At 68.9% G+C, this 50,009-nt stretch carries 39 protein-coding genes and 2 pseudogenes (1 of these 41 only partly in view); 17 read left to right on the top strand and 24 right to left on the bottom strand.

Annotated features, from left to right (window positions below; genetic code table 11):
• From HPO96_RS29925 to HPO96_RS29940, 5 genes are all read right to left on the bottom strand, one after another.
• On the bottom strand, window positions 1-1,109 hold the 5' portion of the coding sequence (locus HPO96_RS29925) for a class I SAM-dependent methyltransferase (protein WP_171677703.1). It extends 157 nt beyond the left edge of the window; only the first 1,109 of its 1,266 coding nucleotides appear in the window; it begins with the start codon at window positions 1,107-1,109; the stop codon falls past the left edge of the window.
• 114 nt (window positions 1,110-1,223) lie between these two features.
• The gene (locus HPO96_RS29930) at window positions 1,224-1,589 is read right to left on the bottom strand and encodes a hypothetical protein (protein WP_171677704.1); all 366 of its coding nucleotides are present in this window, start codon (window positions 1,587-1,589) and stop codon (window positions 1,224-1,226) included.
• A 117-nt stretch (window positions 1,590-1,706) separates the two neighbouring features.
• Window positions 1,707-2,345 carry a hypothetical protein gene (locus HPO96_RS38605; RefSeq protein ID WP_238355633.1) on the bottom strand — a complete coding sequence of 213 codons (639 nt, stop codon included), beginning with the start codon at window positions 2,343-2,345 and terminating at the stop codon, window positions 1,707-1,709.
• Window positions 2,233-2,826 (bottom strand): hypothetical protein, encoded by a 594-nt coding sequence (locus HPO96_RS38610; protein ID WP_238355634.1) that lies wholly within the window; start codon window positions 2,824-2,826, stop codon window positions 2,233-2,235. Before HPO96_RS38610 ends, HPO96_RS38605 begins: the two co-directional genes overlap by 113 nt.
• A gap of 137 nt (window positions 2,827-2,963) precedes the next feature.
• Entirely contained in the window at window positions 2,964-4,301 is a 1,338-nt protein-coding gene (locus HPO96_RS29940) for an FAD-binding oxidoreductase (protein WP_171677705.1), read from the bottom strand.
• Window positions 4,302-4,528: 227 nt separating this feature from the next.
• Here HPO96_RS29940 and HPO96_RS29945 point away from each other — a divergent pair, with 227 nt between their 5' ends.
• Both HPO96_RS29945 and HPO96_RS29950 read left to right on the top strand, forming a co-directional pair.
• Complete coding sequence (locus HPO96_RS29945) at window positions 4,529-5,623, top strand: helix-turn-helix transcriptional regulator (protein ID WP_171677706.1); 1,095 nt, start codon at window positions 4,529-4,531, stop codon at window positions 5,621-5,623.
• Window positions 5,620-6,717, top strand: coding sequence for a helix-turn-helix transcriptional regulator (locus tag HPO96_RS29950; protein ID WP_171677707.1), 1,098 nt, complete (start codon window positions 5,620-5,622; stop codon window positions 6,715-6,717). Before HPO96_RS29945 ends, HPO96_RS29950 begins: the two co-directional genes overlap by 4 nt.
• Here HPO96_RS29950 and HPO96_RS29955 read toward each other — a convergent pair.
• Complete coding sequence (locus HPO96_RS29955; protein ID WP_171677708.1) at window positions 6,707-8,335, bottom strand: acyltransferase; 1,629 nt, start codon at window positions 8,333-8,335, stop codon at window positions 6,707-6,709. The two genes, HPO96_RS29950 and HPO96_RS29955, sit on opposite strands and share 11 nt — an antisense overlap.
• Before the next feature lie 82 nt (window positions 8,336-8,417).
• Between HPO96_RS29955 and HPO96_RS29960 the strand changes: the two genes are divergently transcribed.
• The 5 genes from HPO96_RS29960 to HPO96_RS29980 all read left to right on the top strand — a co-directional run bounded on the left by HPO96_RS29960 (window position 8,418) and on the right by HPO96_RS29980 (window position 13,326).
• Window positions 8,418-9,476 carry a LacI family DNA-binding transcriptional regulator gene (locus HPO96_RS29960; protein WP_171677709.1) on the top strand — a complete coding sequence of 353 codons (1,059 nt, stop codon included), beginning with the start codon at window positions 8,418-8,420 and terminating at the stop codon, window positions 9,474-9,476.
• Window positions 9,477-9,633: 157 nt separating this feature from the next.
• Complete coding sequence (locus tag HPO96_RS29965) at window positions 9,634-10,947, top strand: extracellular solute-binding protein (RefSeq protein ID WP_171677710.1); 1,314 nt, start codon at window positions 9,634-9,636, stop codon at window positions 10,945-10,947.
• Window positions 10,948-11,032: 85 nt separating this feature from the next.
• The gene (locus HPO96_RS29970; RefSeq protein ID WP_171677711.1) at window positions 11,033-12,013 is read left to right on the top strand and encodes a carbohydrate ABC transporter permease; all 981 of its coding nucleotides are present in this window, start codon (window positions 11,033-11,035) and stop codon (window positions 12,011-12,013) included.
• A complete protein-coding gene (locus tag HPO96_RS29975) occupies window positions 12,006-12,845 on the top strand; it encodes an ABC transporter permease subunit (RefSeq protein WP_171677712.1) in 840 nt (279 codons plus the stop codon). Before HPO96_RS29970 ends, HPO96_RS29975 begins: the two co-directional genes overlap by 8 nt.
• A gap of 25 nt (window positions 12,846-12,870) precedes the next feature.
• Complete coding sequence (locus HPO96_RS29980; RefSeq protein WP_171677713.1) at window positions 12,871-13,326, top strand: MaoC family dehydratase; 456 nt, start codon at window positions 12,871-12,873, stop codon at window positions 13,324-13,326.
• On the opposite strand, the gene HPO96_RS37675 is transcribed toward HPO96_RS29980, so the two are convergent.
• From HPO96_RS37675 to thpR, 5 genes are read right to left on the bottom strand one after another with little or no spacing between them, the layout of a single operon-like run.
• Entirely contained in the window at window positions 13,323-14,234 is a 912-nt protein-coding gene (locus HPO96_RS37675; protein WP_184999653.1) for a hypothetical protein, read from the bottom strand. The genes HPO96_RS29980 and HPO96_RS37675 overlap by 4 nt on opposite strands.
• 25 nt (window positions 14,235-14,259) lie before the next feature.
• Complete coding sequence (gene efeB, locus HPO96_RS29990; protein ID WP_171677714.1) at window positions 14,260-15,519, bottom strand: iron uptake transporter deferrochelatase/peroxidase subunit; 1,260 nt, start codon at window positions 15,517-15,519, stop codon at window positions 14,260-14,262.
• Window positions 15,516-16,655 carry an iron uptake system protein EfeO gene (efeO, locus tag HPO96_RS29995; RefSeq protein ID WP_171677715.1) on the bottom strand — a complete coding sequence of 380 codons (1,140 nt, stop codon included), beginning with the start codon at window positions 16,653-16,655 and terminating at the stop codon, window positions 15,516-15,518. The genes efeB and efeO overlap by 4 nt, the downstream gene beginning before the upstream one ends.
• The gene (efeU, locus tag HPO96_RS30000; RefSeq protein ID WP_171677716.1) at window positions 16,633-17,469 is read right to left on the bottom strand and encodes an iron uptake transporter permease EfeU; all 837 of its coding nucleotides are present in this window, start codon (window positions 17,467-17,469) and stop codon (window positions 16,633-16,635) included. The genes efeO and efeU overlap by 23 nt, the downstream gene beginning before the upstream one ends.
• Window positions 17,470-17,514: 45 nt before the next feature.
• The gene (thpR, locus tag HPO96_RS30005; RefSeq protein WP_171677717.1) at window positions 17,515-18,078 is read right to left on the bottom strand and encodes an RNA 2',3'-cyclic phosphodiesterase; all 564 of its coding nucleotides are present in this window, start codon (window positions 18,076-18,078) and stop codon (window positions 17,515-17,517) included.
• Window positions 18,079-18,111: 33 nt separating this feature from the next.
• Here thpR and HPO96_RS30010 point away from each other — a divergent pair, with 33 nt between their 5' ends.
• Window positions 18,112-19,545, top strand: coding sequence for an LLM class flavin-dependent oxidoreductase (locus HPO96_RS30010; RefSeq protein ID WP_337796866.1), 1,434 nt, complete (start codon window positions 18,112-18,114; stop codon window positions 19,543-19,545).
• A gap of 7 nt (window positions 19,546-19,552) precedes the next feature.
• Here HPO96_RS30010 and HPO96_RS30015 read toward each other — a convergent pair whose 3' ends face one another.
• Entirely contained in the window at window positions 19,553-20,206 is a 654-nt protein-coding gene (locus HPO96_RS30015; RefSeq protein ID WP_171677718.1) for a pentapeptide repeat-containing protein, read from the bottom strand.
• Window positions 20,207-20,427: 221 nt separating this feature from the next.
• Entirely contained in the window at window positions 20,428-21,534 is a 1,107-nt protein-coding gene (amcB, locus tag HPO96_RS30020; RefSeq protein WP_171677719.1) for a cyclophane-forming radical SAM peptide maturase AmcB, read from the bottom strand.
• Window positions 21,535-21,676: 142 nt separating this feature from the next.
• On the opposite strand from amcB, the gene HPO96_RS30025 reads away from it, so the two are divergent.
• Entirely contained in the window at window positions 21,677-22,222 is a 546-nt protein-coding gene (locus HPO96_RS30025) for a UTRA domain-containing protein (protein ID WP_171677720.1), read from the top strand.
• Complete coding sequence (locus HPO96_RS30030) at window positions 22,219-22,947, top strand: GntR family transcriptional regulator (RefSeq protein WP_171677721.1); 729 nt, start codon at window positions 22,219-22,221, stop codon at window positions 22,945-22,947. The genes HPO96_RS30025 and HPO96_RS30030 overlap by 4 nt, the downstream gene beginning before the upstream one ends.
• 4 nt (window positions 22,948-22,951) lie before the next feature.
• On the opposite strand, the gene HPO96_RS30035 is transcribed toward HPO96_RS30030, so the two are convergent.
• Complete coding sequence (locus tag HPO96_RS30035) at window positions 22,952-24,355, bottom strand: mycothione reductase (protein ID WP_171677722.1); 1,404 nt, start codon at window positions 24,353-24,355, stop codon at window positions 22,952-22,954.
• Between the two features lie 48 nt (window positions 24,356-24,403).
• On the opposite strand from HPO96_RS30035, the gene HPO96_RS30040 reads away from it, so the two are divergent.
• Complete coding sequence (locus HPO96_RS30040) at window positions 24,404-25,027, top strand: DUF4429 domain-containing protein (protein ID WP_171677723.1); 624 nt, start codon at window positions 24,404-24,406, stop codon at window positions 25,025-25,027.
• 4 nt (window positions 25,028-25,031) lie between these two features.
• Here the strand turns inward: HPO96_RS30040 and HPO96_RS30045 are convergent, their stop codons facing one another.
• From HPO96_RS30045 to HPO96_RS30060, 4 genes are all read right to left on the bottom strand, one after another.
• On the bottom strand, window positions 25,032-35,102 hold the full coding sequence (locus HPO96_RS30045) for a non-ribosomal peptide synthetase/type I polyketide synthase (protein ID WP_171677724.1): 10,071 nt from the start codon (window positions 35,100-35,102) through the stop codon (window positions 25,032-25,034).
• On the bottom strand, window positions 35,050-36,267 hold the full coding sequence (locus HPO96_RS30050; protein WP_171677725.1) for an MFS transporter: 1,218 nt from the start codon (window positions 36,265-36,267) through the stop codon (window positions 35,050-35,052). The genes HPO96_RS30045 and HPO96_RS30050 overlap by 53 nt, the downstream gene beginning before the upstream one ends.
• Before the next feature lie 105 nt (window positions 36,268-36,372).
• A complete protein-coding gene (locus tag HPO96_RS30055; protein WP_171677726.1) occupies window positions 36,373-37,686 on the bottom strand; it encodes an MFS transporter in 1,314 nt (437 codons plus the stop codon).
• Window positions 37,683-38,132: a MarR family winged helix-turn-helix transcriptional regulator gene (locus HPO96_RS30060; protein ID WP_171677727.1), complete on the bottom strand. Its 450-nt coding sequence runs from the start codon at window positions 38,130-38,132 to the stop codon at window positions 37,683-37,685. The genes HPO96_RS30055 and HPO96_RS30060 overlap by 4 nt, the downstream gene beginning before the upstream one ends.
• 82 nt (window positions 38,133-38,214) lie before the next feature.
• Between HPO96_RS30060 and HPO96_RS30065 the strand changes: the two genes are divergently transcribed.
• Window positions 38,215-39,318, top strand: a complete 1,104-nt coding sequence (locus HPO96_RS30065) for a hypothetical protein (protein WP_171677728.1) — start codon at window positions 38,215-38,217, stop codon at window positions 39,316-39,318.
• Here the strand turns inward: HPO96_RS30065 and HPO96_RS30070 are convergent.
• Complete coding sequence (locus HPO96_RS30070; protein ID WP_171677729.1) at window positions 39,279-40,751, bottom strand: NCS2 family permease; 1,473 nt, start codon at window positions 40,749-40,751, stop codon at window positions 39,279-39,281. The two genes, HPO96_RS30065 and HPO96_RS30070, sit on opposite strands and share 40 nt — an antisense overlap.
• A gap of 80 nt (window positions 40,752-40,831) precedes the next feature.
• Here HPO96_RS30070 and HPO96_RS30075 point away from each other — a divergent pair, with 80 nt between their 5' ends.
• Window positions 40,832-41,137, top strand: coding sequence for a DUF2530 domain-containing protein (locus tag HPO96_RS30075; protein WP_171677730.1), 306 nt, complete (start codon window positions 40,832-40,834; stop codon window positions 41,135-41,137).
• A 498-nt stretch (window positions 41,138-41,635) separates the two neighbouring features.
• On the opposite strand, the pseudogene HPO96_RS30080 reads toward HPO96_RS30075, so the two are convergent.
• Window positions 41,636-42,403: pseudogene (locus HPO96_RS30080) on the bottom strand (DUF3027 domain-containing protein); the annotation flags it as partial.
• Window positions 42,404-42,469: 66 nt separating this feature from the next.
• Here HPO96_RS30080 and HPO96_RS30085 point away from each other — a divergent pair.
• A complete protein-coding gene (locus HPO96_RS30085) occupies window positions 42,470-44,281 on the top strand; it encodes an MFS transporter (RefSeq protein ID WP_171677732.1) in 1,812 nt (603 codons plus the stop codon).
• Window positions 44,282-44,375: 94 nt separating this feature from the next.
• Here the strand turns inward: HPO96_RS30085 and HPO96_RS30090 are convergent, their stop codons facing one another.
• Window positions 44,376-44,759: a cold shock domain-containing protein gene (locus HPO96_RS30090; protein WP_171677733.1), complete on the bottom strand. Its 384-nt coding sequence runs from the start codon at window positions 44,757-44,759 to the stop codon at window positions 44,376-44,378.
• A 107-nt stretch (window positions 44,760-44,866) separates the two neighbouring features.
• Window positions 44,867-46,336, bottom strand: coding sequence for an ATP-dependent sacrificial sulfur transferase LarE (gene larE, locus HPO96_RS30095; RefSeq protein WP_337796867.1), 1,470 nt, complete (start codon window positions 46,334-46,336; stop codon window positions 44,867-44,869).
• A 106-nt stretch (window positions 46,337-46,442) separates the two neighbouring features.
• Here larE and HPO96_RS30100 point away from each other — a divergent pair, with 106 nt between their 5' ends.
• From HPO96_RS30100 to HPO96_RS30110, 3 genes are read left to right on the top strand one after another with little or no spacing between them, the layout of a single operon-like run.
• Window positions 46,443-47,372, top strand: a complete 930-nt coding sequence (locus HPO96_RS30100; protein ID WP_171677734.1) for a TauD/TfdA dioxygenase family protein — start codon at window positions 46,443-46,445, stop codon at window positions 47,370-47,372.
• A 55-nt stretch (window positions 47,373-47,427) separates the two neighbouring features.
• The gene (locus HPO96_RS30105; RefSeq protein ID WP_171677735.1) at window positions 47,428-48,015 is read left to right on the top strand and encodes a TetR/AcrR family transcriptional regulator; all 588 of its coding nucleotides are present in this window, start codon (window positions 47,428-47,430) and stop codon (window positions 48,013-48,015) included.
• On the top strand, window positions 48,015-48,968 hold the full coding sequence (locus HPO96_RS30110; RefSeq protein WP_171677736.1) for a R2-like ligand-binding oxidase: 954 nt from the start codon (window positions 48,015-48,017) through the stop codon (window positions 48,966-48,968). The genes HPO96_RS30105 and HPO96_RS30110 overlap by 1 nt, the downstream gene beginning before the upstream one ends.
• Here HPO96_RS30110 and HPO96_RS39305 read toward each other — a convergent pair.
• Window positions 48,942-49,409: an AMP-binding enzyme gene (locus tag HPO96_RS39305; RefSeq protein ID WP_337796870.1), complete on the bottom strand. Its 468-nt coding sequence runs from the start codon at window positions 49,407-49,409 to the stop codon at window positions 48,942-48,944. The two genes, HPO96_RS30110 and HPO96_RS39305, sit on opposite strands and share 27 nt — an antisense overlap.
• A pseudogene (locus HPO96_RS39310) lies at window positions 49,407-49,889 on the bottom strand (AMP-binding protein); the annotation flags it as partial. The pseudogene HPO96_RS39310 and the gene HPO96_RS39305, both read right to left, overlap by 3 nt.
• Window positions 49,890-50,009: the final 120 nt, after the last annotated feature.

Consider the following 50,009-nt stretch of genomic DNA (forward strand, 5'->3'; position numbering starts at 1 on the left):
GGGGTGTGTTGGCTGTCCACGAACTGCACTACCTCCACGCGGTATCCGAGCTGTCGCAGCACCGCCGCACGGAACGTATCCGTCAGGATGTCGGCGAACCGCTCACGAACGATGCCATATCGGGTCATCAGCGCATAAGGCGCCGGTGGTGAGACGCTCTTGAGCTGCTTTTGGATGTCGTGATGACAGCACGGAGCTGCCAGCACCAGCGGCGCCTCCCAGCGGACCGCCCGGGCCAGCGCGTCGTCGGTCGCGGTGTCGCACGCGTGCAGGGCGAGCACGACATCCGGCTGGACGTCGAGCTCGGCGCCCTGGATGGTGGCGTCGACGAAGCGCAGGTGCTCCTGCCAGCCGAGCGCGGTGACGACCTTGGTGTTCCGGGTGCGGGCCGCTGGATTGTGGTCCACACCGGTCATCCGGACGTCGTGCCCGGCCGCGGTCAGCAGGTGGTACGCCGCCAGCGTCAGGTACGCGTTCCCACAGCCGAGGTCGACCACCTGCAGCGGGCGGCCGGTCGCGATCCGGCCCGCCCCCAGCGCCTCCTCGAGCGCAGGCTCGAGGAGTTTGCAGAACTCCTCGATCTGCTTGTACTTCGCCTGCCGGGACGGCTTCACCCGGCCCTGGTGGTCGCTGATCCCGAGCTCGACCAGGAACGGCGCCGCCGGGTCGAGCACCCGCTGCTTCACCCGGTCGTGGCCGGTGACCTGCTCCCGGCTCTCCGCCTGCCGGTGCAGCAGCTCCTTGCCCTTCTTGGTGTAGCGCAGCCGCAGCGTCTCCGTCGTGGTCTCGACATGCCAGGTGCCGTACGGGAGCGTCAGCAGCTCGCCGACCAGCGCAGCTGCCTCGGCGGCCGGGACGTTCCGCGTGTGGGCCTGCCGCTCGTCGTACTCGGTGAGCTGCAGATGCCGCTGCCCCTTGAGATCGACGTATCGCAGCTCGAGGCGCTGATACGGCGGTTGATCCAGCCCGCGCCGCCGACCGGACGCGACCGCGCGCACCAGGCCGGACCGGTCGAGCAGGGCCGCCCGGATCGCCTCCCACGCCCCCGTCTCGCCCACCGCCTGCGCGGTCGGCTCGTCGAGTACGCCGGGAACCACCTCTGCCTGCATCGCGCCATTGTCGCCGACGGCTCCGGCTGATCACAAAAGGGTCTCGCCTACGGCGCGTGGCGGAGCAGCAGCTCACCGCAGCTTCGCAGCCGCCACCAGCACCCCCCGGACGGCTCACAGCAGCTTCGCGTCCTCCTCCAGGAGGCCGAGGGCGCGCAGCCTGGTCGCGATCCCGCCCTCCTGGCGACCGAGGGTCTCCATCATCCGCTCCTTCCCCGCGCCCTCGTGGAACAGATCGGTCAGCAGCTGCTCGTCCGCCGCCGTCCAGGGGCGGAACGCGTTCGGGTGGCTGCGCCGGGCCGCCCGGATCCGCCGCGTCATCGAGCGGCTGTCCTGCAGCTCCAGCGAGCGGATCCGCGCCTGGCGGTGCCGGCCGACCTCCTCGCCCTCCCGCCAGAACACGACCGCCTCCTCGTCGAACGTCATCAGGTCAGCCGCAACATCGCAGTAGTCGGCGTCCTCGAGCATCACTCGCAGCATCGTGGGTCTCTCCGTGTCATGAGGTGGCCGCTCCACGGCCACCGGTCGATATGTCACCGGAGAAGATGCCGCGATCCGGCCCCCTTTCGACGGCCGATTCGCAATCTGTGGAAAACCTCAGTCGCGGACGGGGTCCGACGGGTCCTCGGGGAATCGCGGCGCGGCCGGGTCCGGCGGCAGGCCGAGCGGAGTCGTCGCGGCCGCCTCCTTCTTGGCCAGCTCCGCCTCGCGCTGCATCCGGTCCCGCTCGGCGCGCAACAGCCCCAGCAGCACCAGGTCCAGCAGCATCCCGCCCGCGGCCGCGAACTGCGTCCCCGCGAACTGGAAGACCTGCGTCATCAGCAACGACACCAGCACCGCGAGCTCGAACAACCGCACCGCCCGCGCCCGGTTCCCCTTCCGCAGCTGCAGCCAGCCGCGGAACGTGAAGGTTGCGGACAGCAAACTCCCGACCGTGACGCCGGTCACCGACAACCCGGTCACACCGGCGTTGACCACACCCGCGATCAGCGGCGCGCCGATCGCCTGGATGGTCAGGACGACGACCGCCACCACCGGCGCCTTCGGGTGCGTGGCCAGCCGCTCGAACCCACGCTGCAACGCCCGCCAGGCCGCATCGACCGGCGCGGCCAGCTCCACCTCGTCATGCGGGCAGGCCTCCAGCAGCGCTTCGGTCTCGCGTCGGCCCTGCACCTTCGGCTCGACGTCGCGAAGCAGTTCGGCGGCCTGGGCCCCGCCGCTGCCGGGACAGCCCACCGGCCACGCCTTCGACCGCGTGGTCGATCACGTTCGCCAGCTCTTCGCGCGGGTCGATCGGCCGCCGAGTGCTCAGGAACCGGCTGGCGAGCACGATCAGCACGAAGACGACGTACACGATCGCCGCCGTCGGCTTGTAGAAGTAGTTGTTGTCGGAGGTGACGAACTTGCCGACCTCGTCGATGAACAGGCCGAACCCGATCCCGCCGACCAGTGCGGCGGCGGGCCGGACGACCGGACCGACGTACGCCAGCAGCAGCGAGATCGCGATCAGCATCAGCACGCCGCCCGGCAGGACGTGCGCGATGTGCAGGCCCTTTCCGCCGATCTGCGGGTAGCCGCTCAAGCTGAGGAACAGGCGGGTGATCAGCACCGTCGCCACGCCGGACACCACGAACGTGGTCAGATGCTCGCCCGACCGCACGTTCCGAACCAGACCCGCGCGCATGAGGTACGACGACCGCGTCGTGGTGGAGGTCATGCGCCAGAAGGTTAGTTCACCGGACGAGGGCCGCGATGACCACCATCGCGACCAGCGCGACCAGAACGAGCGTCGTCACCAGGCGGCGTGTGCGGGGATCCACCGGCTCAGGTTAATGGACCCCCGCTCCGGACCGATCAGGGCAGGGGGTAGTTACCGATCAGCGTCCCCATTGGATCGACCCGCTGCTTGACCTCCCGCAGCCGCGCGAGGTCCGGCTCGGTGAAGCTGTCCTGCAGTGTTCCCCAGGACGACAGCCCTGTCGGCGGCAGGTCGCCGGCATGCCACGGCGACACCGCCTCCTTCAGCGCAGCCAGTGCCTGCCGGGCGGAACCGAGCAGCTCCGGCACCGGCAGCACGGACGCCGCCAGCAGCATGTACTGCGCCTGCGGATCCGCCGAGGCGATCCCCGGATGCCGGACCTCCTCACTGGCCCGTAGATGGCGCAGCTGGACCTGAAAGATCAGCGACGGCTGCCCGGCGTACTCGAGCAGGGTGGCGACCAGCTCCGGCGTCAGCTCGTCGAACGTGCTGGTGGTCAGCGCGATCGCGGCCGGTGCGAGCGGCTCCTGCGTGATCTGTACGACGTCACCTGACTGCAGCGGCCCGATCGTGTCGACGAGTACGGTCCCAGCCGCGCGGATCGGCGCCAGAATCTCCTCCAGCGCCTCCGGCTCGTACGGCGCGGCCGCGTCGATCATGCAGAACGACTTGCCACGGATCGCCTCCGGCAGCTGCATCGCAGGCGGGTAGTGGGCCAGGTACGCCCACAGCGTCACCTGCTCCGGCGCCAGCGGCGTCGCCTTCGCGTACGCCGTCAACACCGCCGCGGCCTCCTCGATCGGGAACATCAACCGCCCACCCACGATCGCAGGCGCCGGATGCAGCTCCACCTCGACCGACGTCACGACGGCGAGGTTTCCGCCACCGCCCCGCAGCGCCCACATCAGATCCGGGTCGGTGGAGTCGTCGATCCATCGGCGGGCCCCAGCCCCGTCGACGATCTCTGCTGCCCGCAGGCTGTTCGCTCCGGACCCGTACGGCCGCGAGAACCAGGACAGACCGCCGCCGACGCAGTAGCCGACGACGGAGATGTCCCCGTTCGATCCCGGCAGCCCGGTAAGGCCCGTGCCGTCCAGAGCGGACTGCAACGTGCCCCACCGGACGCCGGCCCCCACCCGGGCGATCCGCGCATGGGAGTCCACCCACACGTCGTCCAGCGCGTTCGTCCGGACCACGATCGTGTTGTCGAGCGCACGGGTCGCGCCGTGCCCCCCTGCCTGCGCTGCGACCTTCAGGCCGTGCGCAGCGGCGTACGCCACCGCGTGCTCGACATCACTTGGTCCGGCCGCCTCGACCACGGCCAGCGGTTGCTGGTCGACGGTCAGGTTCCAGGCCGGCCGGACCGTCCCCCAGTCCGGATCGGCCGGTGTGACCAGCCGCCCGGACAGCACGTCGCGGAGTTCCTCGATCATGGGAAAACCCTCGGACAGCGCCTGCCCGGGCGGTATCCCAACTTTCTGGGTATCCGCGTCACAGCCCGCGGTAGGCCCCGGCCGTCACCGCGGCCGGACACAGCAGTTGCACCATGGCAACCACGGTGACCCGTTCGGGCACACTTCGGTATCCCAGGAGTGTGGGGGTCTTCGCTCCCCAGCTTTCTGGGATGCCAACCGAGGTGGCGCCGGGTCACACTGAGAACATGCAGACCTACCACGCGGAGTCGGCACGCGCAGGACTGCAAGCTGCCGCCATGGCCGGCCTCGGTTGGGAGGACTTCGCCCAGACCGCGATCGAGCTGCTGAACCGGGCAGTGCCGAACGACGGCATCTGCCTGGGCCCGAGTGACCCGGCGACCGGCCTGCTGACCGGGCGGGTCAAGTCCGGTCTGGAGGAGGTGGACGAGGCCCAGTTCCTGCTGCACGAGTACGGCGCCGACGACGTCAACCGGTTCTCCGACCTGGCCAGGCGCGAGGTCGGCGTGAGCATCCTGTTCGAGGCGACCAAGGGCCGGCCGGAGCTCAGCGAGCGGTACCGGGTCATCGCACCGACGGTGGGGCTGGAGCACGAGATGCGCGGCACGCTACGCGCGGACACGCAGATGTGGGGCTTCTACACGATCTACCGGTACCAGGGCCGCTCCGGCTTCTCCCCGGGCGAAGCCGACTTCATGCATCGCCTCGAACCGCTGCTGACCACCGGCATCCGGCGCAGTCTGATCGCCAGCCAACTGGCGCGCTCGCAGCCCACGCAGGGCGCCGCCGTACTGATCGTCGATGCGGCCAACCAGGTGGTCTCAGCAACCGATGCGGCCGAAGAACGGATCGCCGAGCTCGGTGGCCACCTGTGGTCGCAGCTACCGACACCTGTCCTGGTCGTCGTCTCTGCAGCCCGCGGCCGACAGCCGAGTCTCCCGCAGGTGCGCCTACGCGCCCGCAACGGCCAGTGGGTGTCCGTACACGCCGCACCGGTGCGCGGACCGAACGGACGCACCTCCGACATCGCAGTCACCATCGAGAACGCCGGTGCGGCCGCCATCATCCCGCTGGTAGTCGCGGCGTACGGGCTGACCGAGCGGGAGCGCACAGTCGTGCAGCAAGTGCTCACCGGTGCCAGCACAGCCGAAATGGCCAAGGCACTACACCTGTCGCCCTACACAGTCCAAGACCACCTCAAGGCCATCTTCGAGAAGACGTCCGTCTCCAGCCGCCGCGAACTCCAGGGCCGCATCTTCTTCGACCACTACGCCGGCCGCCTCGACAACCCGCTCGACGCCCACGGCTGGCTCGCCGGATGAAGACCTACCGCGCAGAATCGGCGTACGCCGGGCTGGAGGCGGCGGCGGATGCCGGGCTGCGGTGGGACGACTTCTGCCGGGCGGCGACGGAGCTGCTGGCGCAGGCGATCCCGTTCGACTCGTTGTGCATGGGGACGTCGGATCCGGCGACCAACTTGTTGTGTGGGGCGGTGATGCACGATCTGGAGGAGATGAGTACGGAGTCGTTCGTGCAAGCCGAGTACGGGGCGCCGGACTACAACCACTTCGTGGACCTGGCGCATCGGCCGGTCGGGGTGAGCATTTTGGCTGAGGCGACCGAGGGGAAGCCGGAGCTGAGTCGGCGGTATCGGGAGCTGCTCTCGAAGAGCGATATACCGCACGAGATGCGGGGTGCGCTGCGGTCGGGTGGGCGGATGTGGGGTGTGGTCACGCTGTACCGCTCGAATGGGCGGAGCGGGTTCTCGCCGGGTGAGGCGGCGTTCATGCACCGGATCGAGGCGGTGCTGGCTCGCGGACTGCGGCGCGGTCTGATCGTTGGCGACCTCCAGCGGGCGCAGCGATCGTCCGCAGCGGCGGTAGTGATTCTGAACGCGGCGGACCAGGTCGTTTCGGCGACCGAGGCGGCTGAGGAGCGGTTCCGGCAGTTGGGCGGTGACTTGTGGTCGCGGCTGCCGGTGGCGGTGGGGAGTGTGTTGGCGGCGGCTCGTGGTGACGGCGGTCAGTGGGTTCCGGAGATGCGGATCCGCAGCCTGGCGGGCGAATGGCTGACCTTGCACGGCGCGAGAGTGCGCGGACCGGAGGGGCTGACGACGGACGTCGCTGTGACGATCTCCGTCGCCGGGCCGGCGGACATCATCCCGCTGGTCGTTGAGGCCTACGGACTGACGGAGCGGGAGCAGACGGTCGTACAGCAAGTGCTCAGCGGCGGCAGCACGGCTGAGATCGCCAAGCGGTTACACCTCTCGCCGTACACCGTTCAAGACCACCTGAAGGCGATCTTCGACAAGGTCAACGTCTCCAGCCGCCGCGAGCTGATGTCCCGGATCTTCTTCGACCACTACGTCGGCCGGCTGCACCAGCAGCCGACCGCGAGCGGCTGGTTCACAGAGTGATGAGTGGTTCTGGGCGGTGGACGCCGCGGGGGCGGTAGGCGAGGGCTTCGGAGTGGCCCAGGTAGTCGGCCAGTAGCCAGATGACGGAGAGCCACATCTCGGTGCCTTGGAGGCCGGGGACGGCGCGGGTGTCGGTGCCGTCGGGGGCGAAGGCGAAGCCGGCGTTGTCGATCCAGCGGTCGAGGATGGCGGTCAGTTGGTGTTCGGCCCAGCGGGTGGCGTCCGCTGCGCCGTACGAGGTTTGGCGGCGGGCGAGCCAGAGTGGGTGAATGACGTCGAGGACGTTGCAGGCGTTGTAGTTGTCGCCGGTGAACATGCGGCGGTCATTGCTGTGGGCAAGGACTGTTTTGACGGCTTGTTCGGGGTATGGGAGCGGTAGGCCGAACTGGGCGTAGGTGCCGCGGGTGAGGCGGTAGAAGCCGTTGACCACTTGGAGCCAGCCGTCGTCGGGGTGGGGTGCACCCCAGGCGCCGCTGGTGCGGTCGGCGTTGATGGTCAGCCAGCCGATCAGCTGCTCCAGGGGGCCGGATTCGCCGTGGTCGTGGTGATTGCGGGCGATCGCGGTGCCGAGGGCGTCGATCGCGGCGCCGGCCGACCAGGCATTCCTTGCCCAGGGCAAGTTGTTGAGCTGGGCGGTGGTGAAGGTGGTGTCGATCGGGTGCTCGAAGGCGCTGCCGAGGACCTGGAGGGCGTAGCCGACGCAGAGGACGTGGTACGGCGCTTCGCCTTGCAGGACTGCGAGTTCGTGGTCGGAGGGGACGTCGAGGCCGGCGTCGGAGAGGTCTCCTGGTGCGACCAGTCCGGTCTTCGGGTCCTGGCGGGCGCGGAGCCGGCGGACGAGGTCGTCGCGGGTGTGGCCGGACGGCGTCCGGCGGACCAGCAGGTCGGCGATCTCCACCGCGTCACACCACGGCCGGACCGCAGGCGGGAGGTCGGTCCCCGGCCGGTCGACAAACCGCTCGCCGTCCCAGGAGCGCGCGAGCACGGCGTCCACCTGCTCCCGAGCCCGCGCAGCAAAGTCCGCCAGCCGAGAAGAAATTCCGGCAACAGGCTTCGAAGAACCATTCCGGGAACGGACAACGCGGGCGGGGTTGCCGACGGCTATGGAGTGGGCGGGGATGGGTTTGGTGACGACGGCGCCGGCGCCGATGATGGTGTGCGGGCCGATGGTGACGCCGTCGAGGATGGTGACGCCGGAGCCGATCCAGACGTCGTCGGCGATGGTGATGCCGCGGGCGGTGTGAGGCTGGCGGAAGATGGGCTCGCCGGGGGCGGTGCCGTGGTTGAAGGCGAGGATCGAGGTGTGGGCGCCGATCCGGACGCCGTCGCCGATGGTGACCTGGCCGCGGACGGTGGTGAACGGATTGATGGTGGAGTCCGAGCCCAGGGTGATCGAGCCGGTGACGTAGGCGTGGGCGGCGATGTACGAGCGCTCCCCCAGCCGGAGCTCGTCGCAGTAGACGGCGGCCGACTCGGCGACGTACACGTCAGCGGCCAGCTCGACCGCTCCGGTGAGGCGCGCCTGGCGGGCGAGCTGACTTTCGCGCTCGGCGGCGGAGGCGGTCCGCTTGTACTCCCACGGCAGGAAATCCAGTCGCAACGGCTCGGCAGACGTCATGGGATAACGCTATCCAACACTCGCGATCTCCGCGTGGCCGAAACCGGCGCTGCTAATCTCCCGCTGTGCGGGGAGCCAGAAGATGACAGCAAGCGACGGTGACGAGCCGAACGGCCTGCGCCGTACCCATCGTGTGACGATCAGTGATCTGGCGCGCCGGCTGCAGATCTCCAAGGCCTCGGTCTCCTACGCGCTGAACGGCCGCGCCGGCGTCAGCGACGAGACCCGCCAGCGTGTCCTCGACCTGGCCGAGGAGCTCGGCTTCCACCCGAACTCCGCCGCCGTCGCGCTCTCGGCCAGCCGCACCCGGACGATCGGCATCGTGATCGCCCGCGACCCCGCGCTGATCTCGACCGAGGCGTTCTACATGCGCACGCTGGTCGGCATCGAGCAGTACCTCAACGAGGTCGACGCCTCCCTCCTCCTCCGGCTGACCGGCGAGCAGGGCGAGGACCTCGACGTACTCCGGCGCTGGTCGCGCCAAGGCCGCGTCGACGGATTCATCCTGTTCGACGAGCACGACAACGACCCCCGGATCCCACTGCTCAAGGAGCTCGGGATCCCGTGCGTGGTTGTCAGCTCGAACGCGCCCGACGACCAGGCCGGCCGCCTGATCAGCTCCCCCACCGAAACCGTCACCCTGCTGCTCGACCACCTGGCCGCACTCGGCCACCGCGACATCGCGCACATCAGCGGGCCGTTCATGTTCGTCCACGAGCGGCTCCGCGTGCAGACCCTGCGCGAGCTCGCCGCCGACCGCGGGATGACCGTCCGCCAGCTCGAAGGCAGCTACCGGTACGACGACGGCGCAGCCCTGACCCGGCAGCTGCTGACCGGCCCGAACCCGCCGACCGCGATCGTCCTCGGCAACGACCTGATGGCGGTCGCGGCGCTCCGGGTCGCGATCGACCTGGGGACGCCGGTCCCCGGCCAGGTCTCGATCGTCGCCTGGGACGACTCGCCGCTGTGCGAACTGGCCCACCCGGGGATCACCGCGGTCGACCAGAAGACGATGGAGCGCGGCCGCGCCGCCGCCGACCTGCTCTTCCGGGTCGCCGCCGGTCAGGACGACATCCACGAGCAGGCGCCCGCCGGCGAGCTGCGCGCCCGCGCCTCCTCAGGCCCCGCCGCGCACCGCTGAACCACTACGCTGTGGAAGCAGTCCATCACCACGAGTGCTGACCGAATCACGAGGCAGTAACGAACATCACGTAACTGAACCGGTTAGGGTTGTCGAACTTAACCGGTTAGGCCACGATGGGGCCCACCAACCACGGGACGAAAGCTAGGAGTCCGACGTGAGACTGCGTTCGCTTGTAGCCGCGGTAGCGGCGACCGCTCTGGGAGTCAGCCTGGCCGCGTGCGGCGGCAGTGATTCCGGTTCGGACGGCGGGTCCGGCGGCGACCAGACGCTGACCTACTGGGCCAGCAACCAGGGCACCAGCCTGGACAACGACAAGCAGGTCCTGACCCCGGTCCTGGAGAAGTTCACCCAGGAGACCGGGATCAAGGTCAACCTCGAGGTGATCGGCTGGAACGACCTGCAGACCCGGATCCAGACCGCGGTCACCTCCGGCCAGGCGCCCGACGTGGTCAACATCGGCAACACCTGGGCCGCCTCGCTGCAGGCGACCGGCGCGTTCCTGCCGTTCGACGCCGACGCGCTGACCGCGATCGGGGGTAAGGACAAGTTCGTGCCGACGGCCCTGGCGACCGGCGGCAAGGAGGGCGAGGACCCGACGTCGGTCCCGCTCTACGGCCTGGCCTACGGCCTCTACTACAACAAGGCGATGTTCGCCGCGGCCGGCCTGCAGCCGCCGAAGACCTGGGAGGAGATGGTCAGCGCCGCTCAGAAGCTGACCAACCCGGCCAAGAACCAGTGGGGGATGGCGCTCGCCGCCGGTAGCTACACCGAGAACGTGCACTTCGCGTTCATCAACGGCGCGCAGAACAAGTCCGACTGGTTCGACGGCGAGGGCAAGCCGACCTTCACCACCGACGGCAACGTCCAGGGCGTGCTGCGCTACCTCGACCTGATGCAGAAGGACAAGGTCGCGAACCCGTCCAACGCGCAGTACGACAACGGCACCAAGTCGGTCAACGACTTCGCGACCAAGAAGGTCGCGATGGTGATCAACCAGAACAACGCGGATTCCTCGATCGTTGCCAACGGCATGAAAGCCGGCGAGTACGGCGTCGTCCCGTTCCCGGCTCCGGCCGGCGGCGAGCAGGTCGCCAGCCACGTGGCGGGGATCAACCTGTCGGTGTTCAAGAACACCAAGCACAAGGAATCGGCGCTGAAGTTCGTCAAGTACATGACGGACGCCGGCACCCAGACGACGCTCGGCAAGCCGTTCGCGTCGCTGCCGGTCCTGAAGGACGCCAAGCCGGTGTTCACCACGGACGCCGCCGAGGCCGCGATCTTCCAGGACATCTACAACACCAAATCCAAGCCGCTGCCGCTGGTGCCGGCCGAGGACCAGTTCGAGAGCACCGTCGGCAAGGCGATGAACAACATGTTCGCCAAGATCGCCACCGGCGGCACCGTGAGCGCGGACGAGGTGAAGGCGGCGCTGAAGACCGCCGAGGACCAGGTCGCCGCGGGCAGCTGACGGACGACGGCGCCCCGGGTTCCGCCCGGGGCGCCGTACTGCCACGCCCATCCCGCGACCTCAAGGACAGGAGGCGACCACCCAGATGTCCGTCGCCACAACCGATGCGACCACGGCCGGGCCGCCGCAGAAGAAGGCCCCGAAGAAGGCAGGGCTCGAACATCGGCCCGGGCTGCGGCGCTGGTTGCCGTACGCGCTGCTGGCCCCGGCCGTCGTCCTGGAGCTGTTCATCCACATCGTCCCGATGCTCGTCGGGATCTGGGTGAGCTTCGTCAAACTGACCCGGATCTACATCGCCAACTGGTCCCAGGCGCCCGGCGCCGGGCTCGGCAACTACAAAGTGGCGATCGACTTCGACAACGCGGTCGGCGAAGGGCTGCTGAAATCCTTCGGCGTCACCATCGTCTTCTCCCTCGTCACGGTCGGCCTGTCCTGGGTACTCGGGATGGCCGCGGCCGTCGCGCTGCAACCGGCGTTCCGCGGCCGCAACCTGGTCCGCACGCTGTTCCTGGTCCCGTACGCGCTCCCGGCGTACGCCGGCATTCTGACCTGGAACTTCATGTTGCAGCGCGACACCGGCGCCGTGAACCACGTGCTCAACCAGCTGCACCTGACGTCGGATCGCCCGTTCTGGCTGATCGGCGGAAACGCGCTGGCCGCGCTGATCACGGTCGCGACCTGGAAGCTGTGGACGTTCGCCTTCCTGACCCTGATGGCCGGGCTGCAGAGCATTCCCAACGAGCTCTACGAAGCCGCCTCGGTGGACGGCGCCGGCAACCTGCGGCAGTGGCGCAACATCACGCTGCCGCAGCTCCGGCCGGTGAATCTCGTCCTCGTGCTGGTGCTGTTCCTGTGGACGTTCAGCGACTTCAACACGCCGTACGTGCTGTTCGGGACGGCGCAGCCGCCGGCGGGCGACCTGATCACCTTCCACATCTACAACGCCTCGTTCCTGACCTGGAACTTCGGCACCGGCGCCGCGATGTCCGTGCTGCTGCTGATCTTCCTGATGATTGTCACCGGCATCTACCTGCTCGTCACCGGAAGGCGGTCGCGTCGTGCGTGAGACCAGAGGGTTCAAGATCTACCGCGGCGTCGTCCTCGCAGTCCTCGGCCTGTTCGTGCTGATCCCGCTGTACGTGATGGTCACGTCGTCGCTGAAACCGCTCAAGGACGTCCAGGGCGCGTTCACCTGGTGGCCGTCGAACCTGACCATCGCGCCGTTCATCGACATGTGGAAAACGGTGCCGCTGGCAAGGTACTTCGTGAACAGCACGATCGTGGCGGTCGCCGCGACGGTGTTCTCGGTGGCGATCGCGATCCTGGCCGCGTTCGCCGTCTCCCGCTTCCGGTTCCGCGGGCGGACGACGTTCACCACGACCGTGCTCTCGACGCAGATGTTCCCCGGCGTGCTGTTCCTGCTGCCGCTGTACCTGATCTTCGTGAACATCAACAACGAGTTCGGCCTGCAACTCGTCGGCACCCGGCTCGGCCTGATCATCACCTACCTGACGTTCAGCCTGCCGTTCTCGATCTGGATGCTCGCCGGGTACTTCGACAGCATCCCGCGAGAGCTCGACGAGGCCGCGCTGGTGGACGGTTGCGGCCCGATGGGCGCGCTGGCCCGCGTCGTCCTGCCGGCCGCGCGGCCCGGAGTGATTGCCGTAGCCATCTATTCGTTCATGACCGCCTGGGGCGAGGTGCTGTTCGCCTCGGTGATGACGACCGAAGCCAATCGGACACTCTCCGTAGGCCTGCGCCAGTACTCCACCCAGACCAACATCTACTGGAACCAGATCATGGCCGCGGCGCTCGTGGTCAGCATCCCGGTCGTGATCGGCTTTTTGCTTGCCCAGCGCCACTTTGTGGCCGGTGTGACGGCGGGAGCAGTCAAATAGTTGTTTGATCAGTATCTTTGAGGTCATGTACCTCGAGGACTACGTGGTGGGGACCCGGACCGAGCATCCGGGCCGGGTCGTGGTCGGGCAGGGCGAGATCGTCGAGTTCGCGCGGCGGTTCGACCCCCAGCCCGTGCACGTCGACCCGGTCGCGGCGGCCGACGGTCCCTACCACGGCCTGATCGCCAGCGGCTGGCACACCGCGGGTCTGATGATGCGCCTGTACGCCGACCAGTACCTCTCCAAGGTCGCCAGCCTCGGCGGCCCCGGCGTCGACGAGCTCCGCTGGCACCTCCCGGTCCGCCCCGGCGACATCCTCCGCCTGACCACCGAAGTCCTCGAGGCCGACCGCTCCCGCGCCAAACCCGACCGCGGCCTGGTCCGCACCCGCGCCGAACTCCACAACCAGGACAACACTCTCGTGCTGTCCTGCGTCGTCCTCAACCTCTTCAGCGCGCGAGCCCTCCCCGCGCGGCCCTAACTGCTCCAGCCGTCGACGTAGAGCGACGTGGAGTACGACGTCCCGTAGCGGCCGTTCTTACCGACGGTCACGCCGCTGTATCCGTGGGTCGAGACGCGGTAGCTGCCCTCGATCGGCAGACTCTGCACGCCGCTCGGCCCGGTGTCCGGTCGCGCGGAGTTCTTGGCCGCGAAGGCGACCAGCTGGCTGCGGATGGCCGCGTCCGGCACGAAGTACGGCAGCACGGTCGGCAGGCCTTGCTTCAGCGCTGCAACCGCGCCGGGGATGCATTCCGGGCAGTTCTGCTTCTGCGCTCCGGCCGATCCACTGATGTTGATCCGCTCGACATAGGCCTTGTTCGAGTAGTCGGGGCGGACCGCGACCTCGAGGTTGCCCTTCTTGCACCTGATGCCCAGCACCCCGTCGTCCTTGCAGGCAAACCCCCTGCCCTTCAGGGCCTTGACGCTTCCGTTGACGGTGATCCCCGGCATACAACCGTCACACGGCTGCTTCGGGGCGGTCGGTGAGCCGGGCGCGGTCGGGCTGCCGCCCGTGGTCGGCGAGCTGCTCGGCACGCTGGGGACGTCCGTAGGCTGGGTGGTTGCGGGGGCGCTGCCGCCGGTGGCGTCGTCGGAGCCGCCGCCGGTGAAGCGGCTGACGATGAAGATGCCGGCGCCGAGGACGACGACTGCCATGACCACGGCGAAGATGATCAGCGGAGCCTTGCCGCCGCCCTTCTGCGGCGGGGGCGGCGGCGGGTAGCCCCCGCCGTACTGCTGCCCGAACGGCGGCTGCCCAGGCGGCGGGCCGTACTGGGGCTGCCCCTGCGGCGGCCCGTACGGCGGTTGCCCCTGGGGCTGACCGTACGGCTGCTGTGGTTGCTGTCCGTAAGGGGGCTGCTGGCCGTACGGGGGCTGCTGGTTGCTCACGCGGCCAATGTAGTGAAGATCTGGTTCAGGCGAAGAGTTTCTCGCCCCAGTAGGAGCCAGGTGTGACACCACCGGGACATGCGAAGATGCCGGAACCGACGTGGTGGATGTACTCGTTGAGCGTGTCGGTGCGGGCCAGCTGGGTCTGGACGGGGATGAACTGTTTGCGCGGGTCGCGCTGGTAGGCGAGGAAGAACAGCCCGGCGTCCAGGCGGCCCAGCCCGTCGGAGCCGTCGACGAAGTTGTAGCCGCGGCGGAGCAACTCGGCGCCGTTGTTGAACTGCGGATGCGCGAGCCGGATGTGCGAGTCCATCGGGATCTTCGCCTCGCCGTCGGCGTTCTTCGCGGCGAAGTCGATCGGGTCGAACTCGTCGGCCTTGCCCAGCGGGGCGCCGGTGCCCTTGCCGCGGCCGATGATGGTCTCCTGCTCGCCGAGCGACGTCCGGTCCCAGATCTCGATGTTCATCCGGATCCGGCGGGCGACCAGGTACGATCCGCCGGCCATCCACTCCGCGCCGTCGCCGGGCTGCACCCACACCTGCTGCTCGAGTTTGTCGGCGTCCTCGAGTTTGAGGTTGTTCGTGCCGTCCTTGAAGCCGAACAGGTTCCGCGGCGTGGTCTGCGCGCGCGAGGTGGACGACGTCCGCCCGAAGCCGAGCTGCGAGTACCGGACGGCGACCCGGCCGAACCCGATCCGGGCCAGGTTCCGGATGGCGTGCACCGCGACCTGCGGGTCGTCCGAGCAGGCCTGGACAGCGATGTCGCCGCCGGAGCGGTTCGGGTCCAGGTCGTCGCCGATGAAATGCGGCAGGTCGACCAGCGCGGCCGGGCGCTTCCCGGCCAGGCCGAATCGCTTGTCGAACAAGGACGGCCCGAAGCCGATGGTGAGCGTGAGCCGCGCGGGCGGCAGGCCGACCGCCTCGCCGGTGTCCTCCGGCGGAGCCTCACCCGGGCCGTTCACGGCGCCGTACTGACCGATGTCGCGACCGGCCGTGAGCAGCGCGGCCGCCGCCGTCCACTCCTTCAGCAGCGCGACCAGCTCGTCACGCTTGGTGGTGGTGACGTCGAACGCGGCGAAGTGCAACCGGTCCTGGACGGCGGTAACGATGCCGGCCTGATGCGGACCGTGGAACTCGACCGGCCCGTTCGCGTCCGCGGCCTGGGACGCCTCGCCGGCCAGAACCGAATGCGCGGCGTACCCGGCGACTCCGGTCGCGACGGCGGCTCCCGCCGCGCCGATCAGGCCGCGCCGGGAGATGCCCTTACGCTCCGCTGGATCGCTCATTTCTTCGCGATCACCGCGGCGACCTTGGAGACCGGCTCGGCCAGCCCGTCGACGACCTGCCCGAGCTGCTTCTTCTCGGCGTCCGTCACGTTGTACGGCTTGAACCCGTCGCCCTCGCGGTACTTGTCGACAGCGGCGAAGACGGCCTTGAAGTTGGTGTCGAGCGCGCTGACCAGCGCGGCGTCGCGCTTCTGCAACGCCGGGCGGAGCGCCTGGATCGCGGCCTGCGAGCCCTCGACGTTGGCCTGGAAGTCCCACAGGTCGGTATGCGAGTAGCGGTCCTCCTCACCGGTGATCTTGCCGGTGGCAACTTCGTCGAGGAGCTCCTTGGCGCCGTTCGCGAGCTGCAGCGGGTTCAGTTTCACGACCTTGGCCTTGGCGACGACGGTCTTCACATCGACGAGCAGCTGATCGGCGTACTTCGCCATCCCGGCCGTGCTGTTCTTCTCCCACAGGGCCTGCTCGATCCGGTGGTAGCCGGTCCACTCGGTACCGGGCTCGACATCGTTGACCCGGGCATCGATCTTCGGGTCCAGGTCGCCGAACGACTCCGCGACCGGCTCGATCCGCTCCCAGTACGTGCGGGACACCGGGAACAGCGCCTTCGCCTTGGCCACGTCACCGGCCTTGACCGCGTCGACGAACTCGGTCGTCTTCTGCTCCAGCGCGACGGCCTGCGAGTTCACGTAGCGCTGGTAGCTCTCGGTTGCCTGCTTGAGCAGGGTGTCCTCGTCGACCTGCGCGGGCGCGTCGCCGGCGACGGTCAGATCGCCGCGGATGCCGTCGCCGACCATGCCGGGTTTGCAGACCGCGTGGTACTTGCCGGTCGGCAGCTCGACGATCAGATCCCGCTTGAGGCCGGGGCCGATGTTCTCGACCTCGCCCATCACCCGGTCGCCCTCGGCGTACACGTAGAACTCGGTGACCTTGCTGCCGCCGTTGGAGACCGAGAACGTGCTCGTGCCGGACTTCACGTCGCGGCGGCTCAGGTCGCAGGACGAGTCGGTCGCCTTGACCGTGACCGGGCCGGTGCCGTCGTCGGTCGCGGCCGGCTGGTCCTCTGCGCACGCGGTGAGCGCGGCGAGCCCCAGCACGACGCCGACGGTGGCGGCCTTAAGAGTCTTGGACCTGGACATGTTTCTCCTGGACAGGGGTGATCGGACGGAAGTACAGCACCAGCACGGGCACCAGGTAGACCAGCCAGGCGATCGACTCGACGACGGTCGGGGCCGGGTTGAAGTTGAAGATGCCCTTGAGCAGGACGCCGTACCAGCTGTCCGGCGGGATGACGTGCGAGATGTCGAACGCCAGGTGGTGCAGGCCGGGCAAGAGGTTCGCCTCCTGCAGGTCGTGGAAGCCGTAGGCGAAGATGCCGGCCGCGACCAGGATCAGGATCGCGCCGGTCCACTTGAAGAACACCGCGAGATTGATCCGGACGGCGCCGCGGTAGATCAGGACGCCGAGGACGACGGCGGTCGCGAGCCCGAGCAGGACGCCGAGGAACGGGCCCGCGGTGGTCGCGGTGGCGGCCGACGCGTAGACGATGAACGCGGTCTCGATACTCTCCCGGAAGACGGCCAGGAAAGACAGGATGACGACCGCCCGCGGGCCGATCGCGAGCGCCTGGTCCATCCGCTCGCGCAGCTCCTTGGCGATACTGCGCGACGCCGTGCGCATCCAGAAGATCATCCAGGTGACGAAACCGACCGCGAGGATCGACATCACCCCGCCGATGGTCTCCTGGGTGGTGAAGGACCTCGCGGTCAGCGCGGTCACGAACTGCAGCAGCCCCCACGCGGCAGCCGCCACGGCGAGCGCCGCGGCGACTCCGATCCAGACCAGTTTCAGCCGGTCCCGGCGTCCGGAGCGGACCAGGAAGGTCGCGAGGATGCTGACCACCAGCGATGCTTCGAGCCCCTCACGGAGCCCGATCAAGTAGTTCGCGAGCATGGCGGACGGTCCTCTATACCTTAGGAATGGCTAACCTTCCTGAGGTTAACCTAAGAATTCCCATTCGCCCACTGTGGCGTACGCCGCAGAACGGCCAGCTCCCTCACCCAGCCGGGACTCGATCAGCTGCAGGCTCCCGGCCGTCCACTCGGCGCCGTCGTACGTGTCGAAGACCCGCACCCAGCGGGTGACGTCGATCGGCCGGCGCAGCCGGGCCAGCGTCAGATGCGGGACGAACTTGCGCCCGTCGACCGTCACACCCGAGTGGTTCGCGGCGGCCCGCGTCGTCTTCGACAACTGCTTCAGCGCGTCGGTCTCGTCCCGGACGCCGGTGTACAGCACCCGCGCCTCCGGTACGCCGGGGAACGCGCCGGCCCCGGCCAGCCGCAACGGAAACGGCCGCTGCCGCTTCGCGACCGCCTCGAGCCGCTCCCCCAACTCGTCGGCCTTCCACTCCGGCACCTCGCCCAGGAACGCCAGCGTGATGTGCCAGTGGTCGTCGGCGGCCCACCGGATGTCCTCATCCGGGTGCTCGCGCCGCGGTCCGACGAACTCGCTCAGATCCTCCACAACTTCGATGGGTGGCACCACGGCCACGAACAATCGCATCCGGCAAGCCTATCGGTGGTGGAAACTGAGTTTGTGGAGCGGAAACTGCCGTCGCCGTGTGTGGTGATCCTGGTCGGGCCGGGTGCGGCCGGGAAGTCGTCGTGGGCGGCTTCGGAGTTCGCGCCGGAGCTGGTGGTGTCGAGTGATCGGCTGCGGGCGCTGGTCGGGGCGGGCGAGGACGATCTGGCGGCGAGCGCGGATGCGTTCGCGTTGCTGGAGACGGTCGTCGAGCAGCGGATCGGGCGGCGGCTGACGACGGTGATCGACACCCTCGGCCTCGATCGCGAACGACGGCTGCGCTGGCTGGGTCTGGCGCGCGCGGCCGGAATGCCTTGTGTGGCCGTCGGTTTCGGCACTCCGGCGGCCGAGTGCCGGCGGCGGAACCGGGAGCGGCCGAAGCGGATCCCGGCCGACGTGCTGACCGGGCAGCTGCGCGCTTGGGCCGCGGCTCGCGATGAGTTGGCGACCGAGGGATACGACGACGTCCTGCAGCCGACCGTGGTGCGCGTCGTACCGGAGGCGTTCGTGGGCGCGGACGCAGCCGTCGCGCGGCAGGCGGAGGCACCGACCGGGCTGCGATTCGGGCTGCAGTTGAGCAGTTATCCGGGCGGCCGGGCCGGGTTGGCGACCTGGACGCGCGAGGTCGCGGCGAAGGCCGAGGAGGTCGGTTTCGACGCCATTTACGTCATGGATCATTTCCGCCAGATCCCGCAGGTAGGCCGCGCCTGGGACGACTTCCTGGAGAGCTGGACGACGCTCGGCTACCTGGCCGCCTGCACGACGCGCGTCCGGCTCGGCACGCTCGTCTCCGGGATCACCTACCGCAACGTCGCGCATCTGGGCAAGATCGCCGCGACGCTCGACGTACTGAGCGGTGGACGTGCGGTCTGCGGCCTCGGACTGGCCTGGTTCGAAGCCGAGCACCAGGCCTACGGCTGGCCCTTCCCATCGGTCGCCGATCGCTACACGCTGCTCGAAGACGCACTGCAGTTGCTTCCGGTGTTGTGGGGCCCAGGCAACAAACCGTTCCACGGCCGAGTGCTCGAAATCCCCGACACCACCTGCTATCCACGACCCTTACAAGAAAAGTTGCCGCTACTCGTTGGTGGCAGTGGGCAACGAACCCTGCGACTCGCGGCCCGGCACGCCGATGCGGTCAACCTCTTCGGCGATCTCGCGACCGTCCGCGCCCGAGCAGCGTACGTACGCTCGCTGACGGACCGCCCACTCGAGATAACCCACCTCTCAACCACGCTCGTCGGCGACGCGGCCCTGGTCGAGCGCTTACGTCCCCGCAACCAAAACCCAGCCAAGTACGCCGCCGCCGTCAACGCCGGCACCGTCGACGACCAGATCGGCCGCTTCCGCGAACTCGCCGAAGCCGGCATCTCCGAAGTGATGCTGACCCTCCCCGACCTCGACACCCTCGACGACGTCGGCCGAGTGATCTCAGCCTTTCGGGTTTAGCTTGTGCTCAACGAACTGTTATCTCGAGGTCCGCGACCATCGCCACGGTCAGGTCGACTATCTGGTCAGCTGCCAGCGTGACGCCGCGCAGCGAGACGACGCCCCGCACTGTCTCCAGCGAACTCCCGCGCAGATCGGAACCCCGTAGATCACAACGATCCAGTTCCAGACCGGACAAGCGGCAGCCATCGATGACGACCTTGTCCCATCGGCAGCCGACGACAGACATCTCGGTCATCGAACAGTTCACAAACCCCAGTGCGCCCACCGTCCGCACGGCATCGAACGTCGCGTAGTCGAGTCGGCAGTTCTCGAAGATCACGTTCTCGCAGCTCACACCGCTCAGCGAGAGTCCGGACAGCTGACAACCGCGAAAGTGCACTCGGTCAAGCTTTCCCCCACTGAATCGGGCCGACGAGAGATCCACTTCGTTGAAGACGCTGCCGGTGATCGCCACACCTTCCCAGACGGTCTCGGTCAGGATCGTCCCGGCGAAGCTGGATCCGACAACCACACCATCGAGCCGCAGCCGAGACGCGTCGACGCGACCCACAGCCGCGTCCCGAAGCCCGTCGCCGGGAACAGCATCGACTGGCGTCAGGTCCAGCTCATCGACCGACGGCAGCAAGATATGCGTCTCGCGTACTTCCCGAATCTCCACAGCTCTCCCGAACTTGTACGGAGTCGGCGGATGGTCACTGGGTACCACCCGCCGACTGTGGCGGATCTACTTGTGTTTCGTCCAGTTGTCCCACGACGGTCGGTTGTCCCAGGTGTTTGAGGGTGCGTGTGTCTCAGGAAGTCGCCACATCTGGCGTTGCGAACCCAGTCGAAGCCTCGCGAGCGCGGTCGGGTCGGCGCTGATGAGCGTGGTCAGAGGATTCATGTGCTGTTCCTTTCGGTGATGTGGTCCGCTGCCGCGCGGACCAGGCTCTGACGGGTGTTCCGGCAGTAAGCCGTCTCGGCGATCGTCAAAGAGCCGTGCTCGAAGTACCGATTGCCGGCCTGCGCGCCACCGCAGAACGCGAAGTAGTCACAACCGGTCGCGCACTTACCCAACGCCTCCTCGAACTCCCGTACGTAGGCGAGCCGCCCGGACTCGGCGATCATCTGGGACAACGGCGTCCGCAGAACATTGCCGGCGAGGAAGTCGGCGTACTTCGCGTCTTTGATGCCGAGTAGCTCCGGCGACAGCAATACGGTGTCGCCGTCGTACGCAACCGTCGGGATCGGATCGAATGGCCTCCGCGGCCCGTCGCCGGCTCCGACGCGAGCCGCCAGGAAGTCGTTCAGCCGATCCAGCTCGCGAACCCGAAGGTCGCCACCGGCTTCACGGTGCCGCAGGACGGCTCTCCAGAACTCGTACGCAGCGGACTCTTGAACTGCGGGCCGTCCCGCTCCTTCTTCCTCCTCGATATTGAAGCCGACCGAGGCACATCCGATGGCGCCGAAGAAATCGACCAACTCTTCGGCGTGACCGATGGTCGCAGGCGTCACCACGCAGATGACGGTGAAGTCGATCCCGGCCGATTGAAGCCGCTCCATGCCGCGCCGGGCCTGGGTGAACGACTCGGTGCCTCGCCAATTGACCCGGTCCCGATTCGCCCAGGGAGGACCGTCGACACTGATCCCGACGTCGAAGTCGTAGTGCTTGAACAGATCGCACCAACGACTGTCGATGAGCGTTCCGTTCGACTGGATTCCGTGCTTGACGAGGCTCGACGAGCGCAGCGGCTCGAACGACTCCACCAGCGCGCGAAAGTGTTCGAAGGGAGTGGTCGTCGGCTCTCCGCCGTGCCACACAACATCGACTGGGTGGACGCTTGCTTGCCGACGGACAGACACGGCGCACGCATCGGCAACTGCTGTTGACATCAACGCCTGCCGTTTGCGGTCCGGCAAGTAGCAGTACGAGCAGTCCAGATTGCACAGGCTGGTCGGCTGCATCACCAATGTGTGGAACGTCGTCGATATTGCCACATTCCGCATACCCGCACGCTCCTCATCTCGGAATGGCCGCCATCGTCACGAGCGTACTACTTTTCGCATATCGCAGCAAGGATGCCCCTAGGGTCCTCCTTGCTGCCTTCCAAGTACAGTGAAGTGATCGGCAGCGCGGACGGAGGCAGCGGTGGCAGGCGGAGCGACCCGTTGGGAGAGTGTTTCGACGCCGTACTTGAGACCACGGGCAGCAGGTGAGCCGGATGCGTGGTCCGAGGAACTCGCGGCCCGCGAGGTCGCCGGCAGTCAGCAACTCCGAGAGGTCGCGGAGGTCGCGCCACCGGTTGAGGTCGCTGAGGGTCTGGGGATCTCCCTCGGGGAGTCGGTTGTGGTTCGTCGCCGAGTGATGCTGATCGACGACCAGGCAGTCGAGCTGACCGACTCCTACTACCCTTCCAAGATCGCTTCCGGGACCGGCCTGGCGACAGCGAAGAAGATTCGCGGCGGCGCGGTCACACTGCTGGCAGAGCTCGGGTACGAGGCCGGGTCAGTACAGGAAGAGATCTCGGCTCGGCCTCCCACCACGGACGAGTCGGCTGCCCTCGACCTCGCCGACGGCGAGTGGGTGCTCATCCTGTCCCGCCTGATCAGGACCACCGCCGGTGAGCCTCTCGAGATGAGCATCATGACCATGACGGCCAACGGCCGACGACTGCGCTATCAGGTGAGTTCATGACGCCCGCGGCAGATGGCGACGTCCGGCCGCGCCATCAACAGATCGCGGCTGATCTACGGGCCGAGATCATGGCCGGCGTCCTCGCGCCTGGCGAGCAGTTGCCATCGACCCAACACCTCGTGCATCGGTTCTCGGCGGCCAACGCGACAGTTCAGCGCGCGCTCGGCGCCCTCAAACGCGAGGGTTTCATCTACAGCCTGGTCGGCAAGGGCGTCTACGTTCGTGACCGCCGCCCGATCGTGGTCGACGCGGCCACCTATCTGGCTCCAAGCCCGAAGGGCTACGCCTACCGACTGCTCGACGTGATCGAGGTTCAGCCCTCGAGCGAGGTCGCTTCGGCGCTCCGTCTCACGTCGCCGTCGACTGCCATTCTCCGCAAGCGACTGCTGTCGCATGACGGCGAGCCAATCGAACTCTCCTGGTCGTACTACCCAGCCGAGATCGCCGCGGACAGCCCCCTCGCGCGGAGACTCCGCATCCCGGGCGGAGCCATCCAGGCGCTGGCTGACCTCGGCTATTCACAACGTGAGTTCGCCGATCGGCTGTCCGCTCGGCTGCCCACCACCGAAGAACTCGAGATCCTGGGCCTGCCCGACGACGTTCCTGTCATCCGGCAGTTTCGAACGGTGTACTCCGACGATCGTCGTCCCGTGGAGGCATCCATCCTCATCAAAGGCGCGCATCTCTACGAGCTCCGTTATGAGCAGTCCGTTCCAGCTCAATGAGTGGTCAGCTTTTCGGGGTGAGGGGTAGGGCGAGGAGGGCGTTTTCGATGAGTTCGGGCATGGCGGGGTGGATCCAGTACTGGTTGCGGGCCATTTCGTAGGCGCCGAGGCCGAAGCTCATGGCTTGGATCAGGGGCTGGATGACGGTGGAGGCCTGGGGGCCGAGGATGTGGGCGCCGAGGAGTTGGCCGGTGTTCGGGTCGGCGAGGAGTTTGGCGAAGCCGGTGGTGTCCTCCATGGCCCAGCCGTAGGCGATGTCGGCGTACTTCTGGCGGCTGACGACGTAGTCGATGCCTTGTTCCTGCGCTTCGGCTTCGGTGAGGCCGACGGCGGCGATCTGCGGGGAGCTGAAGACGGCGTGCGGGACGAAGCGGTGGTCGGACTTGATCCGGTTCTCCGGCTCGATCAGGTTGTGCTTGACGACCCGGGCCTCGTGGTTCGCGACGTGTTTGAGCTGGTGCGGCGAGGTGAGGTCGCCGAGCGCGTAGATGCCGTCGACGGCGGTCTGCTGGTACTCGTCGACGACCACGCGGCCCTCGCGGTCGACCTCGACGCCGGTGGCCTGCGGGTTCAGCAGGTCGGCGTTCGGCGTCCGCCCGACGGCGACCAGCAGCTCGTCGACGACGAGCAGCTGCTTACCCTCGGGGTGCAGCATCATCAGCTCGATCGCGCCGTCCGGCCGCCGGGTCGCGCGGACGGTCTCGTGTTGCAGGCGGACGTCGTACTTACCGCGGGCGATCTCGGTGAAGTGCTCGGCGATCTCGGCGTCCTCGCCGCGGAGCAGCGTCTTCGAGCGGGCGATCAGCGTGACCTCGACGCCGAACGAGGAGAACACGTGCGCGAACTCGGCGGCGACGAACCCGCTGCCGAGGATCGCGAGCCGGCGCGGCAGCTCGTCGAGCCGCATGATCGTGTCCGACGTGTGGAACCCGGTCTCCTCCAGCCCCATGATCGGCGGGATCACCGGCCGGCTGCCCGCCGCCAGCACGAACCGGTCACCGGTCACGACGCTGGTCGCGCCGTCGTTCCCCTCGACGGTCAGCTCCTTGACGCCGGTGAAACGCCCGGTGCCGTCGTACACGGTCACGTTGGCGTTCTCCGGGTTGTGGTGCCGGTACTCCGAACCCGCGGCGGAGATCGGGTCGATCCGGCCGAAGATCCGATCCCGGACGTCGGCCCAGCGGACGCCGGTGAGCTCCTCGTCGACGCCGTACCGGGCGCTGCCGGCCGGGGTGGCGGCGACGTCCGCGGTGTGCACGAACATCTTGGTCGGGATACAGCCCTTGTTCAGGCAGGTCCCCCCGAAAGTGCCGCGCTCGACGATCGCGACCTTCCAGTCCGCGAACCGATGGTTCACGATCGAGTTGCCGGAGCCGGTACCGATGACGACGAGATCGTAATGGGTCACACCCCATTATGTGTCTGACCCCAAGAGGGGGTTGGATGGTTACTCGTGGTGAGGCTGCAGACCGGTACCGGCGCGCTCGAGTGGGACGGCTCCGGCGCGCTCCGGATCGAGTACGCCGAAGCGCTGGCCGGCCTCGGTCCGCGGGTGCTCCCGATCGAGGCGCTGCGCGCGGTCGAGGTGTCGGCCATCGAGCTCACCCTGGAGCTGCGTGAGCATGCCGATCCGCTGCTGAGCGTGAGCGGCGGCTCGCTGGCGTCGATCTACCGATTCGAGGTTGCCGGGGCCGAGCGGCTGGCCTCCGAGCTCCGGATCGCCCGGGCGCGGCGCGGCGTCCCCGAGACTGCGGCGCCGGCCTGGCTGGTCGCGACCCCGCCGGCGGCCGACGCGTTACAGGGGAAGGACGCGACGGTCGCGGTCGCGAGCGGGCAGCTGATGTTCGCCTATCCGCGGTCGGCGTCACGGCGGAAGAAGACCGAGGGCAACCCCCGCTCGGTGCCGCTGACCGATATCACCGCCGTCTCGTGGGAGCCGGGGCTGTTCCGGATCGACACCGCCCGGACGCCGCTGGAGCGCCCGAAGCCGCGACACGACCCGGCGGCCCTGCGCGTACCGGCTCGCGGGTTCGACGCACTCTTCTTCGCGGCCCGGCTGCTGACCCGTATCCAGCCCTGACCCATCACACCCGATCAGCCAGGCTCCTGGTCAGCTCGGCGGCCCAGGTGGCGATGGTCTCCGGCGCGAACAGGTCGGTCGAGTACTCGATATCCAGCGTGAGCCCGGCATCGGTGAGCGTGAAGACGACGTACAACTCGGTCCGGGCCTGACCCACGGAAGGTTGCGGGCGGACCCGAAACTCACCCCACGGCAGGACCAAGGCGGCCGGTGGGGTGGTGATCACCGTGAAGAGCACGGCCGGGAAGGGCAGTCCGGCCTCGTGCGGGAGCGCGACGCGGACGACCTCGCCCAACGGCAGCGCCTCATGGTCGAGGGCCGAGTAGAGCGACCGAGCCGTCTCCGCGACCAGATCGTCGGCATCGAGCCGCACCCGGACGAGGACGGCTTCCCCGATGTTGCCGATCACCCCGTCGTACTCGGATCGCCCCCGGCGAGCGCTGGACACCGGCAGCACGACTTCCTCGTGGCCGCACAACGCGCCCAGCCACTCCGCGAAGGCGGTCGCGATCAGCACGTACGGCGTCGTCCCAGCTGCGGTCGCCGCGGATCGGAGCGCGGTGATCAACTCGGTCGGCAACTCCAGATGGTGGGTGGCGCCGCGCCCGGACAGCTTGACGGGCCGCGGATGGTCGATCGGCAGGGCCGGGCGAACCGTGGCGCCGGCGAGTTCGTCCCGCCAGAACGCTTCGAGTTTCGCTCGGTGCGTTCCGGTCAGCGACTCTTGTTCCCAGCGGGCGTAGTCGGCGTAGTCGGCCTCCGGCGTCGCCAACTCCTCGCCGCAATACAAAGCGGACAGCTCGGACCAGAACAGGCCCTGCGACCATCCGTCGAAGACGATGTGATGGACGGCCAGCGCCAGGACCCATCGATCCGCGGCGACCCGCCCGAGCCGGGCCCGCCAGATCGGCGCCGTACTCGGCTCCAGTGCCGGTTGCGCGGTGTCGCGAAACCAGTCCCGGATCCGGGCTTCGTCATCCGGCAGATCCGTCACCGGCAGTTCGGCTGCGACAGCCGGCAGGACCTCCTGGCGATCGTCAACCACTCTGGTCCGCAACGCGCCATGTCGTTGGGCCAGCTCCTGCAGCGCGCGCCGTAGCCGCTCCGGATCGAGCTCGCCGGTGATGTCGACCCGTCCGACGATGTTGTAGACCGAGGCATCCGACCGGCCGCGACGCCGTCGCAGCAGCCGTCGTTGCGCGAACGTCAGCGGCGCGGTCTCCGGTCCGGCCAGCGCGCGGATGGTGGGCGAGCGGAAGAACTCCGACAGCGTCAGGTCGACACTTGTTGCCGCCCGCAACCGATTCAGCAGCCGGACGGCGAGCAGGGAATGCCCGCCCAGCTCGAAGAACGAATCCGTCACGCCGATGTCGTCGCGGCGCAGGACCTCGCACCAGATCGCCTGCAGCTCCTGCTCGGCCGCGGTCGCCGGGGCAACCCGCGCGCGATCGGACGCCGGGGCCGGCAACGACGCGCGGTCGAGCTTGCCGGTCGTGGTCAACGGCAACCGCTCCAGCGCGACCCAGCGCCGGGGCACCAGGTACCGCGGCAGTCGCTCCGCGAGGTGGTCGGTCAGGGCATCGTGGTCGACGGCGCCGACCGTGTACCCGACCAGCTCACCATCGCGGACCACGACCGCGGCCGCCTGTACCTCCGGGTGGTCGAGGATCGCGGCGCGCACTTCGCCCGGCTCGATCCGGATACCGCGCAGTTGAATCTGGTCGTCGACGCGGCCGTGGAACTCCAGCATCCCGTCGGATCGCCAACGCCCAAGGTCGCCGGTCGCATACCAGCCGGACGCGAAGAACGCCGCGGCCGTCTCGTCCGGCCGATTCAGATAGCCGTCGGTGACGCACACCCCTTCGGCGCAGATCTCCCCGACGGCGCCGACCGGTACCGGACGGCGATCCGCGTCGAGCAGCCGCACTCGGACACCCGCGATCGGCCGGCCGATCGGCGGCTGGGTCTCCCCCGGGCCGACCTTGTACTCGGTCACGATGATCGACGACTCGGTCGGCCCGTAGGCGTTGTACAGCATGCAATCCGGGTGCGCCGCGAGGAACTCGTGCTCAGCGGCGCCGGGCGTCGTCGCCTCACCGGCCGAGTAGATCTCACGCAACGACGGCAACTCGGGCCGGGCCGACAGTAACGAGTGGACGGCGCTGAACGGCATCGCGATCCGCTCGACCTCGAAGCGGCGGATCTTCTCGGCGAGCTCGCCCGGGTCGTAGCGCGCGGCATCGTCGATCAGGATCAGCGTCTGCCCGGCGGCGAACGTCGTGAAGATCTCGTGCACGCTCACGTCGAACGTCGGCGCGACCCACTGCAGCGCCCTGGTCGCCGGATGGGTTGCCCGGTAGGCCAGCACATGGTTCACGGGTCCGCGATGCGGGACCAGCACGCCCTTCGGCGTACCGGTCGATCCGGAGGTGTACATGACGTAGGCGAGATCGCCGGGCGTCGCCTTGACTGGCGTCGGTAAGCCGCGGACGAGCTCTTCCAGCCACAGGGTCGGCCCCTCACCCAGGTCCGGCATCCCCGCGCAGGTCACCCGGGCGATCGGGCGCGCGTCGTCCAGGAGGAAACGCAAGCGCTCGATGGGCGCCTCCGGGTCCAGCGGGAGGTAGGCGGCGCCGGACTTGAGGACGCCGAGCAGGACAGCGATCTGCTCGATGCCGCGCGGCAGGCAGCAGGCGATCAGCTCGCCAGGGCGGGCGCCGAATTCGAGTAGCGCGGCGGCGACGTCGTTCGCGCGCTGGTCGAGTTCGGCGTAGGTCAGCGCGCCGAAGTCGCCGGACAGGGCGATCGCCTGCGGGTTGACCGCTGCTTGCTGTTCGAAGAGCTCGTGCAGGCAGTACTCCGGCGCGGCGCCCGGCTCACCCTCCAGCGCGGGCAGGAGTTGTTCGTCCAGCTGGGACAACGCCGGTTGGGCGTCTTGGCCGGTTGCGTTCTCGAGGGTCAGCTCGAAATAGGCCAGCAGCCGGTCGATCGTGGTGTCGTCGAACAGGTTCGCGTCGTACTCGACGACGCATTCGATCCCCGCCGGGCTTGCGGTCAGGTAGAGCAGTAGGTCCATCGGCGCCCGCTCGCTCGGCAAGTCCTGGAGCGCGGCCGAGATGTCCGGCGCGAACTCGACCGCGCTGGTCCCGCGCTCGAACTCGACCAGGACGCCGAACAGCGGATTGCGGCCGGGTGCGCGGTCCGGGTTGAGCTCGGCGACGATCTGCTCGAACGGCACGTCGCGGTGGTCGAGAGCATCCATCAGGGCCAGGCCGAACGACCGGGCCAGGTCGGTGAAGCCTGCGTCCGTAGGGAAGCGGAGGCGTAGCGGGAGGGTGTCGACAAACATGCCGACGGCGTCGGCTGCCTCGCGGTCCCGGCCGGAGACGCCGGTGCCGATGACGAAGTCGCGTTGCCCGCTGAAGCGGGACAGCACCGTGCCGAGGCCGGCGAGCAGGACACTGAAGACGGTGACGCCCTCGCTCGCGGCGAAGGAGTGCACGCGGTTGCTGAGCTCGCTGTTCAGCACTTTGGTCAGCGAGCGGCCGATCGGAGTCTGCGACCGTGGTCGGTCGGTGGGCAGGCGGAGCTCGGGGGCGTCGGCCAGCTCGGTCAGCCAGAAGGCGGGATCGGCCGGTTCGCCGGCGCGGAGGCCGTCGGTGGCGGGAGGCAGGCCGGGGTCGGCGGGCCAGGCCTGGTAGTACGTGCCGAGGTCGCGGACGACGGTCGCGGTGGAGGCGGCGTCCCAGATGATGTGGTGACCGACGAGCAGTAGAACATGGTGGTTCTCGGTGTGGCGGACGAGCTGGGCCCGGACCAGCGGGGCGGTGCCGAGATCGAGCTCGCCGAGGCGGACGTCATGCAGGTCGTTGCCGTTAGCATCTACCAGCGGGCAGTCGAGGTGGGCGGTCGGGCGGACCCAGGCGCGGGGCTCGCCGTCGACCTGGCCGAACTCGGTGCGGAGGGCCGGGTGGCGGTCGACGACGCGTTGGAGCGCGCCGCGGAGCGCTGTCGGGTTCAAGGGGCCGTGGAGTTCGATGGCTTTCGGTTCGTGGTACGTGTTTGCTCCGGGGTTCAGTTGTTCGAGGAACCAGATTCGGCGCTCGGGCGGGGTCAGCGCGCGGCCGCGGTCTTCGGCGTACTCGGCGCGGAGCCCGTCTACCGCGGTGAGGCTGGTCATGACTTGCTCGGGGGCGAGGCCGAAGTCGACGAAGCAGGCGATCTCGTCGACGCCGATCGCGACCAGTTGATCGACGATCGGGCGGCAGCTGTCCGGCGTGCCGATCAGGGCGCGGGATTCGCAGTACCGCTGGTAGGCCTGGCCGAGCAGGAAGTCGACGTCGTCGGGCGCGGTCTTCTCCAGATCGATCTGGAAGCCGAGGCTGTTCGTGACTTGGCCGAACAGGGAGAGGGAAGAGCGGAGGTAGTCGCAGAACGGCTGGTACGCCGCGGCCCGGACGGTGTGCAGATCGTCGCCGAGGTAGGTGTGCAGCAGTACGACGACGCGTCCGGCGTCCGGGTCGAGGCCGTGCTCGGCGCGGGTGGCGCGATACCGGGCGACGTTGGCGGCGAGGTCCTCGATGGATTGGGCCATCAGGTTGGTGACGATGCCGAGGCCGTTGCGGGCGGCAAGCTCGTACGACTGCGGGTTGCCGACGACGGCGGTGAACAGCGGCGGCTCGTCCTGGAGCGGCCGCGGGAAGAGCTGCAGCTCGGTGGGTTTCCCGTCGCCGGCGGTCGCGGTGATCGTCGCGCCGGCCCATAATTGACGAACCGTTTCGAGCCGCTCGTACATCTCGGCACGATGGTTGCCATAGGCATCAGGAGCGAGGGCGAAGTCGCGCGCATGCCAGCCGCTCGCCACACACAACCCCACCCGGCCACCGGACAGGTTGTCGACGACGGACCACTCCTCGGCCACGCGGATCGGGTGATGCAGCGGGAGGACGACGGAGCCCGCGTTGAGCCGGATCCGGCTCGTCCGGGTGGCGAGTGCGGCGGCGAGGACGGACGGGTTCGGGAACAGCGCGCCGAACGAATGGAAGTGCCGCTCCGGCAACCACACCGAGTGGAACCCGCTTCGGTCGGCGAACTCTGTTGCCTGGAGGATCAGTCCGTACTTGTCCTGCGCGGCCGAGTCCGGGTAGTCGCCGAAGAAGTACAAACTGAAGTCACACCTGGTCTGCCGGCCCGGCGTGACCTGTGGTTCCACCCGCGGCCGCTCCACGGCCTGCGCTGGTTCACGCGGGCTCTCCAGTTGCTGCGGGCTGTCTTGCTTGGGTGTGCCGCCGAGGAGCGCCAACTGGTCGGACATCAGGTTGGTGATGCGTTCCATCAGGCGTTCGGCGATCGTGAGCTGCCGGTCGACGATCTGCTGCAGGTCGGCGGGGGCCTCGGGCAGGTCGGTGGGGGTTGCAGGCAGTTGCGGCTCGGGCTCGGCGCCGAGGTGTGCGGCGAGTTTCTCAAGCGTGTCGAGGTCGCCGAACAGCGAGCGCATCGGCACGGTCACCCCGAAGGTGTCAGCAAGATCGCCGACCAACCGCATGAGCGAAAGCGAATCCGCCCCCAAGCTGAGGAACGAAACATCCGCCCGGATCTCCTCCGGCTCCACCCCAAGCACCGGCGCAACCAACCCCCGCAACCGGCCAACCACCCCCGGAGCAACCGGTACAGCACTCGCCGTAACAGCAGTTGGAGTAGGCCTGACGGCTGGTTTGGGGCTTGGCTCCGGAGGCCCAGAAACTCCAGGAACGGTTGGGGTTAGGGGGTGGCCGGGGAGGGGGGTTCGGTGGCCGGGGGTTAGGGGGTGCCAGGTGAGGGGGTGGGGGGTGGTGTAGAGGGTGGCGAGGGTTTGGGGGAAGTGGGGTGGGGAGGTGGGGAGCCAGGTGGTGTTGGGGGCGGCTCGGGGGGCTAGGGGGGTGAGGGTGGGGGTGGGGCCTAGTTCTAGGAAGTGGGTGGCGCCTTGGTGGGCTGCGGTTGCGGTGGCTAGGTCGAAGCGGACGGGGTGGCGGGCTTGGTCTGTTAGGTAGGTGCTGGTGATTTGGGTACGGCGGGTGCCGTCGAGGGTGCTGATGAAGGGGAGGGTGAGGGGGTGGAAGGTGAGCTGGTCGGCGGCGGTTCGGAGGTCGTCGAGGATCGGGTCGACGAGGGCGGAGTGGAAGGCGCGGGCGACCGGTAGGCGGCGCCAGGGGATGCCGGTGCGGTCGAGGCGCTCGGTTGCGGTGGACACGGCTGCTGTGGAGCCGGAGAACACCAACCGATCCCGACCGTTGACGGCGGCAACTTCCAGACCGCATTCGGCCGCGAGCTTCGCACCCGACGCGTGGTCCACGGCGACGGCGATCATCGCGCCCGGCTGCATCCGCGTCCACATCAGCTCACCACGGCGAGCCATCAGCCGCGCCCCGTCGGCGAGCGACAGGCCGCCCGCCGCGTACAGGGCGGCGTACTCGCCGGCGCTGTGTCCGAGAACCATCTCGGGGACGACGCCGAGCGTCCGCCACACCTCCGTCCAAGCCACTTGGTGCGCGAACAACGCAACCTGGGCGAGCTCCTCGCGTTCGCTGGTCAGGACGTCGTCCCCCAGCAGCTGCGACACCTCGTCGAACACCGCCCGCGCAACCTCGAACCGCCCGGCGAGCCACTCGGACATCCCCGGGTACGACGCCCCCTGGCCGGAGTACGCGAACGCCAACCGCCCGGGAGTACGGGGTTCCGCGATCGTCACCCGGCTGAGCGCGGCAGCGAGCGAACTCGCATCGGTACCGACCACGGCGACCCGATACCGATGGTGCCGCCGGCCGAGCGCGTACGTCGTCGCGACGTCGACCGCGGGCAACTCCGGCGTCGCCGTCAACCGCTCCCGCAGCGAATCGACCAGCTCGGCCAGCGCTGTCGACGACGTCGCCGACAGCGGCACCACGACCGCCTCGGTCGCACTGTGATCACGAGGCGCCGGGGCCGGCGGTTCTTCGAGGACGACGTGCGCGTTCGTCCCGCCGACGCCGAGCGCGGTGACCCCGGCCCGGCGCGGCCCGTCGCCGACCGGCCAGTCGCGCGTCTCGGTGACCAACTCGAACGGGCTGCTCTCGATCCGCAACTCGGGATGCGGCCGACGCAGATTGATCGTCGGAACCATCCGGCCGTGCCGCAACATCAAGACGGTCTTGAGCAGACCGGCCATTCCCGCGCAGGCATCCAGATGCCCGACGTTCGCCTTCACCGATCCCAGCCCGCACCGCGCCGCACGGGCTTCCGGTGCGCCGAACACCTGGGCCAGCGCCGCGAACTCGACCGGGTCGCCCAGCGCCGTCCCGGTCCCGTGGGCTTCGACGTACGAGATCGACTCGGGGCCGACGCCGGCCCGGTCGAGCGCCCGGCGGACGACGTCGACCTGCCCCGGCACGCTCGGCGCGGTGAACCCGACCTTGCCGGTGCCGTCGTTGTTCACCGCGCTGCCGAGGATCACCCCGTGGATCGTGTCGCCGTCGGCGATCGCGCGGTCCAGCCGCTTCAGCAGCACCGCGGCGACGCCGTTCCCGCCGACCGTTCCGTCGGCCTCCGCGTCGAACGGCCGGCAGCGCCCGCTCTGCGACAGGATCGAGCCGGGCACGTACCGGTACCCCGCGTCCTGCGGCAGCCGGATCGCCGCCGCACCCGCCAGCGCGAGATCCGCGTCGGACGCGAGCAACGCCTGCACCGCGAGATGAACCGCGACCAGCGACGTCGAGCACGCGGTCTGGACGCCGATCGCGGGCCCGGTCAGCCCGAGCCGGTACGCGACCCGGCTGGCGAGGAAGTCCGCCGTACTGCCGATCGTCGCCTGCATCGCTGTCGGGACGTCGACGGGCTGTTCGCCGGCCGGCGGGTTCAGCCGGTCCTGGTGTCCGTACAGGTTCATCCCCGACCCGGCGTAGACGCCGATCCGCTGCCCGGCCGAGTCGGCGTATCCCCCGTGCTCCAAGGCTTGGTACGCAACCTCCAGGAACTGCCGATGAGCCGGTTCGGTCAGCGCGGCCTCCCGCGGCGACAGCCCGAAGTACGCCGCGTCGAACCCCTCCGCGTCGTCGAGCACCCCGCCCGCACGCACCCATCCGTCCGCACTGTCGGCGACGGTGACGCTGTCCACTCCCCCGCACAGGTTCGCCCAGAACTCATCCACTGTCCGCGCCCCGGGGAAGCGCGCGGCCATGCCGACGATCGCAACCCGCTGGTCCGCCGCAGCCACCTCGCTCGCACGCGCTGCCGCGAGCGGTTCGGCGCCGGTGAGCCAGCCGGCCAAGGCGACCGCTGTCGGGTACTCGAACGGAACCGTCGCCGGCACCTCGACCCCAAAGCGCTCAGCCAGCATCGCCCGCAACCGCGTCAGCTGGACCGACGTCAATCCCACCTCGTAGAACGGGGTATCCGCAGCCACCGGCCGCCCCGCCAGCTCCGCCAACAACCGGCTGACCTCGGCCGTCACCTCACGAGCCGATGCCGGACGCCGAGCGGCGTACCGATCCCGCAACTCGTTGCGCCGAACCTTTCCACTCGCCGTCCGCGGAAACTCCCCGGCCGGTACGACGACGACGTCCGCCGTCAGCCGGAGTCGCCCGAAGACCGCCGCCTTGATCGCCGGCACCACCTCATCGCCCGCCTCGACGAAGATCACCAGATCCTCGGTGCCCGTTGTCGCGTTCGGTATCCCGACCGCACCGAGCGCGTTCGGATTGACCCCGGCGGCCGCCGCAGCGACCCCCTCGATCTCGTGGCAGAACAAGGTGTTCCCGTTGACCACCACGGTGTCGCCCTCGCGGCCGGTGATCACCAGCTGCCCGGCGGCGACGAAGGCCAGGTCGCCGGTCCGCAGCCATTCGCCGTCCGGCAACGTGGCCGCGGTCGCGTCCGGGTTGTTCACGTAGCCCGTGGTGATGCGGTTGGATCGCACCTGCAGCCGCCCGATCCGCAGCTCCGGCAGCACCTCGTCGTCCGCACCGACCACCCGGATCGAAGCCCCCGCGGCCGGGACGCCGACCGCGACGTACGTCGTACATTCAGCCTCGGGCACCTCCGGACCGGCGAGCTCCAACGGCGCCCTCCGCACCCGGACCACACACCCAGGGTCGGTCAAGCGGCCGAAGGTAATACCCGTTGCCGTCTCGGCCATCCCCCACGCAGGCCGGAAACAGGACCGCTCGAGCCCCACGCCATCCAGGAACCGCTCGACGACCGCCAGCACGATCTGCTCGCCGCCGCTCACGATGGACCGGACGCCGCGCAGATCGAACGTCCGCCCAGCCGGCAACGCATCGGTGAGCAGCTGCAGCCCAAAGGTCGGCGCCCAGGTGTGCTGCACCTGATACTCGGCTACTTTCTCCAACCAGAGCAGGGGATTCGCAAGGACGTCGGCAGTCGGCAAGTGAACTCCGGTCGCCCCGGCGAACACCGGCAGGACGTGGTACAGCAGCAGTGCGGCACTGTGGTCGAGCGGCAGCCAGTTCAGCATCGTCTCGCCGGGCCGGACGTCGATGAGCAGCCGGGATCCAAGGGCGAACTCGGCCAGCGCCTGATGCGTGAGCGCGGCCGCCTTCGGTGCGCCGGTACTGCCCGACGAGAGGATCAGTACGGCGACGTCGTCCGGCGCCGGCTCGTGGAACTCGACGGCCGGCTCCAGCCCGGCGAGATTCTGGACGGTGATCGTCGGCAGGTCGATCGGATTGGCGCAATCGGTCAGGATCAGCGGCTCGTCGAGCAGCTGATAGGTGTGCCGGAGGCGTTCGGCCGCTGTCGGATCGCTGATCGGCGCGGGCCGCAGTCCGCCGAGGATGCAGGCCCAGAACGCGCCGAAGAAGTCCTCGGCCGCGAGCCCGTACAGGATCACCGCAGCGCCGGGCGTCACGCCGTGCGAGCGCAGTCCGGTCAGCATCCGGCGCGCCCGGTCGAGCAGCTCCGGATAGGTCAGGAGCCCGGCGGGCGTGCCCGCACCCGCCGTCGGGAACTCGGCGGCGGCCCGGAACAGCGCTTGGACCGCATCGGCCGGATCAGCCGGGGTCGGCACCGGCCGCGGGCCGTGCACGATCGACGAGTTCGCCATGATGCCTCCTCGGGAACAACCCACTCGACACGACCAGAAAGATCAGGACGCCGGTCACCGCGATCCCGTGCAGACCGGCGACGACCGGCAGTACGGGCAGGACGTCGAGCAGGCCGCCGGCGAGCAGCATCCCGCCCGCGAACGCCGAGTTCTCCACGCTCGCGGACAGGCCGAAGACCCGCGTCCGCTGCTCCTCGGGCCGGGCCTGCAAGGTGGACAGGTAGCCGATCTCGCTCACTCCGTCGGCGACCCCGGCCAGGAACGCGACCGCGATCAGCCCCGCCGCGGGCAACCCGGTGAAGGCGAGCACGAAGCACACCGACATCGCGCAGGTCGCGAGGGCGAAGGCGCGGTGGTCAAGGCGCTTCAGGACCCTGCTGACCAGCTGATGGGCGCTGACGCTGCCGATCGCCCAGGCGGTGAAGAACTGCGCGCTGACGGCGGCGGGGTTGTCCGGCGCGGTCAGGGTGGCGTAGATGGGGAGCGCGACGTTGTGCCCGGCCGAGGCGAGAGCGTCGACGCCGCGGACGGCGACCATCGCCAGGATCAGCCCCGGCAGGAGCTGCCACGGCCGGAGCCGATCCTTGGCCGGTTCGTCGCCCGGCGTCCGGACGGCGGTTCGTGGCGGCCAGACCACGAAACTCTGCAGGGCCGCCGAGATCAGGAAGGACGCGGCGTTCACGGCGAAGGCGAGGTCGTAGCCGCCGAGATCGATCACGAGCGCCGCCGTGCCGAATCCGAACACGCTGGCCAGCGAGCGGCCGGTCACCACCCGGCCGTTGGCCCGGGCCCGTTGATCAACCCCGACCAGCTCCGGGATCGCGCTGCGCAACGCCACCACGAAGGTGGTGTTGCCGAAGCCGAGGACGAGCGCCACCGCGACCAGCGTGATCAGACTCGGCGCGAGGATCAGAACCAGCATCGCGGCCGCCTGCAGGAGGTCGAGCCCGACCAGCAGCGGCCGGCGCGGCAGCCGGAGCAGGACCCGGCCGGCGATCAGCCCGGCCAGGAAGCCGGAGCCGAGCCGGATCGCCATCACCGCACCCGTGACCCAGGTGCTTTGCGACCAGTGGAAGCTGAACAGACCGAGGGCAACCAAGTTCAGATAGTTGCCGTACGACGACGCGGTGTAGCCGCTCAGCAGAAGCCAGAAGGCGCGCGTCATTCCGCGTGCTCCCTCCTGCCTGGGCGGGGCGGTTACCCAGGTGGGCGACAGACTAGAAAGGTTCTGCCCAGGTCGCTACGCGTCGGCGTAATTCTTCGCCAACCTTCAGGCGACCCGCGGATCCTTGACCGGGCCGGTCTCGACGACGGCCTTCTCGGCCAGGAGCTCGGACTGCGGGAGGATGTCGAGTCGCGGGCGGGGCAGCAGGCGGGGGCGGATCGAGAGGCCGCGGCGGTGCGAGAAGTAGAGGACCGAGCCGATGGCGCCGAGCACGGTCAGGCCGCCGCCGACGATCAGCGAGTAGCGGGCGCCGAGCTCTTGGCCGACGAAGCCGATCAGCGGTGAGCCGATCGTCGTACCGCCCATCAGGACGGACATGTAGAGGGCCATCACCCGGCCGCGCATGGTCGGCTCGATGCTGAGCTGCATGGTCGCGTTGGCCGCGGTCAGCATGGTCAGCGAGGCCAGGCCGACGAACGGGAGCACGACGGCGAAGGTCAGGTACGACGGCATCACGGCGCTGACCACCTCGAGCAGGCCGAACGCGATCGCGGCGCCGATCACCAGCCGGGCCCGGATCCGCACCCGGCGCGCGGCCAGCAGGGCGCCGGACAGCGAGCCGATCGCGAGGATCGAGCCCAGGATGCCGAACTCGCCCGCGCCCTTGTGGAAGACCTCGGTCGCCATCAGGGCCGAGGTGAGCTGGAAGTTCAGGCCGAACATCCCGGCGAAGGCGACGGTGACCAGGACCATCATCAGATCCGGACGGCGCCACAGGTAGCGCATGCCGTCCCGGATCATGCCCTTGTCGCGGCCCGCGACCTTCGGGGTGTGCAGCTCCGAGCGCCGCATCAGGCGCAGCGACAAGATGACGGCCGCGTAGCTGACGCCGTTCGCGATGATCACCGGACCGGTGCCGATCCAGTGGATCAGCAGACCGGCCAGGCCGGGGCCGATCAGGCGGGCGGCGTTGAACGACGCCGAGTTCAGGCCGACGGCGTTCGACAGGTCGTCGCGGCCGACCATCTCGACCACGAACGCCTGCCGGGCCGGCGCGTCGAACGCCGTACCGATCCCGAACAGGAAGGCGAGCGCGAAGACATGCCACGGCTCGACCAGGCCGGTCACGGTGAGCGTGCCGAGCAGGAGGGCGGCGATGCCCATCCAGACCTGGGTGACCATCAGCAGTTTGCGCTTCGGGAACCGGTCGGCCACGAGGCCGGCGTACGGGCCGAGGAGGAGGGCAGGGGCGAACTGGAGACCGGTGACGATCCCCAGGGCCGTGCCGGAGTGGGTCAGCTCGAGGACCAGCCAGTCCTGAGCGACGCGCTGCATCCAGGTGCCGACGTTCGAGACGATCGCGCCCGTGGCGTAGAGCCGGAAGTTGCGGACGCGGAAGGCCCGGAACGTCGGGCTCATCGGGCGGCCAGCCGTTCCAGTACCGGTGCTGCCTTACGCAGGATGTCACGCTCCTCGGGGGTCAGTTGTTTCAGCTTGGTCTGCAGCCACTCGTCGCGGCGCCGGCGGTTCGCGAGGATCAGCTCGTCGGCCTTCGGTGTCAGCTCGACGGTGATCTGCCGCTTGTCGGACGGATGCGGACGCCGGACCACCAGCCCGGACTCCTCCATCGTCGTCACGATCCGCGTCATCGAGGGCGGTTTCACCTGCTCGTGCGCGGCGAGCTCGCCGATCGTCATCAGCTCGTGTTTGGCCAGCGCGCCGAGCACGGAGAGCTGGTTCGCGGTCAGCTCGTGACCGGGCTCGCGCTGCCGGCGGATCTGCCGGGACAACCGCAGCGTCGACGACCGCAGCGCGCTCGCCAGCCCGACGTCGCTCTTCACCTGCTGTGCTACCACTTCCGGCATATCGTTACCTTAACTCATTACCTTTGCTAACTAAAACGCCGGTCCACCAAGTGGTATTCCCGGTGGTCTAGAGTTCGGTGCCATGGGGACGTCAGCTGAGCTCGCGCAGTACGAGCGGCAGTTCCGGCGGGCCGGGCTGCCACTGTTCATCGAGGACTTCTCGCCGACGCACGACATCTTCAACCGGGCCGCGCCGCTGCTCACGCTGGTGTTCCTGACCGAGATGCTCGGCGCGACCTCACTCAAGGACAAGGTGTGGCAGAACGTGCTGGCGGCCGGGCTGGCGCTACTCGTGCTGATCACTGCATTCGGCGTCCTGAACGTGGTCCGCAAGCGCCCGTTCTTCTCGTTCCCGAGCCGGTTCGGCCTGCCGGAGCTGGCGGTGTTCGTGTTCCTGCCGGCGCTGCTGCCGCTGGTCACCGAGAACCAGCTGAAGCAGTTCTTCGTCTTTGCCATCGGCAACTTGCTGCTCGTCGGCGCCGTGTACGTCGTCGTCGGCTACGGGCTGATCGCGACGACGTACTGGAGTCTGCGCCGGATCGCGGGCGAGCTGGCGAACTCGCTGACCAGCCTGGTCCGGGCGCTGCCGCTGCTGCTGGTCTTCTCGCTGGTGCTGTTCATCAACACCGAGATGTGGCAGGTCTTCTCCGGGATGCCGGTCGCGTTCATCGTGCTGTCGGTGCTCGCGTTCACCCTGCTGAGCACGTTGTTCCTGATGGTCCGGCTGCCGAAGGAGCTGGATGCGATCGAGGACGACGTCAAGTCGGATCCGCCGCTGCGGCGGGTGCAGCGGCTGAACCTGAGCGTGAATCTGGTGATCCGGCAATGGGTTCAGGCGCTGGTGGTGAGCACCGGGGTCGGGCTGTTCTTCGTTGCCTTCGGCATGCTCGGGATCAGCGCCTCGATCTACGAGTCCTGGAGTATCCCGGTCGGCTCGTGGTCACTGGAGCTGAAGTTTCTCGGTCACGAGATGCTGTTGAGCGCCAGCCTGGTGAAGGTTGCCATCGGCATCGCCAACTTCACCGGGCTGTACTACTCGATCGCCTTGCTGACCGACTCGTCGTACCGGGAGGAGTTCCTGGACAACGTCAGCGCCGAGCTGCGCTCACTGTTCGCAGCCCGGGCCGATTACCTCGTCCTGCGGGCTCAGGTGAGCCAGTCGGACAGCGGGCCGATCGCGAAGTAGATCACGAACAGCGCCGACACGATCCACATCAGCGGGTGCACCTGCCGGGCCTTGCCGCGGACCGCCTTGAGGACGACGAACGAGACGAATCCGGCGCCGATCCCGGCCGTGATCGAGTACGTGAACGGCATCAGGATGATCGTCAGGAAGGCCGGGAACGCAACCTCGAGATCGTCGAAGTCGATCCCCTTCACCTGGGTCATCATCAGGAAGCCGACCAGGATCAGCGCGGGCGTCGCCGCCTCGTACGGGACGAGGGTGACCAGCGGCGCGACGACCATCGAGATCAGGAAGCAGACCCCGGTCACCACACTGGCCAGGCCGGTCCGGGCCCCCTCGCCGACACCTGAAGCGGACTCGATGTACGAGGTGTTACTCGACACCGACGCCGCGCCGCCGGCCGCGGCCGCGACGCTGTCGACGATCAGGATGCGCTGCGAGTTCGGCGGGTTGCCGTCCTTGTCGAGCAGGTTCGCCTCGGCGCCGATCGCCGTCATCGTGCCCATCGTGTCGAAGAAGTCGGCCAGCATCAGCGTGAAGATCAGCAGCAGCGCGGAGATCACGCCGATCCGCTCGAACGAGCCGAACAGGTTGAACTCGCCGACCAGATCGAAATTCGGCGTGGTGAAGATCTGATCCGGGAGCGCGGGCACGCTCAGCCCCCAGCCGCTCGGGTTCTCCGGCGTCCGGCCGCCGATCTTGGCGATCGCCTCGACGATGATCGCGAGAATCGTGGCCGCGACGATCCCGATCAGGATCGCGCCTTTGACCTTCCGCGCGTACAGCGTGATGATCAGGATCAGCCCGACCACGAACACCACCACCGGCCAGCCCCGAAGGTTGCCGCCGACACCCAGTTCGACCGGGGGCGCCCCGGGCGCGTCGGTCCGCCGTACGAACCCCGCGTCGACGACGCCGATGAACGCGATGAACAACCCGATGCCGACGCTGATCGCCACCTTCAGCTGCACCGGCACCGCCTCGAACACCGCTTTCCGGAACCCGGTCAGCACCAGGACCAAGATGATCAGGCCCTCGATCACCACCAGCCCCATCGCATCGGCCCACGTCATCTTGCTCGCCACACTGAACGCGATGAACGCGTTCAGCCCGAGCCCGGTCGCCAGCGCCAGCGGGAAGTTCGCCACCAGCCCCATCAGAATCGTGACGATCCCCGCCACCAGCGCCGTCGTCACCGCCACCTTGGCGATCGCGGCCCCCGAGTCCAGCCCACCGCCGATGAACTGCCCGTCGCCGTCCTTGGCCGAGCCGATGATCAACGGGTTCAGCACCACGATGTACGCCATCGTGAAGAACGTGACCAGCCCACCGCGAATCTCCCGGCCGACCGTGGAGCCACGCTGACTGATCTTGAAGAACGAGTCGAAGGGATTCGATCCGGAGCGGGCCGTCGCGGCCTGGGACGAGCTCATAACCGCATGGTCTCAGGTTCAGCCACCCCGTCGCGAGCACTATCCGCCAGTCGCTCGGACCGGCCGTCTATGGTGGACCCGTGACGGAGGAGCAGCCCGCGCCCAAGAAGCGCACCGACCCCACCAGCCAACTCGCCCGCGGCGAGCTGGTCCACGCCGACGTCAAACCCCTCGACCTCTCCGGTATCCCCACCGTCGTCGTCGGCATCGCCACCTGGGCCGTGGCCTTCGTCATCCTCCTCATCTTCCGCCCCACCCTCGAACGCGACGGCCTCGAATGGTGGCTCTGGGTAGCCGCCGCCGGCTTCGCCCTCGGCTGGATCGGCCTCTGGTACTGCCACCGCCGCTGGACCAAAATCAAAGCCGGCCACCCCGTCCGCGACTAATCAGCCCCCGCGCGCCAACCCGGCTACCGCCTGCCGTTGGCTCACATTCGGGGACTTGGTCTCCGGTCGGAACGTGTGCGGTGCAGCGTGTTCGTGCAGGTGTCGGGCCAATCCCGATAGATCGGCCCGGCTGCTGCACCACGGTCCATTCCTGCGCCGCCGTCCGCAGTCAGTTGTCCAGGCGACGAGCCCAGGCGGCGGTCAAGATCTCTCGCTGCAGACTGGGAGACTCTCAGAGCAGGATGAGCGTGCTGAGGCTTGCCAGGAGCTCGAACCGGTACGGGAAGTCCGCCGGCTCAGCCACAGGTCGAACTAGCTCTCGGCAGACTCGGCGCCGGCAGCGGACTCCGAAACGTCGGCCACGGCATCAGCCGGCCCAGCGTCCGACTCGGCGACGACAACCGGCTCGGTGGCCGTCAGGTCGGCGTCGGACTGGGGTTCGTCGGTGGCTTCGACCTCGGCCTGGACGGCGTCTGCATCGGCGGCCAGCTCGAGGGTGTCGTAGCCGGTGGTGTCGAAGGCGTGGTCGGCGACCGGGGGCTCGGTGATGTCGATGACGGCGTCGGAGTGGGCGCCGCAGCCGTAGTCGGAGGCGACGACGCGGCCTTCGCCGGGGGCCATCTCGTTGGCGCAGGCGCCGAAGGAGCGGCCGAGGCTGTCGCCGAGGCGGATCCAGTAGCCGCAGCCGACGCACTTGTACGGAACGGCCTGGGCGATCGCGGACGACGGGCCGAACTCACCGGCGTACCAGCGGTCGGCGGCCTCGTCGCGGCCGAACAGGGAGAGCACGCGCTCGCGACCGAGGCCGAGCTCCTCGACGATCTCGAGCGTTTCGTCATCGGCGCCGGTGTCGTTGAACCCGGGCTCGAGCCGCGGGTCGTCGGCCGGGGTCGGGAACAGGTCGCCGGGGCGCAGGTCGCCGGGCTGGACGCGCTCGGACCACGGCACCCACTCGGGCGCGACGATCGCCTCGCCGCCGGGCAGCATGACGACCTCGTTGACGGTGACCGTCTTCGCGCGCGAGGCGCGGGTCAGCGTGACCGCCCAGCGCCAGCCGCGGTAGCCGGGGTGCGTCGAGGCGAAGTAGTGCGTGACGAGGCGCTCACCCTCGACCAGATGACCGAGGTACTCGCCGATCTGCGCGGCGCCCGCTTCGTCGATCGCGGCCTCACGGGCAGCATCGATCGCGGCGACGCAGACCGCGTCGGCCTTGGCGCGCACAGGTTCCGGAGTCTTGACGGGGGTCACGGTCGCCCATTCTCGCATGTCTCCGGTCATCGTTCGAACGCGCCGTGACTGCGCTCTGTCCCCGGCACGAGGCAGGATGGAGACATGCACACGCCAGACCCGGCCGACCAGCCGCGCGGCACCGGCAGTACGCCGGGCCCGGGCGCGACCCGAGGTGCGCGAAAGCCGGGCGGCGAGGGGGCGGGTGCGGGTGCGCGAAAGCCGGGCGGCGAGGGGGCGGGTGCGGGTCCGAAGAAGTCGACCGGCGAGCGGGTCGGCGCCGCGCGCGAGCGCCTCGGCACCGCGGGCCGGCGGGTCGGCCGCGCGTCCAAGGTCGGCGCGACGGGCGTCGCCGCGGCGTCCAAGAAGACCGCGACCGTCGGCGGCAACGTCGGCCGCTGGACCGGGCGGCGGATCCGCGGACTGACCGGCGCCCAGGGTGCGCGCGAGTCCGGCCTGTCCCGGCTGATCGAGCTCGGCGCGGTCAACGCCGCGGGCGACACCGCCTTCGCGGTCTCCCTGGCCGGCACGGTCTTCTTCACCGTCCCCAGCGACCAGGCGCGCGACCGGGTGGCCCTCTTCCTGCTCCTCACGATGGCGCCGTTCGCGCTGATGGCCCCCCTGATCGGCCCGATCCTGGACCGGTTCCGCCACGGCCGCCGCTGGGCGATCGGCGCGACGCTCGGCGCCCGCGGCTTCCTGGTCTGGAGCCTGGCCGCCTCGATCAACGACAGCAGCTCGGTCTGGCTCTACCCCGCGGCCCTCGGCTGTCTGGTGGCTTCCAAGGCGTACGGCGTCACCCGCGCCTCCGCCGTCCCACGGCTGCTCCCCAAGGAGATCACGCTCGTCACGGCCAACTCGCGGATCTCGCTGGCCGGTGTCGCCGGCGCGACCGTCGGCGCCGGGATCGCCGGAGCCTTCGCCGCGATCGGCCCGCAGTGGTCGCTGCGCTGGGCCGCCGTCGTCTACGGCGTCGGCCTGATCCTCGCGATCCGGCTGCCCGCCGCGGTCGATTCGCCGGCCGGCGAGGAGATGACCGGTACGGCGGGCCGCGAGGCCCGGCGGAAGGCGATCACCGCGGCCGTCGCCCGCGGCATCCGCTGCAACCTCGGCCTGCGGTTCGTCTCCGGCTTCCTGACCATGTATCTGGCGTTCCTGCTCCGCGACCAGCCCATCGCCGGCATCAACGGCACGGTCGCGGCCGGCGCGGTGGTCGCCGCGGCCGGTATCGGCAACAGCCTCGGCACGCTGGCCGGATCGTTGCTCAAGGCCCGAAAACCCGAGACCGTCGTCCTGGTCGTGCTGCTCGCCGACGCGGCGATCGCCGTCCTGGTCGCGATCTTCTACGGGTTCCCGATACTCATCGCGCTCGGCCTGGTGGCCGGCTCGTGCAGCTCGCTCGGCAAGCTCTCGCTGGACGCGATGATCCAGCGCGACGTCCCCGAGACCGTCCGGACGTCGGTGTTCGCGCGCTCGGAGACCGTGCTGCAGCTGTCGTGGGTGCTCGGCGGCGGCTGCGGCATCGTGCTGCCGCTGATCCCGCGGCTCGGTTTCGGCTTCCTCGCCGCGGTGCTGCTGGTCGCCGTCTTCCTGGTCCTGCGGATGAAACCGTCCGGTGTCCCCGGGGTCGGCGGCGTCCGCCGTCCAGGCGCGCCGAAACAGCCCAAACCCTCCGAGCCCCGCAGTACGACGCGCACGGTCATGACCACGAGCATCGCCGAGCAGCGGGCGCATCGCGCGGAGCGCCCGCAGGAGGACGGCGCCGAGCCCACCGTCGAGATCAAGGTCGAGAAACCGCAGCAGCCGGTCGGTAAGTGGTGGAGCGGCCAGCCCGAGGACGACGCCGACGAGCAGACCGCCCCCTGGGCCGAAGAGCCCACCCTGGAGAACAACCGCCGTACCGACCCGCCGCGCTAACTCAGCTGCATCACACGCCGCCGGAGCCCGACAACGGCAGCCGGCCGACCGGCTGAATGCCGATCGGCTCGGTGATCTGGCCAGTGACGACCGCTTAGATGTCGAGTTTGTCGGCGACGCCGCGCAGGACGGTGGCGACCTGGCGGGCGGCCTTGCCGTCCGGGTGCCGGCCGCGGCGGTAGCCCTCGCCGAGGTTGTCGAGGAGTTTGATCAGGTCCTCGATGACGAGCTGCATCTCTTCCGGCTTCGGGCGCATCGCCTTCACCACGGACGGCGGCGGGTCGATCAGCCGGACCTGCAGCGCCTGCTCGCCCTTACGGCCCTCGACGACCCCGAACTCGACCTTCTGGCCGGGCTTGAGGTTGGTCACTCCGGCCGGCAGCGCCTCGGCGCGGACGTAGACGTCACCGCCCTCTTCCTTGCTGAGGAAGCCGAACCCCTTCTCGGAGTCATACCACTTGACCTTGCCAACGGGCACGGGAACCTCTTCAAAATCAATCGTCGGAAAACCCTGACCGGGCGGGCGGCCCGATCGGCTACCCAGCGTACGTGAACGGCGGCGTCAGCGCCTCTGGGAAATCGTGCTCACCGGTACTTCTCCGGATCCGGCAGCCGCTCGTTCATCGATCCGGACCGGAAACCGCGCGGGTCGAGCTGAGCGGCCAGGAAGCCCTCGGCGACCACCGCCGCGACGAGCTCGCCGTGGTCGACCCGGTCGAGCAGCTCGCGGTCGATCTCGATACTCGCGCTCGCCCCCAGATCGCGGACGCGCACGTTCTGGACGCCGTACGCCGTCAGTCGCGCGCGGACCGCCTGCTCGGCCCGATCCACCCGCGCGAGCAGGCTCGGCGTGATCCGGACGCCGTACGCGATCCGGCTGGACAGGCAGGCCGCGGCCGGTTTGTCCGAGGTCGCGAGCCCCCAGCTGCGCGAGGCCGCGCGGATCTGCGCCTTGGTCAGCCGAGCGTCCTTCAGCGGGGTGATCGCGCCGCGCTCGTGGGCGGCCCGGATGCCCGGGCGGAAGCCGGCCTTCGCGTCGTCGGCGTTCGTGCCGGTGGCGATCGCCGGGATACCGAACTCGTCGGCGATCGGCTGCAGCGTCTCGACCAGCTCGGCCTTGCAGAAGTAGCACCGGTCCCCGGCGTTGGCCTGGTAACCCTCGCGCTCCATCTCGTGCGTGTGCGGGGTGACATGGCGGACGCCGAGACCGTCGGCGAACCGGGCCGCGGGCTCCAGCTCGGCGACCGGCAGGCTCGGCGAGATCGCCGTCGCGGCGACCACGTTCGCCGCGCCGATCGCGCGGGCGGCCGCGGCCAGCAGGAAGGCCGAGTCGGCGCCGCCGCTGAACGCGACGACCAGCTTGTCGTAGCTCGTCAGGCGTTTCATCAACGCCTCCAGCCGCTGCTCGAGCACGTACGCGTCGAGCCAGGCCGGGAACTCGGTCAGATCGTTGAGCACGACATCCGCGCCGTACGCCCGCAGCTCGTCCGCCGTGAACGGGCCGGTCGCGACCGCGACCGCCACCGCGCCGGCCGCCTGCGCGCCGTCGATGTCGGCGGTGTGATCGCCGACGAAGATCGAGGCGCCGTGCGCGCGCAGCGCCGTGCCCTTCTCAGCGCCGTGCAGATCGCCGACGGGCTCGTCGACATCCAGGCCGAGGTGCTTCAGGTGCAGCTTCACGGACGGCGTGTACTTCGCGGAGACGACCATCGTCCGCCCGTGCAGGGCGCGGATCGCGGCCAGCGACTCGGCGACGCCGGGTAGCGGCAGGCTGCCGGTGATCGCCTGCGACGGGTAGTGCTCGCGGTAGCGCGCGACCATCGCGTCGACCTGATCGGCGGGGAACCAGTTCGCCATTTCCCAGGTCAGCGGCGGGCCGAGGCGGCTCACGACCAGGTCGGAGTCGATCGGGACGCCGGTCTCCGCGGCGAGCAGCTCCCAGACCGCGCGGATGCCCGGGCGGGAGTCGATCAGCGTCATGTCCAGGTCGAAGCCGACCACGAGCTCCGGCACGTCGTACCCGGCGGGGGCGGGCTGCAGGTCGGCGGTTGACACGTCCCCAACCCTACGTCCTGCCGCCGACAGGCCGGTCTCGCATCCCGAAACGGCTGTTAAGTGCACTGAATCAATCGGATTATGGACAGAACCCTTGGAGGCAAATATGACCGCTCAGCTCGAAGCGCCCGAGATCACCGTCGACAAGGCCGGTGGTGCGATCGGCGCGGTGATCGGCAACGTCCGGCTCGGCGGCGGGCTGGCGCCGGAGACCGTCGCCGCGATCCGGCAGGCCCTGCTCGACCACAAGGTGATCTTCTTCCGCGACCAGCACGAGCTGGACGACGCCGGTCAGCTCGCCTTCGCGAAGCTGCTCGGGACGCCGACCCTCGCGCACCCGACCTCGAGGAGCGTGGACGGCGCCGCGAACGTGCTGCCGATCGACTCCGACTACAGCAAGGCGAACAGCTGGCACACCGACGTCACGTTCGTGGACCGGATCCCCGCGATCAGCCTGCTGCGCGCGGTCACGCTCCCGGCGTACGGCGGTAACACGACCTGGGCGAACACGGTGACGGCGTACGCGAAACTCCCGGCGCCGCTGCAGGCGCTCGTCGACCGGCTGTGGGCCGTGCACAGCAACGTGTACGACTACGCCGGGCACGCCGACGAGGGCCGGGTCGGCGGTGTCGACGTGAAGTTCGAGGAGTACCAGAAGGAGTTCGAGTCGAAGCTCTTCGAGACCGAGCACCCGGTCGTGCGCGTGCATCCGGAGACCGGCGAGCGCGCGCTCGTCCTCGGGCACTTCGTCCGCCGGTTCGTCGGGCTGAGCAGCACCGAGACGACCGCGCTGTTCCAGCTGCTGCAGAACCGGATCACCAATCTCGACAACACCGTCCGCTGGCAGTGGCAGCCCGGCGACCTCGCGATCTGGGACAACCGCGCCACCCAGCACTACGGCGTCGCGGACTACGACGACCAGCCGCGCCGGCTGCACCGGATCACACTGGCCGGCGACGTCCCGGTCAGCGTGGACGGCGTCCGCAGTACGCCGCGGACCGGGGACGCGGCCCACTTCTCATCACTTGACAACTAGGCAGTTGACGTCTGACCTCTTGACACTTCAGGCAGATCTGTAAACCATCTGTCTCATGGACTCGTTCGCGGACCGCACCAAACGACGGCTGCGTGACGAGCTGCTGGACGCTGCGTACGACGCGATCGTGGCCGGCGGGTACGACGGGCTGCGGATGGCCGAAGTGGCCCGCCGTGCCGGAGTGTCCCGGCAGACCGTCTACAACGAGTTCAGCGACAAGTGGGGGCTGCTGCAGGCAGTCACCACCCGTGAGACGGAACGGTTCCTGCTGGACGTGAACGCGGCACTCGCCGAGTCACCCGACCCGATCGCCGGTTTGCAGGCCGCGGTCAGCCGGGCGCTCACACTGGCCGGGGAGAACCCGCTGGTGAAGGCGATGCTGGGTCAGCCGGGATCGGACCAGGCCAGCCAGCTGCTGACCACACGGGGGCAGCAACTGCTGGAGGTGAGTCACCAGGCGCTGGACGCCCACGTCCGTGAGCACTGGCCCGAGGTGCCACCACAGGACGCGACCAGCTGCGTCGACATCGCGCTCCGCGTTGTCCTGAGCCACATAGTCACGCCCGGGCCCCCACCGGACAGTGTGGCGGCGCAGCTGGCTCGTGTCCTGAGCCCCTTCCTCGTCCAGTCCAGGAGGCAGTGATGACCACCAATCCGTTGCACCGGCAGGGTTTCAACTCGCTGAAGTCTGGCGGCTTCAACTGGGACGCACTGCCGCTGCGCCTCTTCGACAAAGGCAACCGCAAGTTCTGGAACCCCCGCGACATCGACTTCACCCAGGACGCGCTGGACTGGCAGGAGCTCAGCGACAACGACAAAGACAACGCGCTGATGCTCTGCGCGCAGTTCATCGCCGGTGAGGAGGCGGTGACCGAGGACCTGCAGCCGTTCCTGCAGGCCATGGCTGCCGAGGGGCGGTTCGGCGACGAGATGTACCTGACGCAGTTCTGTTTCGAGGAGGCCAAGCACACTGCGGTTTTCCGCCTCTGGCTGGACGCAGTAGGTGTCACCGAAGACCTGCACCGGTATGTGGAGACCAATCCGGGCTACCGAGCCATCTTCTACGAGGCGCTACCGGTAGCGCTCAAGTCACTGGCCGACGACCCCTCCCCCGCCAACCAGGTCCGTGCGTCCGTCACCTACAACCACGTCGTCGAAGGCACCCTGGCACTGACCGGCTACCACGCCTGGAACCTCCTCTGCACGGCCCGCGGGGTACTACCCGGCATGCAGGAGCTCATCCGCCGCATCGGCGATGACGAGCGCCGCCACATGGCCTGGGGCACGTTCACCTGCCGCCGGCACGTGGCCGCCGACGAGTCGAACTGGAAGGTCGTCACCGACACCATGGAGGAGCTGCTCCCGCATGCGCTCGTCCAGATCCAGTACGCCCTCGAGAACTCCCCGGAACTGCCCCCGGAGATCAACCCGACCGCACTGATGACGTACGCCGGCGATCGCGCCACCCGCCGTCTCGGCGCCATCGAGTCCGCCGTCGGCGCGGATGTCGCCGGCATCGACCTCGACTACTCCCCCGAGAAGCTGGAGGACGTCTTCGGCGACGAGGACTCAGCCGCCCTCGCCGCGGTCCGCTAGCCCCAGCAGGCCTACGGACGTCTCGCGCATCTCGACCTTGCGGATCTTCCCGGTGACCGTCATCGGGAAGTCATCCACCAGCAGAACGTACTTGGGGATCTTGAACCGTGCCAGCTTCCCAGTGGCGAACTCTCGCACCGCATCGGCGTCCAGCGGCTCCGCATCCGGCTTGAGCTTGATCCACGCGCACAGCTCCTCGCCGTACTTCGCATCCGGGACGCCGATGACCTGGACGTCGGCCACCGCGGGGTGCGTGTAGAGGAACTCCTCGATCTCGCGCGGGTACACGTTCTCGCCGCCGCGGATCACCATGTCCTTGATGCGGCCGACGATGTTCACATAGCCGTCCTCACGCATCACTGCGAGGTCGCCGGTGTGCATCCAGCGCGCCTGGTCGATCGCCTCGGCCGTCTTGGCCGGTTCGTCCCAGTAGCCGAGCATGACCGAGTAGCCGCGCGTACAGAGCTCTCCGGTCGCACCGCGCTCGACCACCAGACCAGTGGCCGGGTCGACCAGCTTGACCTCGACATGCGGCAGCACTCGCCCGACTGTCGACGTACGGCGGTCCAGATCGTCGTCACGGCGGGTCTGCGTGGACACCGGCGACGTCTCGGTCATGCCGTAACAGATGGCCACCTCAGCCATGTGCATGTCTGACACGCAGCGCTTCATCACCTCGATCGGGCACGGCGAACCGGCCATGATGCCAGTCCGGAGACTCGACAGGTCGTAGCTGTCGAAGTTCGTCAGTCCGAGCTCAGCGATGAACATGGTCGGCACTCCGTACAGCGCCGTGCACTGCTCGTCCTGGACCGCTTGCAGCGTCGCCGCCGGATCGAACGCCGGCGCCGGCAGCACGATGCACGCGCCGTGGGTCGTGGCTCCGAGGTTTCCCATCACCATGCCGAAGCAGTGATGAACGGGTAATCTGCGTAACCATGACCCCTACGCGCTACGCCGACGGCGTCCCGAAGCTGCAGTCCCGACGCCCGCTCGCCTCGATCTACATCCGCCTGAGCGGCGCGGCCGACGAGGCGAACA

Origin of the sequence: Kribbella sandramycini, assembly GCF_013131805.1 — a bacterium.
Classification (GTDB): Bacteria; Actinomycetota; Actinomycetes; order Propionibacteriales; family Kribbellaceae; genus Kribbella; species Kribbella sandramycini.

Excerpts from the sequence above, each read along its gene's own strand:
- HPO96_RS29930 (WP_171677704.1), bottom strand. The coding sequence starts at position 1,589 with ATGCTGCGAGTGATGCTCGAGGACGCCGACTACTGCGATGTTGCGGCT.
- HPO96_RS30060 (WP_171677727.1), bottom strand. The coding sequence starts at position 38,132 with ATGCCGGAAGTGGTAGCACAGCAGGTGAAGAGCGACGTCGGGCTGGCG.
- HPO96_RS29945 (WP_171677706.1), top strand. The coding sequence starts at position 4,529 with ATGCAGACCTACCACGCGGAGTCGGCACGCGCAGGACTGCAAGCTGCC.
- HPO96_RS29980 (WP_171677713.1), top strand. The coding sequence starts at position 12,871 with ATGTACCTCGAGGACTACGTGGTGGGGACCCGGACCGAGCATCCGGGC.
- HPO96_RS38610 (WP_238355634.1), bottom strand. The coding sequence starts at position 2,826 with ATGACCTCCACCACGACGCGGTCGTCGTACCTCATGCGCGCGGGTCTG.
- HPO96_RS30065 (WP_171677728.1), top strand. The coding sequence starts at position 38,215 with ATGGGGACGTCAGCTGAGCTCGCGCAGTACGAGCGGCAGTTCCGGCGG.
- HPO96_RS29940 (WP_171677705.1), bottom strand. The coding sequence starts at position 4,301 with ATGATCGAGGAACTCCGCGACGTGCTGTCCGGGCGGCTGGTCACACCG.
- amcB (WP_171677719.1), bottom strand. The coding sequence starts at position 21,534 with ATGCGGAATGTGGCAATATCGACGACGTTCCACACATTGGTGATGCAG.
- thpR (WP_171677717.1), bottom strand. The coding sequence starts at position 18,078 with ATGCGATTGTTCGTGGCCGTGGTGCCACCCATCGAAGTTGTGGAGGAT.
- HPO96_RS39305 (WP_337796870.1), bottom strand. The coding sequence starts at position 49,409 with ATGCTCGGCTACTGGGACGAACCGGCCAAGACGGCCGAGGCGATCGAC.
- efeB (WP_171677714.1), bottom strand. The coding sequence starts at position 15,519 with ATGAGCGATCCAGCGGAGCGTAAGGGCATCTCCCGGCGCGGCCTGATC.
- HPO96_RS30110 (WP_171677736.1), top strand. The coding sequence starts at position 48,015 with ATGACCACCAATCCGTTGCACCGGCAGGGTTTCAACTCGCTGAAGTCT.
- HPO96_RS30055 (WP_171677726.1), bottom strand. The coding sequence starts at position 37,686 with ATGAGCCCGACGTTCCGGGCCTTCCGCGTCCGCAACTTCCGGCTCTAC.
- HPO96_RS29950 (WP_171677707.1), top strand. The coding sequence starts at position 5,620 with ATGAAGACCTACCGCGCAGAATCGGCGTACGCCGGGCTGGAGGCGGCG.
- HPO96_RS29970 (WP_171677711.1), top strand. The coding sequence starts at position 11,033 with ATGTCCGTCGCCACAACCGATGCGACCACGGCCGGGCCGCCGCAGAAG.
- HPO96_RS29960 (WP_171677709.1), top strand. The coding sequence starts at position 8,418 with ATGACAGCAAGCGACGGTGACGAGCCGAACGGCCTGCGCCGTACCCAT.
- HPO96_RS30100 (WP_171677734.1), top strand. The coding sequence starts at position 46,443 with ATGACCGCTCAGCTCGAAGCGCCCGAGATCACCGTCGACAAGGCCGGT.
- HPO96_RS30050 (WP_171677725.1), bottom strand. The coding sequence starts at position 36,267 with ATGACGCGCGCCTTCTGGCTTCTGCTGAGCGGCTACACCGCGTCGTCG.
- HPO96_RS30070 (WP_171677729.1), bottom strand. The coding sequence starts at position 40,751 with ATGAGCTCGTCCCAGGCCGCGACGGCCCGCTCCGGATCGAATCCCTTC.
- efeU (WP_171677716.1), bottom strand. The coding sequence starts at position 17,469 with ATGCTCGCGAACTACTTGATCGGGCTCCGTGAGGGGCTCGAAGCATCG.
- HPO96_RS30045 (WP_171677724.1), bottom strand. The coding sequence starts at position 35,102 with ATGGCGAACTCGTCGATCGTGCACGGCCCGCGGCCGGTGCCGACCCCG.
- efeO (WP_171677715.1), bottom strand. The coding sequence starts at position 16,655 with ATGTCCAGGTCCAAGACTCTTAAGGCCGCCACCGTCGGCGTCGTGCTG.
- HPO96_RS30030 (WP_171677721.1), top strand. The coding sequence starts at position 22,219 with ATGACGCCCGCGGCAGATGGCGACGTCCGGCCGCGCCATCAACAGATC.
- HPO96_RS30105 (WP_171677735.1), top strand. The coding sequence starts at position 47,428 with ATGGACTCGTTCGCGGACCGCACCAAACGACGGCTGCGTGACGAGCTG.
- HPO96_RS29955 (WP_171677708.1), bottom strand. The coding sequence starts at position 8,335 with ATGACGTCTGCCGAGCCGTTGCGACTGGATTTCCTGCCGTGGGAGTAC.
- HPO96_RS30085 (WP_171677732.1), top strand. The coding sequence starts at position 42,470 with ATGCACACGCCAGACCCGGCCGACCAGCCGCGCGGCACCGGCAGTACG.